At 65.8% G+C, this 55,881-nt stretch carries 52 protein-coding genes, 2 tRNA genes and 2 pseudogenes (2 of these 56 running past the window's edge); 38 read left to right on the plus strand and 18 right to left on the minus strand.

From position 1 onward, the window contains the following. Together ASC45_RS08275 and ASC45_RS08280 are read right to left on the minus strand one after the other, a co-directional pair. Positions 1-1,531, minus strand: the 5' portion of a protein-coding gene (locus ASC45_RS08275; protein WP_055450562.1) for a Tex family protein. Its footprint begins 872 nt before the window's first position; 1,531 of the gene's 2,403 nt are visible here — the first part of the coding sequence; the start codon lies at positions 1,529-1,531; its stop codon lies off the left edge, out of view. 64 nt (positions 1,532-1,595) lie between these two features. Further along, positions 1,596-2,462 carry an MBL fold metallo-hydrolase gene (locus tag ASC45_RS08280; RefSeq protein ID WP_055450563.1) on the minus strand — a complete coding sequence of 289 codons (867 nt, stop codon included), beginning with the start codon at positions 2,460-2,462 and terminating at the stop codon, positions 1,596-1,598. 134 nt (positions 2,463-2,596) lie between these two features. On the opposite strand from ASC45_RS08280, the gene ASC45_RS08285 reads away from it, so the two are divergent. The 7 genes from ASC45_RS08285 (at position 2,597) to ASC45_RS15735 (ending at position 6,297) form a co-directional block, all read left to right on the plus strand. Next, positions 2,597-2,899 carry an ArsR/SmtB family transcription factor gene (locus ASC45_RS08285; RefSeq protein ID WP_425427614.1) on the plus strand — a complete coding sequence of 101 codons (303 nt, stop codon included), beginning with the start codon at positions 2,597-2,599 and terminating at the stop codon, positions 2,897-2,899. A gap of 112 nt (positions 2,900-3,011) precedes the next feature. After that, the gene (locus ASC45_RS08290) at positions 3,012-3,461 is read left to right on the plus strand and encodes a YeeE/YedE family protein (RefSeq protein ID WP_055450565.1); all 450 of its coding nucleotides are present in this window, start codon (positions 3,012-3,014) and stop codon (positions 3,459-3,461) included. 3 nt (positions 3,462-3,464) lie between these two features. After that, positions 3,465-3,935, plus strand: a complete 471-nt coding sequence (locus ASC45_RS08295) for a DUF6691 family protein (RefSeq protein WP_055450566.1) — start codon at positions 3,465-3,467, stop codon at positions 3,933-3,935. A gap of 159 nt (positions 3,936-4,094) precedes the next feature. Then, entirely contained in the window at positions 4,095-4,418 is a 324-nt protein-coding gene (fdxA, locus tag ASC45_RS08300) for a ferredoxin FdxA (RefSeq protein WP_055450567.1), read from the plus strand. Positions 4,419-4,486: 68 nt separating this feature from the next. Then, on the plus strand, positions 4,487-5,590 hold the full coding sequence (locus ASC45_RS08305) for an NAD(P)/FAD-dependent oxidoreductase (RefSeq protein WP_082454318.1): 1,104 nt from the start codon (positions 4,487-4,489) through the stop codon (positions 5,588-5,590). A 72-nt stretch (positions 5,591-5,662) separates the two neighbouring features. Next, positions 5,663-5,738, plus strand: a tRNA-Asn gene (locus ASC45_RS08310). 148 nt (positions 5,739-5,886) lie between these two features. Beyond that, a complete protein-coding gene (locus ASC45_RS15735) occupies positions 5,887-6,297 on the plus strand; it encodes a hypothetical protein (RefSeq protein WP_141655761.1) in 411 nt (136 codons plus the stop codon). A 45-nt stretch (positions 6,298-6,342) separates the two neighbouring features. Here the strand turns inward: ASC45_RS15735 and cysE are convergent, their stop codons facing one another. Both cysE and ASC45_RS08320 read right to left on the minus strand, forming a co-directional pair. Then, complete coding sequence (cysE, locus tag ASC45_RS08315) at positions 6,343-7,110, minus strand: serine O-acetyltransferase (protein ID WP_055450568.1); 768 nt, start codon at positions 7,108-7,110, stop codon at positions 6,343-6,345. 75 nt (positions 7,111-7,185) lie between these two features. Further along, positions 7,186-7,967 (minus strand): annotated as a pseudogene (locus tag ASC45_RS08320) (RNA methyltransferase). A 60-nt stretch (positions 7,968-8,027) separates the two neighbouring features. Between ASC45_RS08320 and ASC45_RS08325 the strand changes: the two are divergent. Both ASC45_RS08325 and ASC45_RS08330 read left to right on the plus strand, forming a co-directional pair. Further along, positions 8,028-9,053 (plus strand): inositol monophosphatase family protein, encoded by a 1,026-nt coding sequence (locus ASC45_RS08325; protein WP_055450569.1) that lies wholly within the window; start codon positions 8,028-8,030, stop codon positions 9,051-9,053. Between the two features lie 209 nt (positions 9,054-9,262). Beyond that, positions 9,263-9,820 carry a phasin family protein gene (locus tag ASC45_RS08330; protein WP_055450570.1) on the plus strand — a complete coding sequence of 186 codons (558 nt, stop codon included), beginning with the start codon at positions 9,263-9,265 and terminating at the stop codon, positions 9,818-9,820. 283 nt (positions 9,821-10,103) lie between these two features. On the opposite strand, the gene ASC45_RS08335 is transcribed toward ASC45_RS08330, so the two are convergent. Then, complete coding sequence (locus ASC45_RS08335) at positions 10,104-11,108, minus strand: ketopantoate reductase family protein (RefSeq protein WP_055450571.1); 1,005 nt, start codon at positions 11,106-11,108, stop codon at positions 10,104-10,106. 290 nt (positions 11,109-11,398) lie between these two features. Between ASC45_RS08335 and ASC45_RS16240 the strand changes: the two are divergent. The 7 genes and pseudogenes from ASC45_RS16240 to ASC45_RS08365 all read left to right on the plus strand — a co-directional run. Then, positions 11,399-12,187 (plus strand): annotated as a pseudogene (locus tag ASC45_RS16240) (FUSC family membrane protein); the annotation flags it as partial. Between the two features lie 132 nt (positions 12,188-12,319). Next, positions 12,320-13,333: an FUSC family protein gene (locus tag ASC45_RS16245; RefSeq protein WP_425427615.1), complete on the plus strand. Its 1,014-nt coding sequence runs from the start codon at positions 12,320-12,322 to the stop codon at positions 13,331-13,333. A gap of 67 nt (positions 13,334-13,400) precedes the next feature. Further along, a complete protein-coding gene (gene metG, locus ASC45_RS08345; protein WP_055450573.1) occupies positions 13,401-15,548 on the plus strand; it encodes a methionine--tRNA ligase in 2,148 nt (715 codons plus the stop codon). 42 nt (positions 15,549-15,590) lie between these two features. After that, positions 15,591-16,103: a TIGR00645 family protein gene (locus tag ASC45_RS08350; protein WP_055450574.1), complete on the plus strand. Its 513-nt coding sequence runs from the start codon at positions 15,591-15,593 to the stop codon at positions 16,101-16,103. Positions 16,104-16,145: 42 nt separating this feature from the next. Further along, positions 16,146-17,045 carry a Kdo hydroxylase KdoO gene (kdoO, locus tag ASC45_RS08355; protein WP_055450575.1) on the plus strand — a complete coding sequence of 300 codons (900 nt, stop codon included), beginning with the start codon at positions 16,146-16,148 and terminating at the stop codon, positions 17,043-17,045. Next, positions 17,042-18,076 (plus strand): lipopolysaccharide heptosyltransferase I, encoded by a 1,035-nt coding sequence (waaC, locus tag ASC45_RS08360; RefSeq protein WP_055450576.1) that lies wholly within the window; start codon positions 17,042-17,044, stop codon positions 18,074-18,076. The genes kdoO and waaC overlap by 4 nt, the downstream gene beginning before the upstream one ends. 29 nt (positions 18,077-18,105) lie before the next feature. Continuing rightward, on the plus strand, positions 18,106-18,810 hold the full coding sequence (locus ASC45_RS08365) for a hypothetical protein (RefSeq protein ID WP_055450577.1): 705 nt from the start codon (positions 18,106-18,108) through the stop codon (positions 18,808-18,810). Here ASC45_RS08365 and ASC45_RS08370 read toward each other — a convergent pair. From ASC45_RS08370 to ASC45_RS08380, 3 genes are all read right to left on the minus strand, one after another. Further along, positions 18,807-20,195: a DUF1501 domain-containing protein gene (locus ASC45_RS08370; protein WP_055450578.1), complete on the minus strand. Its 1,389-nt coding sequence runs from the start codon at positions 20,193-20,195 to the stop codon at positions 18,807-18,809. The genes ASC45_RS08365 and ASC45_RS08370 overlap by 4 nt on opposite strands. A 9-nt stretch (positions 20,196-20,204) precedes the next feature. Continuing rightward, positions 20,205-21,911 carry a DUF1800 domain-containing protein gene (locus ASC45_RS08375; protein ID WP_082454320.1) on the minus strand — a complete coding sequence of 569 codons (1,707 nt, stop codon included), beginning with the start codon at positions 21,909-21,911 and terminating at the stop codon, positions 20,205-20,207. Between the two features lie 109 nt (positions 21,912-22,020). After that, positions 22,021-22,869, minus strand: a complete 849-nt coding sequence (locus tag ASC45_RS08380) for a DMT family transporter (protein ID WP_055450579.1) — start codon at positions 22,867-22,869, stop codon at positions 22,021-22,023. Between the two features lie 108 nt (positions 22,870-22,977). Here ASC45_RS08380 and ASC45_RS08385 point away from each other — a divergent pair, with 108 nt between their 5' ends. The 11 genes from ASC45_RS08385 to ASC45_RS08430 all read left to right on the plus strand — a co-directional run bounded on the left by ASC45_RS08385 (position 22,978) and on the right by ASC45_RS08430 (position 33,648). Continuing rightward, positions 22,978-23,679, plus strand: a complete 702-nt coding sequence (locus tag ASC45_RS08385) for a winged helix-turn-helix domain-containing protein (RefSeq protein ID WP_055450580.1) — start codon at positions 22,978-22,980, stop codon at positions 23,677-23,679. Between the two features lie 178 nt (positions 23,680-23,857). Then, the gene (locus ASC45_RS08390) at positions 23,858-26,221 is read left to right on the plus strand and encodes a TonB-dependent receptor (RefSeq protein ID WP_055450581.1); all 2,364 of its coding nucleotides are present in this window, start codon (positions 23,858-23,860) and stop codon (positions 26,219-26,221) included. A gap of 82 nt (positions 26,222-26,303) precedes the next feature. Beyond that, positions 26,304-27,020, plus strand: coding sequence for a MotA/TolQ/ExbB proton channel family protein (locus ASC45_RS08395; RefSeq protein WP_055450673.1), 717 nt, complete (start codon positions 26,304-26,306; stop codon positions 27,018-27,020). 90 nt (positions 27,021-27,110) lie between these two features. Next, positions 27,111-27,518, plus strand: a complete 408-nt coding sequence (locus tag ASC45_RS08400; protein WP_055450582.1) for an ExbD/TolR family protein — start codon at positions 27,111-27,113, stop codon at positions 27,516-27,518. Next, a complete protein-coding gene (locus ASC45_RS08405; RefSeq protein ID WP_055450583.1) occupies positions 27,515-28,267 on the plus strand; it encodes an energy transducer TonB in 753 nt (250 codons plus the stop codon). Before ASC45_RS08400 ends, ASC45_RS08405 begins: the two co-directional genes overlap by 4 nt. Further along, positions 28,264-29,286, plus strand: a complete 1,023-nt coding sequence (locus tag ASC45_RS08410) for an ABC transporter substrate-binding protein (protein WP_082454324.1) — start codon at positions 28,264-28,266, stop codon at positions 29,284-29,286. Before ASC45_RS08405 ends, ASC45_RS08410 begins: the two co-directional genes overlap by 4 nt. Before the next feature lie 64 nt (positions 29,287-29,350). Then, complete coding sequence (locus tag ASC45_RS08415; RefSeq protein WP_055450584.1) at positions 29,351-31,030, plus strand: ABC transporter permease; 1,680 nt, start codon at positions 29,351-29,353, stop codon at positions 31,028-31,030. A 3-nt stretch (positions 31,031-31,033) separates the two neighbouring features. Then, positions 31,034-32,116, plus strand: coding sequence for an ABC transporter ATP-binding protein (locus tag ASC45_RS08420; protein ID WP_055450585.1), 1,083 nt, complete (start codon positions 31,034-31,036; stop codon positions 32,114-32,116). Then, positions 32,113-32,856, plus strand: coding sequence for a COG4280 domain-containing protein (locus ASC45_RS08425; RefSeq protein ID WP_055450586.1), 744 nt, complete (start codon positions 32,113-32,115; stop codon positions 32,854-32,856). The genes ASC45_RS08420 and ASC45_RS08425 overlap by 4 nt, the downstream gene beginning before the upstream one ends. After that, the gene (locus ASC45_RS15860; protein WP_167344846.1) at positions 32,853-33,014 is read left to right on the plus strand and encodes a hypothetical protein; all 162 of its coding nucleotides are present in this window, start codon (positions 32,853-32,855) and stop codon (positions 33,012-33,014) included. The genes ASC45_RS08425 and ASC45_RS15860 overlap by 4 nt, the downstream gene beginning before the upstream one ends. 46 nt (positions 33,015-33,060) lie before the next feature. Then, positions 33,061-33,648 (plus strand): hypothetical protein, encoded by a 588-nt coding sequence (locus ASC45_RS08430; protein ID WP_141655762.1) that lies wholly within the window; start codon positions 33,061-33,063, stop codon positions 33,646-33,648. A gap of 73 nt (positions 33,649-33,721) precedes the next feature. Here ASC45_RS08430 and ASC45_RS08435 read toward each other — a convergent pair whose 3' ends face one another. Next, entirely contained in the window at positions 33,722-34,189 is a 468-nt protein-coding gene (locus ASC45_RS08435) for a hypothetical protein (protein ID WP_055450588.1), read from the minus strand. Between the two features lie 100 nt (positions 34,190-34,289). Between ASC45_RS08435 and ASC45_RS08440 the strand changes: the two genes are divergently transcribed. The 3 genes from ASC45_RS08440 (at position 34,290) to ASC45_RS08450 (ending at position 40,788) form a co-directional block, all read left to right on the plus strand. Continuing rightward, positions 34,290-36,971, plus strand: coding sequence for a bifunctional YncE family protein/alkaline phosphatase family protein (locus ASC45_RS08440; RefSeq protein WP_055450589.1), 2,682 nt, complete (start codon positions 34,290-34,292; stop codon positions 36,969-36,971). A 155-nt stretch (positions 36,972-37,126) separates the two neighbouring features. Further along, positions 37,127-39,376, plus strand: coding sequence for a TonB-dependent receptor (locus ASC45_RS08445; protein WP_055450590.1), 2,250 nt, complete (start codon positions 37,127-37,129; stop codon positions 39,374-39,376). After that, positions 39,376-40,788 (plus strand): alkaline phosphatase D family protein, encoded by a 1,413-nt coding sequence (locus ASC45_RS08450; protein ID WP_055450591.1) that lies wholly within the window; start codon positions 39,376-39,378, stop codon positions 40,786-40,788. Before ASC45_RS08445 ends, ASC45_RS08450 begins: the two co-directional genes overlap by 1 nt. A gap of 28 nt (positions 40,789-40,816) precedes the next feature. Here the strand turns inward: ASC45_RS08450 and ASC45_RS08455 are convergent, their stop codons facing one another. Next, positions 40,817-42,019, minus strand: coding sequence for an ammonium transporter (locus ASC45_RS08455; RefSeq protein WP_055450592.1), 1,203 nt, complete (start codon positions 42,017-42,019; stop codon positions 40,817-40,819). Positions 42,020-42,247: 228 nt separating this feature from the next. On the opposite strand from ASC45_RS08455, the gene ASC45_RS08460 reads away from it, so the two are divergent. The 4 genes from ASC45_RS08460 to panC all read left to right on the plus strand — a co-directional run bounded on the left by ASC45_RS08460 (position 42,248) and on the right by panC (position 45,118). Then, a complete protein-coding gene (locus ASC45_RS08460; protein WP_055450593.1) occupies positions 42,248-42,445 on the plus strand; it encodes a DUF3460 family protein in 198 nt (65 codons plus the stop codon). A gap of 30 nt (positions 42,446-42,475) precedes the next feature. Then, the gene (locus ASC45_RS08465) at positions 42,476-43,324 is read left to right on the plus strand and encodes a segregation and condensation protein A (protein ID WP_055450594.1); all 849 of its coding nucleotides are present in this window, start codon (positions 42,476-42,478) and stop codon (positions 43,322-43,324) included. Positions 43,325-43,400: 76 nt separating this feature from the next. Next, a complete protein-coding gene (panB, locus tag ASC45_RS08470) occupies positions 43,401-44,267 on the plus strand; it encodes a 3-methyl-2-oxobutanoate hydroxymethyltransferase (RefSeq protein WP_055450595.1) in 867 nt (288 codons plus the stop codon). Between the two features lie 5 nt (positions 44,268-44,272). Continuing rightward, positions 44,273-45,118: a pantoate--beta-alanine ligase gene (gene panC / locus ASC45_RS08475; protein ID WP_055450596.1), complete on the plus strand. Its 846-nt coding sequence runs from the start codon at positions 44,273-44,275 to the stop codon at positions 45,116-45,118. A gap of 40 nt (positions 45,119-45,158) precedes the next feature. Here the strand turns inward: panC and ASC45_RS08480 are convergent, their stop codons facing one another. Next, positions 45,159-45,938, minus strand: a complete 780-nt coding sequence (locus ASC45_RS08480; protein ID WP_055450597.1) for a class II aldolase/adducin family protein — start codon at positions 45,936-45,938, stop codon at positions 45,159-45,161. A gap of 143 nt (positions 45,939-46,081) precedes the next feature. Here ASC45_RS08480 and nadB point away from each other — a divergent pair, with 143 nt between their 5' ends. Together nadB and ASC45_RS08490 are read left to right on the plus strand one after the other, a co-directional pair. Next, the gene (gene nadB / locus ASC45_RS08485) at positions 46,082-47,650 is read left to right on the plus strand and encodes an L-aspartate oxidase (RefSeq protein ID WP_055450598.1); all 1,569 of its coding nucleotides are present in this window, start codon (positions 46,082-46,084) and stop codon (positions 47,648-47,650) included. 11 nt (positions 47,651-47,661) lie between these two features. Then, positions 47,662-48,486: an inositol monophosphatase family protein gene (locus ASC45_RS08490; RefSeq protein ID WP_055450599.1), complete on the plus strand. Its 825-nt coding sequence runs from the start codon at positions 47,662-47,664 to the stop codon at positions 48,484-48,486. Positions 48,487-48,643: 157 nt separating this feature from the next. On the opposite strand, the gene ASC45_RS08495 is transcribed toward ASC45_RS08490, so the two are convergent. Genes ASC45_RS08495 through ASC45_RS08515 form a run of 5 tightly spaced genes read right to left on the minus strand, consistent with a single transcriptional unit; the run spans position 48,644 to position 53,013 of the window. Continuing rightward, complete coding sequence (locus ASC45_RS08495) at positions 48,644-48,982, minus strand: DUF4282 domain-containing protein (protein WP_055450600.1); 339 nt, start codon at positions 48,980-48,982, stop codon at positions 48,644-48,646. After that, positions 48,982-49,803, minus strand: coding sequence for a DUF4197 domain-containing protein (locus tag ASC45_RS08500; RefSeq protein ID WP_055450601.1), 822 nt, complete (start codon positions 49,801-49,803; stop codon positions 48,982-48,984). The genes ASC45_RS08495 and ASC45_RS08500 overlap by 1 nt, the downstream gene beginning before the upstream one ends. A gap of 16 nt (positions 49,804-49,819) precedes the next feature. Next, positions 49,820-51,655 (minus strand): type IV pilus assembly ATPase TfpB, encoded by a 1,836-nt coding sequence (gene tfpB, locus ASC45_RS08505; RefSeq protein ID WP_055450602.1) that lies wholly within the window; start codon positions 51,653-51,655, stop codon positions 49,820-49,822. 36 nt (positions 51,656-51,691) lie between these two features. After that, positions 51,692-52,474: a class I SAM-dependent methyltransferase gene (locus ASC45_RS08510; RefSeq protein WP_055450603.1), complete on the minus strand. Its 783-nt coding sequence runs from the start codon at positions 52,472-52,474 to the stop codon at positions 51,692-51,694. 5 nt (positions 52,475-52,479) lie between these two features. Further along, on the minus strand, positions 52,480-53,013 hold the full coding sequence (locus tag ASC45_RS08515; protein ID WP_055450604.1) for a DNA-deoxyinosine glycosylase: 534 nt from the start codon (positions 53,011-53,013) through the stop codon (positions 52,480-52,482). Positions 53,014-53,080: 67 nt separating this feature from the next. Here ASC45_RS08515 and ASC45_RS08520 point away from each other — a divergent pair. Next, positions 53,081-53,154 (plus strand) — tRNA-Gly (locus ASC45_RS08520). 50 nt (positions 53,155-53,204) lie between these two features. After that, positions 53,205-53,915, plus strand: a complete 711-nt coding sequence (gene trmB / locus ASC45_RS08525; RefSeq protein WP_055450605.1) for a tRNA (guanosine(46)-N7)-methyltransferase TrmB — start codon at positions 53,205-53,207, stop codon at positions 53,913-53,915. 110 nt (positions 53,916-54,025) lie between these two features. Here trmB and ASC45_RS08530 read toward each other — a convergent pair whose 3' ends face one another. Next, entirely contained in the window at positions 54,026-54,874 is an 849-nt protein-coding gene (locus ASC45_RS08530; protein ID WP_055450606.1) for an undecaprenyl-diphosphate phosphatase, read from the minus strand. 51 nt (positions 54,875-54,925) lie between these two features. Then, on the minus strand, positions 54,926-55,881 hold the 3' portion of the coding sequence (locus ASC45_RS08535) for an NRAMP family divalent metal transporter (RefSeq protein WP_055450675.1). The gene runs 304 nt beyond the window's last position; only the last 956 of its 1,260 coding nucleotides appear in the window; the start codon falls outside the window, past its right edge; the stop codon is at positions 54,926-54,928.

The raw sequence follows: 55,881 nt of genomic DNA on the forward strand, positions 1-55,881 counted from the left end.
CATCGAGCTTGCGCGACAGCGCGGTCTGATTGACGTCGTGCTGGTACTGGCCCACGCCGATGCTCTTGGGGTCGATCTTCACCAGCTCGGCCAGCGGATCCTGAACCCGACGGGCGATGGACACCGCGCCGCGCAGGCTGACATCCAGGTCAGGGAATTCGCGGCTGGCCAGTTCGCTGGCCGAATACACCGAGGCGCCGGCTTCGCTGACGGTGAGCTTGGCCAGCCCGGGTTGCTGCACCAGCCGCAGCAGTTCGGCGGCGAGTTGATCGGTCTCGCGGCTGGCGGTGCCGTTGCCGATGGTGATGAGCTGAACGCCGTGGCGCTTGACCAGTGCGGCGAGAATCGCAAGCGAGCCCTGCACGTCGCGGCGCGGCTCGAAGGGGTAGAGGGTCGCGGTGTCAAGCAACTTGCCGGTGGCATCGACCACGGCCACTTTCACCCCGGTACGAATGCCCGGGTCCAGCCCCATCACCACCTTCGGTCCGGCCGGAGCGGCCAGCAGCAGGTCGCGCAGGTTCGCGCCGAACACGTCGATGGCCACAGCCTCGGCCTGCTCACGCAGACGCGCCAGAAGCTCCCGCTCCAGCGTCAGCGAGAGCTTGACCTTCCAGGTCCATTGCAGCACGCGGCGCAACCAGTCATCGGCGGCACGACCCTGATGGCTCCAGCCCAGTAGCACGGCCAGCCGCCCCTCGGCCAACGCGGCGAGGGGTGTGGCCTTGCCGCCATCGGCGGGCGCGGGCAGGTCGATGCGCACGTCGAGCACCTCCTGCGCCCGGCCGCGCAGGACCGCCAACGCCCGGTGCGATGGCACCCGGGCCAAGGGTTCGGCATAGTCGAAATAGTCGCGGAACTTGGCACCCTCCTGCTCTTTGCCTGCGCGCAACTGGCTGACGAGATGGCCGGTCTGCCACAGCCAGTCGCGCATGGGCGCAACCACCGCCGGGTCTTCCGACCAGCGCTCGCTGAGGATGTCGCGTGCGCCGTCGAGACAGGCCTGGGGGGTCGAGGTGTCAGCGGCGTCGGCACTGGCCTGCGCGCGAACAAATTCGGCCGCGGCCAGCAGCGGGTCGGTCTGCGGCTGCTGCCACAGCAGGTCGGCAAGGGGTTCCAGCCCGGCTTCCCGGGCCTTCTGCGCCCGCGTGACTCGGCGCGGCTTGTAGGGCAGGTAGAGGTCTTCGAGTTCCTGTTTCTGCATCACCGCGGTAATCGCGGTCTGCAGCTCGGGGGTGAGCTTGCCCTGCTCGGCGATGGACTGCAGCACCACGGCGCGGCGATCTTCGAGTTCGCGCAGATAGAGCAGGCGTTCTTCCAGGGTGCGCAGGTGATCGTCGCTCATGCCTCCCGTCACTTCCTTGCGATAACGGGCGATGAAGGGGACGGTGGCGCCACCGTCCATCAACTCGATCGCCGCCTGAATCTGCGAGGCCGGGAGCTGCAGCTCGGCGCTCAGCGCCTGCAGCACCCGCCGTGCGGCGACCTGCGGTTGGGCAAATGCGTTCGGTGAAGCGAAGTCAGCAACGGTCATGGCAGGCAAAAAACCTGCAGTCTAACCAGCCCGCGAACCAGCCTGAGGCCGGATCGACGACCGCTTACAGCACGTTCACGGGCACCTTGAGGTAGCTCACGCCGTTGGCCTCGGCCTTGGGCATTTCGCCGGCCCGCACATTCACCTGCACCGAGGGCAGGATGAGCGCGGGCATGCTCAACGTGGCATCGCGCTTTTTGCGAAAGGCGACGAACTCTTCCTCGGTGGTGCGGGCATTGAGCTGGATATTCCCTTCGCGCTCGGCCTGCACCGTGGTCTGCCAGATGGGCTCGCGTCCACCGGGCATGTAGTCGTGGCAGAGATAGAGCTTGGTTTCGGGGGGCAGGCTGTAGAGCTTGTGCACCGACTGATACAGCACATGGGCGTCGCCGCCAGGAAAGTCGCAGCGGGCGGTGCCGTAGTCGGGCATGAACAGGGTGTCGCCGACGAAAGCGCTGTCGCCCACAAGGTAGGTCACGCAGGCCGGGGTGTGGCCCGGGGTGTGCATGACGCGGGCCTGCAGCTTGCCGATGGCGAAGGTCTCGCCGTCCTTGAACAAATGGTCGAAGGGCGAGCCATCGGTGGGCATGGTGCTGTCGTTGAACACCTTGCTGAATACTTTCTGTACGTCTTGAATGTGCTCGCCGATGGCGATCTTGCCGCCAAACAGCGATTTGAGATAGGGCGCGGCCGACAGATGGTCGGCATGGGCGTGGCTTTCGAGCAGCCAGTCCACCGTGAGACCCTGCTCGCGCACGAAAGCGGCGATCTTGTCGGCGAAATCGGTCTTGGTGCGACCCGAGGCGTAGTCGAAGTCGAGCACGCTGTCGAGAATGGCGCAATGCCGGGTATCGGGATCGATGATGCAGTGCGTCGCCGTGAAGGTCGGGGCGTGGAACCAGCTCTGAACGATGGGGGACTGCGTACTCATGCGGGTATCTCCTAAGTGGAATATCTTGCAGTAACACTTTAGAAAAGCATATATTGTTTTTCCATTAGGAGTTACCTGATTGAGCCAAGTCAATGTCAAGCGCGCAAGATTTTGAAATCCCCAGCGTCGACGCCATGCGTCGCAACTCGGAACAGGCTGGCGCCTTGCTCAAAACGCTGGGCAACCCGGACCGACTGCTCATTTTGTGTCAGATCAACCGCGGAGAAATCTGCGTGAGCGATCTCGAAGCTGCCTGCGATGTGAGCCAGCCCACGCTGTCGCAGCAGCTCACCGTGTTGCGCGCCCAGGGCCTGGTCAAGACCCGGCGCGAGGGCAAAAGGGTTTATTACAGCCTGGCCAGCCCGGCGGCGAGCGCCGTGCTGATGACCCTCTACCAGATTTACTGCCACGGCGGCAGCGATCCGCCGGGCAAATGAGTTCGTGCCGCGGCGCTCGCATGTCGTCGCGGAGCGGCAAACGGCCTGACCAGATCACTGGCTGGCGTCAACAAAACCAGAGACAACATGCGATGTCACGAAGGAGAGACAGATGTTCAACATCGATTGGGCGCATTTCACGCCCGGAACCGCCATCCTCGGCGGCGCGCTGATCGGCGCGGCGGCGGGGGCCATGGCTCTGGGCGGCGGCAAGATCGCCGGCATCAGCGGCATTTTCGGCGGAGCCATCAGCGAGGCCATGCAGGGCAAATCGCCCACGGCCTGGCGGCTGTGGTTTCTGGGCGGCCTGATCGCGGCCTCCTTCATCTGGGTGATGTTTCGCCCCGTTCCGGGCGCTCACTACGGCGACTCGTGGCCCCTGATCGCGGTCGGTGGGCTGATCGTCGGCTTCGGCACGCGCCTGGGATCGGGCTGTGCCAGCGGCCACGGAGTTTGCGGACTTTCGCGTTTCTCTCCGCGCTCGATGGCCGCCGTGGGTACCTTCATCGGCATGGGCATGGTCACCACCTTCGTCATGCGTCACCTTCTGGGAGGGGCCTGAACCATGAAGATCCTGGCATTCATCTGTGGCGTCATCTTCGGCATCGGTCTGCTGGTCTCGGGCATGACCGACCCCGCCAAGGTCATCGCCTTTCTCGACATTGCCGGCCCCTGGGATCCCAGCCTGATTCTGGTGATGATCACGGCCGTTCTGGTCGCCCTGGTGCCCATGCAAATGGCGCAGCGTCGTACCCGGTCGATCGTGGGCGAGAAAATCGCCTTTCCATCAACCCGGGGCATCACCGGCAAGCTCATCCTGGGCAGCGCGATCTTTGGCGTCGGCTGGGGCATGACCGGCCTGTGTCCGGGCCCATCGCTGGCCTCGCTGGCGGCATCCACCTGGCAGGAATGGCTGTTCTTCGGCAGCATGTTTGCGGGGATGATCGGTTTCGAGCTGTTGCAGCGCCTGGGCAAGCCAGCGGCTAACGCCGCAAAACCAAGTCTGGTCAAAGCGCCCGCACCCAGCAAACTCTGATCTGAGCCAAGCCGATCCGGCCAACCACCGCCATCCGCTCGCCGGATGCGGTGGTTTTTTCATGGGTTCACACGTCGCGCAGTGTGGCATTGATCTGGTGCAGACTGCGTCGCACAGCGCCAGTTAAAATTACGAGCTTTTACATCATCGAGTCTGCACATGACTTTCGTCGTAACCGAGAACTGCATTCGCTGCAAATACACCGACTGTGTCGACGTCTGCCCGGTGGACTGCTTCCGCGAAGGCCCCAATTTCCTCGCCATCGACCCGGACGAATGCATCGATTGCGCCGTGTGCGTGCCGGAATGCCCGGCCAACGCCATCTACGCCGAGGAAGATGTGCCCGGCGATCAACAGGCCTTCATCAAGCTCAACGCCGAGTTGTCACGGCAGTGGCCCAGCATCACCAAGCGCAAAGCCGCCCCTAACGATGCGGACGAGTGGAAAGACAAGCCGAACAAATTGCAGTACCTGCAGCGCTGAAACGCACCCGCGCCGCCGCTGACGGCGGTCTTGATCGCAGCCTTTCATACCCTTCACCCACCCTCCGCATGGACATGTCCCACGCCTCCGCCGCCGCGTCGGCCGCATCCGTCGCAGCCGACATCATCGAAACCGACGCCGTCATCATCGGCGCCGGTCCGGTCGGGCTGTTCCAGGTCTTCGAACTCGGGCTGCTCGAGATCAAGGCTCACGTCATCGACACCCTGGCCCATCCCGGGGGGCAATGCGTGGAGCTCTACCCGGACAAGCCCATCTACGACATTCCAGCCGTCCCTGTCTGCACCGGGCAGGAGCTGACCGACAACCTGCTCAAGCAGATCGAGCCTTTCGGCGCCACCTTCCATCTCGGGCAGGAAGTCACGTCGCTGGAATCCCAGCCCGATGGGCGATTCCTGATCGAAACCACCAAATCCACGCGCCTGCTGACCAAGACGGTCTTCATCGCCGCCGGAGTGGGCTCCTTCCAGCCTCGCACACTGAAGGTGGACGGCCTGGACAAGTTCGAAGGCAGCCAACTGTTCTACCGGGTGCGCAACCCGGCCCAGTTCGCCGACAAAAACCTCGTCATCGTCGGCGGCGGCGACTCCGCGCTCGACTGGGCGCTGCACTTCGTGCAGACCACCGAGAACAAGCCCGAAAGCGTCACCCTGATCCACCGTCGCGACGGCTTCCGCGCCGCGCCCGCATCCGTGGCGCAGATGCACGCCCTGTGCGAGCAACATGAAATGCAGTTCCTCATCGGCCAGGTCACCGGCTACGAGGAGAACGCCGCCGGCCAGATGCACATGATCAAGGTCACCGGCAACGACGGCATCACCCGCCGCCTGCCCCTGGACATGCTGCTGGTCTTCTTCGGCCTGTCTCCCAAGCTCGGGCCAATCGCCGAATGGGGACTGGAAATCGAGCGCAAACAGCTCGTGGTGGATACCGAGAAGTTCCAGACCAGCATCCCCGGCATTTTTGCAGTGGGCGACATCAACACCTACCCGGGCAAGAAGAAGCTCATTCTTTCCGGCTTTCACGAGGCCGCGCTGGCCGCCTTCGGCGCCGCGCCCTTTATCTTCCCCGAAAAGAAAATCCACCTGCAATACACCACCACCAGCCCCAAGCTGCACAAGGTGCTGGGGGTGGAAACGCCGGTGTTCGATTGAGAACTGCCCTGACCACCACAACTGTTTGTTGACGGCACGCCAAGCGGACTATATACTTCAACGCTTCGCTGTTCCTCGATAGCTCAGTCGGTAGAGCGCCGGACTGTTAATCCGTAGGTCCCTGGTTCGAGCCCAGGTCGAGGAGCCAAAAAGACAGAGGAAAATCAAGGCCTTGCAGACGTACTGCAAGGCCTTTTTTGTTTCCCGGCACGATTGTGGCCCCTTTGTCAGTGAACTTGTCAGCGCTAGCCCGCCCAAAATGCGACCCAAGACCCGGGCGCAGGGCAGATTCAGGGATGAATCAGAACGCCCTCATCAATCTCCCCATACAGATGAACGCCGGAATGGCCGGACATCGGCGGGCTCTGGGCGGCACAACCTCCGAGCGCCGAAATGACCAACAGCGCGGAACCGAAGCGCCTGACCCAGCGGAACTTCATGCCGCCTCTCCATACTTGATGCCCGCAGAGATCGCCGCCGCCTGCGAACTGCGACAGTCAAGCGAGAATTCGCGGCGGCGCCTAGAATTGGGGTTAACCCTAAAACGATTAGGTGCCATCATGGGCATTGTGAAACAAATCCTCAACTTCTTCTTTGGCTCGAGTGGAAGCTCGGCCGAAACCATCCGCCTTTTTGCCGTGCGAACGACCAGCTTGAACGAGCTGGAGCATATGTTGCGCGATCGCTGCCCCGCTTCGCGGCGCTGAGTTTTCAAGGGCGGCCGCCGCCCGATCGACTTTTTCCTCCGGCGTTCACTCCACCAGTTTTTCGAGCTTGGCCTTGTCGAAGTGCTCTTCGCGCAGTGCTTCGGGGGGGCAGGCTTCGGCCGGGCAAACCCCGTGACGTTCGAGCGCCTGCCACAGCAGCGCGACCTGATGTTCGAGCTGGGCGGCGTGGTCGATCAAACCCAGCACGGCGCGCGACTGTGGATCGTCGCCATTTTGCGTAACGGCGTAGGCGGAAAAGCCCATGCGGGCCGCGGTCGCCTCGCGTTGCTGCTCGACTTCTTTCTGGATGATGCGGGCCGGGTTTCCCACGGCGGTCGCGCCAGCGGGCACGGCTTTCACGACGACGGCGTTCGACCCGATGCGCGCACCTTCACCCACGGTGAAACCGCCCAGCACCTGCGCGCCTGCGCCCACGACCACGCCCGCCTCAAGTGTCGGGTGCCGTTTGGCGCCCTTGTAGAGCGAGGTGCCGCCCAGGGTCACACCCTGGTAGATCGTGCAGTCGTCTCCGATCTCGGCGGTTTCGCCGATCACCACGCCCATGCCGTGATCGATGAAGACCCGGCGACCGATGGTGGCGCCCGGATGGATCTCGATCCCCGTCAACCACCGGCCCCAATGCGAAATCCAGCGTCCGAGCCAATGCCAGCCATGCCGCCAGCACCCATGGGCCATGCTGTGGAAAAGCAAGGCATGCAGGCCCGGATAACAGGTGACGACCTCCCAGGTCGAGCGCGCGGCAGGGTCGCGCTCCAAGATGATCTGGATGGTCTCACGCAATCGTTGCAGCATGGATCGGTCGCTCAGCAGCCATGAAAGGGAAGAGGCAGTGTATTGAACGCGCACCGAACGTGCAGAAGGCGCGCATCAGCCGGACGGCACCTTGCGCAGAATCGCCGTGCATACCCCCCGCAGAATCTGCACTTCGTCGCGGGTAAGCTCGGCGCGCGAGGCCAGGCGCTGTAACCGAGGCAAAAGCTTGCGTGGAGCACTGGGGTCGGCACCTCCAGCGCCAGCAGAGCCTGCTCGACGTGCTCCAGCATCCCCCGCACCTCCCCGGCGGTCGCGGCCACCGCCTCGGCCTGGGCGGGCTGTACCGCATGCAGGCCGACCGCCTTGCGCCATTCCCAAGCAATGACCTGCACCGCCTGAGCGAGATTGAGCGAGGTGTAGGCCGGATTGGCCGGAATGCTCAGCAAGGCATCACAGCGGTAGACATCGGCATTGCTCAGCCCGAATCGTTCACTGCCGAAAACGAACGCGACGCGGCGCCCCTGTTCGGCACTGCGCTGCGACAGTTGCGGCAACCACTCCGGTGTATGCAGTGGCGGCCCGAAATCGCGCACCCGTGCCGACAGCGCCACGACCACGCCGCAGTCCTCCACGGCTGCGCTCAGCTCGGGCAGCACTTGGGCCGACGCCAGCACGTCCTCCGCGCCGCTGGCGAATGCCAGGGTTTCGGGCTGGGTGAGCACGTCCGCATACCGCGGCGCCACCAGACGCAGCGTGCCAAAGCCCATGTTCTTGAGCGCGCGCGCGGCGGCTCCCACATTGCCAGGATGGCTTGTGCCCACAAGCACAAACACGGTGTCGTCCGCCGCATGGCCGCTCGGCGCGGCGCGGCCCTCGATAAAATGCGCGTCATTCATTTGTTCTTTGTCACTTCCCGATTCTCTTGCGCCATTGTCGTTGGTGGCGCTCTGGACACCATGCACCCCATGCTCAATGTGGCCGTTCGCGCAGCGCGCGAAGCCGGCAAAATCATCAACCGCGCGAGTCTCGATATCGATCTGCTTCGCGTCGCGCAAAAAGCGGCCAACGATTTTGTGACCGAAGTCGATCGCGCCGCCGAGCAGGCCATCATCGACGTGCTGCTCAAAGCCTACCCCCAGCATGGCATTCTGGGCGAAGAGACGGGGAGCACCTTCGGAGACGCGACCTCCGAATACCAGTGGATCATCGACCCGCTGGACGGCACCACCAACTTCATTCATGGAATGCCGGTGTACGCCGTGTCCATTGCACTGGCGCACCGCGGCGTGGTGCAGCAGGCCGTCGTCTACGACCCGACCCGCGACGAGCTGTTTACCGCCACGCGAGGGGCCGGCGCCTTTCTCAACAGCCGCCGCATCCGCGTATCCAACCGGGTGCGCCTGGAGGACAGTCTCATCGGCACCGGATTTCCGTTCCGCAAGCACGACGACTTCGACACCTATATGGAGATGTTCAAGCTCGTGGCTCAACGCTGTGTCGGCTTGCGCCGACCGGGCGCGGCAGCGATTGATCTGGCCTATGTGGCGGCGGGACGCTACGACGGCTTTTTCGAGAGCGGCCTCAAGCCCTGGGACATCGCGGCGGGCAGCCTGCTGATCACCGAGGCGGGCGGCCTGGTGGGCAACTTTGCCGGAGACGGCGATTTTCTCCACAGTGGCGAGGTGCTCGCCGCCACACCGCGCGTGTATGGGCAGATGGTCGGCCTGCTGCAGCGGTATTCCAAGGTCGCCCCACCCGGGGCCGAACACGCATCCTCCGCTGCGGCTTCGAGCATGACCGATGCCCAGATCGCCCTGATGGACACAGCCCCCGACAAGAAGGTCGGCACGCTGGCCGTTCCCGAAGGCAAACGGCCCAAGGCCTTGCCGCGCCGCATCAAGGCTGGCGATGTCGCCAAACCGCGCAAAGTCGAAAAATCGCTTCCGCCCTCGGTTTACAAGCCCAAAAAAAGCCGCGATTAGTCTCGCAAGTTATTGAAAATATTCCGTTTTCAAGAAATTTGCTGCGTCGCACAAAAAAGGACTTGCAATCCGACTCATCGTCTCTACAATACGAATTGTGCAGTGCACAAATGAACCTGGGCAATCCGTCATCTTCATGACACCGTTACGGGTTCAAAATGTGTTGGCTGCCGCCCCGCAGCCACCCCTTTCACCCCAGGAGAGACATCATGATGACCCCCGAGCAATTCGCCGCCGCGCAAAAAGCCCAGTTCGAAACCTTTTTCGGCCTGGCCGCCAAATCGATGGACAACATGGAGAAGCTGGTCGACCTGAACATGCAGGCCGTCAAGACCTCCATGCAGGAAAGCGCAGACCACACTCTGGCCCTGCTCTCGGTCAAGGATTTTCAGGAGCTGTCGGCCCTGCAGTCGGGCTGGATGCAACCGATGGCCGAGAAGGTGCTGTCGTATTCGCGTCATGCCTACGAAATCGCCTCGGGCGCCCAGGCTGATCTGACCAAGGCTGCCGAGTCGCAGATTGCCGACACGCACAAGAAATTCATGGATCTGGCCGAGTCTGCCGCGAAGAACGCCCCCGCCGGATCGGAAACCGCCGTGGCCATGATCAAGAGCGCCATGAACGCCGCCAACAACGCCTACGACTCGGTGCAGAAAGTCACCAAACAGGCTGCCGAAGCGGTGGAAGCCAATATGAATGCCGTCACCAGCACGGCCATGAAGGCCGCGCAAACAACCACGCGCGCCGCCAAGCGTGCTTCGGCCTGAGCGTACTTCAGCTTGCCCCGTTGCCAAGGCGATATTGCTGGCCCCTGACGACGTCACGCTGCCTGTCAACTTTGTCGGCAGCGTGACGTTAACCGAGCAAGAGCCGCGGCGGAGTTCATCGTTCTGATGGGCTTGCCGCCTCACAGGTTGTCTCCTCGGTACCCTCAAGGTACCCTTGAAGCCGGTCTCGATGACCGGCTCTTTTTTTTGTCCGTCGAGAGTCCGGGAATCATCGGGCTCGAGGATGAGGGCGGCAATGCGGCCCCGCAAAGCCCCAAGGCGCTCAATGCCCGCAGACCTGACGATCGAGTTCGCCCAGCAGGGCGCTGAGCAACTGCAGGGTCGGCATGGGGTGATGAGCCATCCGCGCCAGTTCCAGGGGAGCATGAAGCAAGGCGGCGATTTCCAGCGCACGGCCTCGCTCGAGATCCTGCAGCGTCGAGGCCTTCACCGCGCCGATGCCGCGGGCGATGGCGATGCGCTGGTCGATGCTAACCAATGGGTCGCAGCCATAGGCACGGGCCAGGCCCATGACTTCAGCCATGCCCTCGCGGATGAGGGCCTCGAGCTCGGGGTTGTCGCAGATCGCATTCATGCGAGCCCGGGTCAGCGCCGCGACCGGGTTGAAAGTGGCATTGCCGACGAGCTTCATCCAGATCGCATCGCGGATCCGGTCGGTCACCTCCGGCTCGCAACCGGCCTCGCGCAGCAGCTCGGCGAGTGCCTGCACGCGTGCGCTGCGCTCATGCGCGGGCTCGCCAATGACGTAGCGATACTGGCCGTTGCCTCGAATCATCCCGGGCGAGACGACCTCGGCGCTGGCATGCACCACGCAACCCACGACATGCTCAGGGTCGAGCGCATGCAACAGCCGCCCTCCGGGATCAATGCTCTCCAGATGAGCCGTGCGTCCGCTTGCCGTGGTCGCGTGGGGGCTGGCATCGCGATGGAAGTACCACCACGGCACGCCGTTGAGGGCCGGCAGCACGATGCTTTCCGCATGCAGCACCGACCGCAGCCCGGGCATCAGTGGCGCGAGCTGATGCGCCTTCGCCCCGAGAATCACCAGATCCTGCGGGCCGAAATCGGCCAGGTCGTCGCTGGCCTGAACCTCGACGCAGACGCGCTCGTGCGGATCTTCAAGGCACAGGCCGTCGCGGCGTATGGCTTGAAGATGCTCGCCGCGCGCCAACACGCCGACGGTGTTGCCTGCTGCGGCCAGTCGCACCGCCAGGGTGCCGCCCACGGCACCGGCGCCGACCACCAAAATCTTCCAGGGTGCGGACATGCTCTTTCCTTGATCGAGCGCGCGACCGCCATGGGCTCGCGCGCAAAGACTGCCTACTCGACCGACAATAGCACGCCCAAAAGCCACCCATGCTGACGCCGCGACAAGTCCTCGTTCTCCTGCACGGTCGCTATTTCACGGGCGGCCTGGTCTCTGCCGTGGGTGTGGCCGTTCTCGGCCTGGCCACCTACGCGCTGGCCGGGCTGGGCCCTGCCATCGCGCTGGGCACGGGCGCCCTCACCGTCTGCTTTGCGGACAATCCGGCTCCCACGCGAGTCAAGCGGGTGGAAATGCTGTTCGCCAGCTTCGCCAGCACGGGGGCCTTCGCCCTGGTCAGTGCCAGTCTGTGGTGGCCGTCGATCCAGATCGTGCTGATTCCCTTGCTGGGTTTTTTCAGCGGTCTGATCGCGGTCTGGGGCAAGCGGGCGCTGGCGATGAGTTTCAGCGTGCTGTTCATCTCGGTCATCACGCTGGGCTCGCCTGCGATGCACGGCCCGGCACAACTGGGCGCGGCCGTCGCGCTGTTTCTGGCAGGCGCCCTGCTCTACACCGTCTATGCCCTGCTGCTGGCGCTTGCGCTGCGCAGACGTACCAAGGAGCAAGCGCTCGCCGAACTGCTGGCACAACTGGGCCAGTTCGCCCATTGGCTGGGCGATCATCTGGGCGGGCCTTCGACCCGAGCGGGAACCGGCGGGTATGCCGCCCGGCCCTGGGGGCCGGCCGGCGTGAGCGCTGTCGTGGCGCAACTCACGGCGATCAACGACACCCTGCAGAACACGCGCGACATCGTGCTGCGCGACGTGCGCACCTCGGCCGACCGCGCCCTGGCGGCACGGCTGATTGTGCTGCTGGAAGTGAACGAGGCCCTGCTGGCCAGCCAGACCGATGTCGATCTGATCCTGAACCAGTTCGAGGCCACTGCGGTACCCGACGCCCTGGGCGATTGGGCGCGCCGCATCGGCGAAGCGCTCGACCAGCGTGCCGACGCGCTGTTGCGCGGCACCCGGCCTGAGCCACTGCCCGCACGTCTGCGCTGCGCCGAAACCATCCGACAGGCACTCGAGACGCTGCAACCGAGCCAGCCCAGCGCGGACTTCGCCCAGGCACGCATGGCCTTGCGCGCGAGCGCCGACAAGTTTCAGCGCATCACCGATCTGCTGGCGACGCCGCCCTCAACCGATACGGGCGCTGCAGCCGATCCGCTGCGGGGCATGGATCTGCAGTCCTTTCTCAGCCCCTTGCGCTATGACCCGCATGCGTTGTGGCAGTCGATCCGCTGGGAGTCGCCCATCCTGCGCTACGCCATCCGCCTGGCGCTGGCCCTGTTCGCCGGAGAGCTGCTGCTGCGCGTGCTGCCCTATCACCCGCATGATTACTGGGTTCTGCTGACCATCGGGGTGATCCTGCGCCCCAACTACAGCGTCACCCGCCAGCGCATCAAGGACCGGGTGCTGGGCACCTTGCTCGGCTGTGCGCTGGTGGCCGCGCTGCTCTCCACGCATCCCTCGCTGGGGCTGATGACGCTGGGCGTGTTCGTCTCCCTGGCTTTCGCGCGCTCCTTCATCACCCTCAACTATCGTTTCACGGCCCTTTTTGCCAGCGTCAATGCCTTGCTGCTCGTGGCGCTTCTGGAGCCGGGCAGCCCGTTCCTGATCTCACAGCGACTGCAGGACACCCTGATCGGCGCGGCGCTCGCGTGGGCATTCAGTTTCGTGCTGCCGCGCTGGGAAGCGAACGATCTGCGCCGCCAGGTGGATGCCCTGCAGCGCGCCATGCTGGGCTATGCGCAGGCTGTGCTCGACCCAGTCCATGTCAGTGACATGAACTACCGCAGGGAGCGCAAGCGCATTCAGGATGCGCTTGCTGCCGTGGGCGGCCTGCATGCCCGCATGCTCGAAGAGCCGCGGCAGCATCAGCGCATGCGCCGGGAGCTTGCCGCCTTCATCGCTCACAGCGACCTTCTCAGCGCCCACCTCGCCACCCTGCGCGTGCTGCGCGCGCAGCATGGCGACCGCGTGCTTTCCGCGGAAGAACAGGCCCGCCTGCAATGCACCCTCTCGCTGCTCCAGAGCTGCCTCGATCCCGATTCGCCGGATATTGCTCCAACGGCATTGGAAACCGGCTCCATCGACACACCGGTGGAGCGCCGACTGCGCGAGGTCGAGGCCGAAGGAAAGACCATCGCGCGTCTCTCGCGCCAGATTCGTTCTCCGGCACACTCTTAAAATGCGGGTTTGCCCAGCTACACCGACCTGATCGGCACACTCGCCGGGCGCACACGTCCCGTTCACCATGACATCCAAGCGCCGATTCTTCGTCACCACCGCCCTGCCCTACGCCAACGGCCCGTTTCACATCGGCCACATCATGGAATACATCCAGGCCGACACCTGGGTTCGCTTCCAGCGCATGCAGGGCCACGAGGTGCACTTCGTCGGCGCCGATGACGCCCACGGCGCGCCGATCATGATTGCTGCCGAAAAGGTGGGCAAGACGCCGCAGCAGTTCGTTGCCGACATCGCTGCGGGCAGGCCGCAATACCTCGACGGCTTTCACATCCGCTTCGACAACTGGCACAGCACCGACAGCTCCGAAAACACCCAGCTCGCGCAAGACATCTACCGCGCTCTGCGCAAGAACGGCCTGATCGCCGTGCGCGACATCGAGCAATTTTTCGATCCGGTCAAGGGCATGTTCCTGCCCGATCGCTACATCAAGGGCCAGTGCCCCAAGTGCGGCGCAGCCGACCAGTACGGCGACGCTTGCGAGGTGTGCGGCGCGGTCTATGCCCCCACCGAACTGAAACACCCCTACTCCGCGCTGTCGGGCGCCACGCCCGAGCTGCGCAAGAGCGAGCACTATTTCTTCCAGCTTTCTTCCGACCGCTGCGCCGAATTCCTGCGCGACTGGACGCACGCCACCAACGCCCACGGACAGCGGCATCTGCAAACCGAAGTGCTCAACAAGGTGCGCGAGTGGTTTGCGACCGACGAACACGGCCACGGCGGCCTGGCCGACTGGGACATCTCGCGCGACGCGCCCTATTTCGGCATCGAGATTCCCGACGCGCCCGGCAAGTATTTCTACGTCTGGCTCGACGCGCCCATCGGCTACCTCGCCAGTCTGAAGAGCCACTTCGACAAGGGCCAGGCCGCGCAGCACTGGCATGCGCCCTCACGCACCGCGCAGAGCTTCGACGCCTTCGTCGCCGATCCGGCCGTGGAGCAGGTGCATTTCATCGGCAAGGACATCGTGTATTTCCACACCCTGTTCTGGCCGGCCATGCTGCACTTCTCGGGCCGCAAGACACCGAGTCAGATCAATGTGCACGGCTTCGTCACCGTCGGCGGCGAGAAGATGAGCAAGAGCCGGGGCACCGGCATCTCGCCGCTGAAGTACCTCGACCTCGGCCTCAACCCCGAATGGCTGCGCTACTACCTCGCCGCCAAGCTGACGGCGCGCGTGGAAGATGTCGACTTCACACCAGAAGATTTCGTCGCCCGGGTCAACAGCGACCTGGTCGGCAAGTACGTCAACATCGCCAGCCGCGCGGCCAAGTTCATCAGCCAGTACTTCGACGGCAGGCTGGCCTATGCAGGTACGGGCGAGGAACTGCGCGCAGCCGCCAAGGCGCTGGCAGACGATGTGGCGGCCGCTTACGAGCAGCGTGAATTTGCCCGCGCGCTGCGCGAAGTCATGGCGTATGCCGACCGCATCAACGCCGCCTTCGATGCCGCCCAGCCCTGGATTCTGGCCAAGGACGACGCCCACCGCGCCCAGCTGCAGGATGCCTGCTCGCAGGCTCTGGCCGGGTTCTGGCTGCTGTCGGTGATGCTCAGCCCGGTGCTGCCGGCGCTCACAGCCCGCGTGGCCCGCGAGTTGTTCGGCCTCGAACGCGATTTTGTCTGGAGCGATGCAGCCGAGCTGCCGCAGCATGCCGCGCCCTACCAGCACCTGATGCATCGCATCGACCCTAAGCGCCTCGACGCCCTGTTCGAGACCGATACCAACCAGGCCGCCCCGACGGCTGCCCAGACTACCGCCTCCATGACCGCCCCCGCCGCCGAGACCGCGCAAGCCGCTTTCATCACCATCGACGACTTCGCCAAGATCGACCTGCGCATCGCCCGCATCCAGCACGCCGAAGTCGTCGAAGGTTCGACCAAGCTGCTGCGCCTCACCCTCGACGTGGGCGAGACCGGCCCGGATGGCCAGCCCCGTACCCGCAATGTGTTTTCGGGCATCTCCAGCGCCTACAAACCCGAAGACCTCATCGGCAAGCTCACCGTGCTGGTCGCCAATCTGGCGCCGCGCAAGATGAAGTTCGGCCTCAGCGAAGGCATGGTGCTGGCCGCCAGCAGTGAAGACGAGAAAAGCCAGCCCGGGCTCTACATCCTCGAACCTCATGCCGGCGCAAAGCCTGGCATGAGAGTGCGATAGCAAGTCTCCACCCACCCCGACCCCTCAATCCGAACCCGCCCCATGAAACGCGTCGAACATGCCCTGGAAGTGTTGATCTTCGGCAGCCGCTGGCTGCTCGCCCCGTTCTATCTCGGCCTGGTTCTGGGCATCGCCCTGCTGCTGGTGAAGTTCGTCAAGACCTTCGTCGGCGCCGTCTCGGTGGTGTTTTCAGGAACGGGCGGCGAGGCCATGCTGGCCATTCTGTCGCTGGTGGACATCGCCCTGGTCGCCAACCTGCTGCTCATCATCATTTTTGCGGGCTACGAAAACTTCGTCTCCAAGATCGACACCGGCGGCCATGAAGACCGGCCGGGCTGGATGGGGCATGTCACCTTCTCCGATCTCAAGCTCAAGCTGATCGGCTCCATCGTGGCGATCTCCGGGATCGAGCTGCTCAAGTATTTCGTCAATGTGCGCGAAGCCAGCCGCGACGACATGCTCTGGGCCATCGTCATTCATCTGGTACTGGTGTTTTCCGGCGTGATGTTCGCGCTGATGGACCGGCTGTCGGGCATCAAGGCTGACAGCCACTGAGCAGGCTTCAGCAGCAACGCCGTCCCTTCCAAGGAGTCTTTCATGGCCGCCCTCGACGACATCGTGCGCAACTTCCCCGATTCCGCCTGGAACGCCCAGACCTCCGAGCGCGCGCCCACCACCAACGTCGAGCACCTGCTCGAAGGCGGCCATGTGCTGTGCTTTCCGCAGCTGGCCTTCGATCTGACGGAGAGCGAGCGCCGCTTTCTGACCCCATCGATCAGCGACGGCAAGGCGAAGAACATCAGCCTGCGCGACGACGGCAGCATCCGCGGCGCCTTGGGCAATGCGCAGGATCAGGCCGAACTGCGCGACATGATCCAACGCTTCTCCAACCAGGCCCAAACCCTGGTCGATCGGCTGTTTCCCCACTACCGGGGCAAGCTTCGCGCCGCCAAGGCTTCGTATCGGCCCATGCAGGTCGAAGATCGCGAAACGAGCTGGCGCAAGGACGACACCCGGCTGCATGTCGATGCGTTTCCGTCCAACCCGGTTCGAGGCGTGCGGCTGCTGCGCGTGTTCACCAACCTCAACCCCGCGGGTCGTCCGCGGCAGTGGCGGGTCGGTGAACCCTTCCCCGAATTTCTGCAGCGCTTCGCGCCGCGCTTGACCCCGCCGGTGCCCGGCTCGGCCGCCGTGTTGCGCGCACTCAAGATCACCAAGTCGCGCCGCACCGACTACGACCACTACATGCTGCAACTGCACGACAAGGTCAAGGCCGATCTCGCCTACCAGCAAGGCGGCCCGCAACGCACAGTGGATTTCGCGCCCGGCACCACCTGGGTGGTGTTCTCCGATCAGGTGCTGCATGCCGTGATGGGCGGGCAATACATGATGGAGCAGACCTTCTATCTCGAGCCCACGCACCAGCTCTATCCGCACACCGCCCCGCTCAAGCTTCTGGAAGACCTCATGGGCAAGGCCTTGCTGCCCGCCGCATGACCGCCACAGGTTTGCCCCTGCATTGGGGACAGGGCGGTTTACCCACTGCGCCGCGCAGCGTGCTGCTGGTGCAGATCTCGGCCATGGGTGACCAGGTGCAGACGCTGCCCGCCGTCTCCGACATCGCCGCGCGCTGGCCGGGCATTGCCATCGACTGGGCGGTCGATGCCCGCTTCGCCGACATTCCCAGGCTGCACCCGGCAGTGCGAGAGGTGTTCGCCCTGCCGCTGAAGGCGACCCAGCAGCAACCCGGTCTGGCGTCGCTGCGCGCGCTCGGCTCGCGACTTCGCGCTCTTCGCCAGCAGACCTATGACGTGATCTGGGACCCGCACAGCGTACTCAAGAGCGCCATCATCTCGCGCCTGGCGCGCGGCACCTTGCGCATCGGCTACCGCGCCCAGGACTGCGGCGGCGAGCCGCTGGCGGCGCGGGCCTACCAGATTCACTTCGCCAGGCCCTGGGGCATGCACGGCACCGAAGGGCGCCGTGTGTTCGCGCGCGAAGTCTTCGACTCCGAAAGCGACCGCCCCGCCGACTATGCCATCGATCAGCGCTTTGCCAATCAGACCGATCCGAATGGGGCGAACGTGGTGTTCCTCGCCCATGGTGCGTCCAAACCTGAAAAGCTCTGGCCGCTCGACCACTGGCAGGCGCTGAGCGCGCACCTGGTCCAGGCCGGCATGACGCTGCGACTGACCTGGGGCAACGAGGCCGAGCGTGAGCGTGCGCATCGCATCGTCGCCGACTTGCCTGCGGGCAGCGCCGAGATCATCGACCGCCGCAGCCTCCTCGACATGCTGCCGCTGATCGCCCAAAGCCGAGCCCTGATCGGCGTGGACACCGGCTTCACCCATCTGGCCGCGGCGTTGCGCAGGCCCGTGGTGGGCCTGTTCGTCGCCACCGGGCCGGAATTGTTCACACCCACGTCCCCCGATCTGGCCCGTACCCTGGGCGGCAATGGCGTCACCCCCGGCGTGGACGAGGCCTGGCAGGCTTTTCAGCAGTTGATCCCTCCCCTGCCTGCCCCTTGACGATGCCCGTTGAAAGGATGCGCCGAGCCATGCGCCCGCCTGTTCCATCCCGCGTCCGGCTAGCCGCTCACCGCCTGGTCTGGCTGCTGGCCATGCTCTGGCTGGGGACGCAAACCGCTCTCGCCGCCTGCTGCGGCCCCATCACCCCGGCAGGCGACCAGTTGCGCCAGTTTCTCGATCAATCGGGCGTCGAGCACCTCTGGCTGCCGCACGAGCATGTGCATTGGCTCACCGGCCTGCCCGACCTGGAACGTCCGGGCCAATCAAGACACGCCACGCATTGCAGCGCCTACGTGGCCGCCATGTCGGTGCGTCTGGGCGTGCCGCTGCTCAGACCGCCAGAACACCGCGCCGACATGCTGGCCACCCCACAAACGCAGTGGCTGGAAACCACCGGGCCGTCCCAGGGCTGGCGCGAAGTCGACAGGCGCGTGGCGCAGAGCCTGGCGAATCAGGGCGAATTCGTGCTGGCGGCCTGGGCCAACCCCGATCCTCGTCGATCAGGCCATATCGCCATCGTGCGACCCAGCATGCAAACGACGGCCGAACTCGATCAGCATGGGCCGGAGCTGACCATGGCGGGCCATCTCAACGCCTTGCGCATCTCCACGGAAAGAGGCTTCGAGGATCATCCGGGCGCGTGGATCGCCGGTGGAAAGGGCACGGTCCGCTTCTTCGCCCACACCGTGGACTGGTCTCGCGTGCAAGCGCAGCCGAGCCCGACGCGGCCCTAGACAAAAAACCCCAGGTCGCGCGTCGTGTAGTTTCCGATCTGCGGCACCACCAGGGGCAGTTCGCTTGCCGAAACCCCCATCCAGCTCGCCAGCGTGGCGGCGAGTTGATCGACTGACGTGGTCGGCAGCAGACGGCCCTGGCCCACATCGTCGGTACCGTTGACCGAGACTTCAGGTTGCGTACCCCAGAAGCGCCCGCCGCGCACGGCGCCGCCCATGACGAAGTGATGCGCGCCCCAGCCGTGGTCCGAGCCATCGCCGTTGGAGCTCAGGGTCCGGCCGAAGTCCGAGGCGGTGAACGCGGTCACGTCGTTGGCCACGCCCAGTTCCACCATGGCGGCATCGAAGCTGTCGAGCGCGCTGCCCACGCGGCCGAGCAGTGCGGGGTGCTGGGCATTGAGGTTGTCGTGCAGGTCGAAGCCGCCGATGGAGACGAAGAACACCTGTCGTTTCACCCCCAGGGCGCCACGCGAAGCGATGAGGCGGGCGACCATGAGCAACTGGCTGGCCAGGGGATTGGTGGTATCGAATGGGGTGGTGAAGTTGGTGGGCGCTGCCGCCAGAGCCGAAGCCACCGTGCTCTGCGCCGAGATGGAGCGCGCCGTCACCCGGTTGAGCTCGTGCTCCATCCAGTGTTCGCGCGGAGACGTGATGAGGCTGCGAAGCGCGTTGGAGCAAGCTTGCGAGCCATAGAGGCTGCTGGTCGCACCGTTCACGCGAATCGCCCCGCCCGTGGAGATCTGGTATTGCACGGCCTGCTGGCCGGACAGAAACACCGCGTTGCCCGAGACGTTGATAGCGGTGAAGGTGGCACTGCTGTTGCTGGACAGAAACAGATCGCCGATGCGCCCGCCCCAGCCGGTGATCGCCCCTTCGGGCATGGCGGCTTGCCACACGCTTTGCTGGTCGTTGTGCGAGAACAGCTTGGGTGGCAGCGGCACGCTCTTGGCCTTGTATTGCGCCAAGGTGGTCGGCTGCACCAGGGTGCCGACGTTGAGCAGAACGGCCAGACGTCCGGCGTCGAATACCCGCTTGGCCCCGGTCAGCGTGGGCGCCAGGGCCCACTGCCGGCCACCGTCGAGCGCCACGCTGGGGGTCAGCGCAGTGGCCGCGAGCTGGTCGCGCGGCGTGGCCAGCGTTTGCCGGATGGCGGCGTAGGCGTCATAGCTCGGCTGGTCGTAGGGCACCACGGTATTGCCGTGATCGTTGCCCCCGCTGAAGAACACGCAGACCAGCGCCTTGTAGCCGGTGGCGTCTGCCGCGGCGGCCTCGCCGATGGCCGACAGGGTGAGCGCCCAGGGCGCGGCGCTGCCCACGAGGCCGAGAAGGGAGCCGCGACGCAGAAACTCGCGACGCTGCAATGACTTGATCGGGTTGATGTGCATGGCTCGCCCTCAGATTTGGATCAGATACTCGGGAGCAGCCATCACCAGCAGGATGGTTGCACGCACGCGGTTCAGACGCCCCGAGTCGGTCGTCGCCGCGATGCTGCCCACCGCCGAGGCGATCGCAGCCTGCGTATCCGCCCCCAGGCGCCCTCCGGCCAGCAGCAGATTGAACCGGCTCACCAGGGCCGCGGCATCGTTGGCGAGCGCGTAGTAGGCGGTGTAGTCGGGCTTGAGGTCGCCGATGCCGTTCTGGATCACGCTCTGCATGAAGTTGAGATAACCGGCCACGGTGGTTTCGTTGCAGAGCTGAAACTCCGGCGCCGTGACCGCGTTGGAACCCAGGGCCGAATCGGGCGGCAGATAGCCGGGACGGAAAAAATTGAACACCGACGGCGAGCGCAGCGGACTCTGCCCCAGGCGCGAACTGGGGTTGGAGGTGTCGCCCACCGCCCAGGCGTCCGAGGGCGAGGTTACGCCGAAGGTGCGCGCCCACTGCACGAGGCGCAGCACGGGTTCGCGCAGCTTGCCGCTGGCCGGCCCCGCTGGCGGGTTGATCGCTTCGGGGTCGAGCAAGATGGCGCGGATCACCGCCTTCAGATCGCCGCGCTGCCCCTGGCCGTTGTTGGCGAACACGGCCGAAACCCGGGCCACGTAGGCCGGGCTCGGCTGGGAACAGACCAGGCGCTGAATGAGCTGCCGCCCGATGAACGGGCCGACGTTGTCGTGCGCTGCCAGCACGTCAAGGGCTTTGTTCAGTGCCGTCGGCCCGTCGGCACTGGCGGGAATGGCCACGCCCAGCACGCTCTTGTCGCCCGTGGCGAAGCGCGCGGCGATGTGGCGCATGGGTTCGCGCATGAAGGCCGGGCCGGCGTTGACATTGGTGGTGTTGAAGTCCCATCCGGTGAACACCTGGGCCAGCGCGGTAACGTGCTCCTGGTTGTAGGTGTATTGCGTCCGGCCGTCGGCCAGGGTTTTGGGGCTGCCGTCGGGGTTGAGTTGCAGCAGGCCGATGCTGAACAACTGCATCACCTCGCGGGCGTAGTTCTCGTCGGGCTGGCGCCCCGTCTTCGGGTCGCCCTTCTGATTGCCGCGCATATTGAGGTAGACCCCCATGGCGCACGACAGACTGAACGCGCCGAGCAGGTCGCGGTAGCTGCCGAAGGCCCGCTCCTCCAGCATGTCGAGATAGGCGGCCAGCGCGAATTTGCCCCAACTGGTGCTCAACCCGGTCATGGAGACCACGAAAATCTCCGACAAGGCCAGCACCACCCGCTGGCGCAGCACATCGGGCGACGACAACAGCTTGCGCCAGATCGTGGCGTCCATGCCGTTGAAACTGTACTGGTCGGCCGCCACTCCATAGCCCTTGGCCAGCAGCCAGTCGAAATGCGAAAGACTGCGCGGCGCATTGAACTGCGCGTCGAGCCAGGCCTCGTAGCCACGGCCGGTGAGCGCGTCGATATCGGCCTGCGTCGCGCCAGTGCCGGCGATGCTGGCGAAACGTGCCGCCTGAGCCTGCGTGGGCAGCGGCAGCTTGGCCGCCGTGGGGCCGACATCGCTCGACCCCGAGCCGCCTCCTCCGCAAGCGGCCAGAGCCAGACTGCCCAGCGCGGCAAGCCCCAGGGCGTAAGCCGCAGGCGCCGTCGTTTCATCGTCGTGCGACGGGCGAGTCGGCGTTTGCGCCTCCGCGTCCTGCAAGGCCAGTTCGGTCATCGCTTCCCCCTTCAGTCACCACCCCGCAAATACGGGGGATTAATTGTGACCGAATGTTATGACGGCGATATACCGAACCAGAACAAGTTGCTGCCGAACGCCCGATCCCTCAGCTCTTGGCGCGTACCGCCAACAGCGCAGCACCCACAATCAGCAGGGCCGCAAGACCGACCCAGGGTGTGAGAGCGCGCCCGGTCAGGACGATCAGCAGCAGGGTCGAGGCCAGCGGGGTCAGGTAGCTCAACACGCCGATGGTGCGCGGATCGCCCAGCTTGAGCGCGCGGTCCCACAGAAGAAAAGCGCCGCCCAGCGGCCCCAGTCCCATCAACACGATGAGCAGCGCATCCGTCACGCTCAGGTGCACCGCGGGCTCCAGCCAGACATGACAAATCAGCGCGAGCACGCCGGAGATCAGGCCGAACAGCCCGAGCGCCGCCGTAGGAAAGCCCTGTCCCGTCTGGGCGATGCGGCGACTGCCCAACGAAAAAGTGGCCCAGACCAGCGCCGACCCCAAGGCCGGCACATAACCCCAGGCCCACGCCGCCTGCACCGAACGTCCGCCCAGAATGGCCAGCCCCGCGCCGAAAAACCCCAGACCTGCGGCCAGCACATGCACCGGGCGCAGCCGCAACCCGGGCAGCAGCAACGGCGCCAGCACCACGATGAACAGCGGCCAGAGGTAGTTCACCAGATTGGCCTGCACCGGCGGCGCGTGGCGCAGGGCGATGAACAACAGAAAGTGAAAGCCGAACAGCCCATAGATCCCCAGCGCCAGCGCCGCAGGCGATACCCGCCATTGCCGCCAATGACTCCAGGTAGGCATGCTGCCGATGATCAGCGCCAGCCCAGTCAAGGCAAACGCCGGCACATGCGACAGCGCCACCCCCAGCGTGGCCAGAGACGCCCACAGGGCAATGGCGCCGAGGGCGTAAAGATTGGCTTGTGTGATGCTTTTCATCGGCAGGCATGGTAGTGGCAGGTGCCGTGCCATCATCAAACCGTCACGCACTGCGCGCAGACTACCGCGCGGGTGCACGTCTGGCGCCCAGCCCCCTTCCCCGCTCCCTTGAATCCGCCCGTCAAACATGCTGTGCTGCGGCTGCACTTCTCCTCAGCCCAAGCGCCCTGCCTGGACAGCAACAGCCAGCCCGTCGCGACCGACGAGGCGCTGCAACGCCTGCAGACCGGCGACGCCTGGGCCGCGCTGGCCGCCAGCGGCGAAGACGTGGGCGCACTGACCAACTGGCTGATGCGCCTGCGGCAGCGCGTGGGCGGGCGACTGCCCGGCGTGATCGTCTTTCTGCCGGACTGTGCCTCGCCCGGCGCCATGGCCGCGCTCAAGGCCGGCGCAGACGCCCTGCTCCCGCTCGACAGCCCTCCCGCGCTCATCCGCATCCAGCTTGCACGGCTGCGCGAACGCATCACCCCGCAACCCGAGGGTGGCCTGCGGCTCGATCCCGGTCTGGAACTGGACAGCCAGACCCGCAGCCTGCGCATCGGCGATCAACACCTGCCGCTGCCCACCCAGCAGTTCCATCTGTTATGGACGCTGGGCGCGCGCCCCGGCGAAGTGCTCAGCACGCAGGAGCTGCGTCTGGCGATGGACGTTCCCGCTCGCGCTCGCGCCGATACGGTACACACCGCCGTGGCCCGCCTGCGGCGCCATCTGCGACCCCATGCCCTGGACCAGCGCGTGCAGACGGTGCACGGCGCAGGCTACCGCTGGGCTGCTGCGGCAGAGCCGACCGACGACTCCGCCACAACGTAACGCAGCCCGGACAGCGCAAGCCGAAGCCAAGACGCATTCGCACTGCCAACATTTGTGTACATCTTTGGCCGGTACGGACAGGCTTCGGACAGGTTTTTGCAACCCCACGGACATATCAGAAATTTGGAATGACGGCATTCGCAACTCGTGCATCAACTGCCCCAGGGAGCAAGCCGTCATGTCTCGCCATCGATACACCTTCAAGCCTACCCCGCTGACTCAGGCCCTCGTGGCCGCACTCATCGCCCTGCCCTTTGCCAGCGCCCATGCCCAGACTGCGCCGGACAACCTCGGCACGGTGCAGGCTGGCGCCGAGGGAGGCAGTGGCCAGACGGCCGCCGAGCGCGAGCAAGCCAAGCAGGCGAGTGCGGTGCATCAGGCGCCCACGCAAGGCTCGCTCAAGGCTGGACAGCCGCAATCGATCATCAACCAGCACTACATCGAGAACACCCAGGCTCCCACCGCGAACTACAGCGAGATCGTCAGCATCGCACCCAGCGTGGTCGATATCGAGCCCAACGGGCCAGGTCTGGGCAACAGCAAGGAGCTGTCGATTCGCGGCTTCCAGGACGGTCAATACAACCTGACCTGGGACGGCGTCCCGGTGGGCGACTCCAACGATTTCACCCACCACTCCGCCGAATACTTCATGCCCCAGGACATTGGCCAAGTCATCGTCGACCGTGGTCCCGGTAACGCTTCCACAGTGGGTTATGCCACGTTCGGCGGCACCATTGCCTTGTTGACCAAGGAACCGCTGGACAAGCCGCAGACCACGCTTTACGGCAGCGTCGGCAGCTTCGGAACTCGCATGCTGGGCGCCGAGTTCGACACCGGCGTGATGAAGAACTACGGCGACATGCGCGCCTTCATCGACTATCGTCAGCTGCAGAGCGACGGTTATCTCACCGGTGCCAATATCGAACGCAAAAACCTGTTCATCAAGGCCGAAAAGCCCATCGGTGACGACTCGCTGCTGACCTTCGTCTCAATGGTCAACCGCAACAGCGGCAGTAACGCGGCCATCGTCGGCGCCACATCCGCGCCCTACGTGGCGGTAAACAACGGCAAACCGCCTTACACCAGCACCTTGCCCGGACAGATTCAGAAGTTCGGCCCGAACTACGGCCTGAGCAGCAATCCGCTGAGCCAGGCCTACACCGGGTACAACTACGACGACTTTCAGACCGATTTCGAATACCTCGGCCTGAAGTCCCGCCTCGGCGGCGTGCAGATCGACAACAAGTTCTACACCTACGCCTATTACCACTCGGGCTGGAACGGCCTCGACCCCAACGGCGGCGGCTGTGACTATGGGCAGGTGAACTGCCTGAGTCCCGACGGCACCTTTCCGGCGGGGGCGGACACCCCCAACGGCACCGTCAACGGCGCGAGCAACATCCCCGGCCAGCACATGTACCTGAACTATCGCAACTGGGGTGACATCCTGCGCCTGAAGCAACAGATCGGCCCCGGCACGCTGAACTACGGCGTCTGGCTCAACTACCAGACCTACCATCGCTACAACTCGGAAATCGACTTTTCCGACAACCAGGCCTGGAATGCCACCGGCATCTATCCCAACGGCATCAGCAAGGCGGTAGACCGCCTCATCAACGGCACCTTCACCACCGCACAGCCCTACATTCAGTACGACTGGAACCTCACCCCGCAACTACAACTGCGCGGTGGTCTGAAATACGCCTGGTTCCAGCGTCACGACAACGCGCCGGTCGAGCAGAAGACCAAGAAGCCACTGGATTACACCCAGACCTGGAGCAAGGTGCTCCCCGCAGTGGAGCTGCACTACGCCATTGCCCCGAACTGGAGTGCCTACGCGCAAGTGGCCAAGGGCTATCTGGCACCGAACGAAAACCTGTTCTACATCCCGAACCCGCAAACCGGTGCGAACAGCGTGGAGCCTGAGCAGACCACGAACTACCAGGTGGGTACCACCTGGCGCTCCCAGGAGCTGACCGTCAGCGGGGACCTCTACGCTATCGACTTCACCAACCAGGTGCAGTCGCGCACGGTCGCCGGGCAGAAGTATTTCTACAACGCGGGCGGGGTGAAGTATCGCGGTGCCGAGATCGAAGCCACCTATTACGTCGGCGGCGGATTCAGCCTCTACGGCAATGCGGCCTACAACCAGGCCAAGCAGGATTCCGACGGGCTGCAGCTTGCAGGCGTGCCCAAGACCACGGGCGCGGCCGGTCTGATCTACAACCGTGGCCCCTGGTACGCGTCGCTCATCGCCAAGTACATCGGCTCCAACTATGGCGACATCGGCACCGACGCCGGCGGCAAATCGGTGGGCATCTACGCGATTCCGTCGAGCACCATTCTCAACGCCTCGTTGAACTACACCGTGCAAGATGCCGGTTTCGTGCCGCACGGCACCAAGATCGGGGTGCAGTTGTTCAACCTGACGAACAACACCAAGATCAACTCTCTCGCAGGCTACACGGGCGGGAACGTGCCGCTTTTCTATACCAACGCAGGGCGCAGCGTCATGGTGAATTTCTCCGTGCCGTTTCAGTGAAACCTTACCTGCAGGTCAGGGTTCGTCACCATGTCACGAACCTTGACTAGCTTGTGATGTTTTGCATTTTCTGGAGATCATCATGACCCTCGACAACCTCGTTCACCTCGCCGCCATGTCCGGTGGCATTCTTTACCTGATGGCCCTGCTGCTGCTCATCGCACTGGCGGTGAGCATCGAGCGCTTCTGGGCGCTATCGCGCATGCTCGGCCAGGGCAAAAGCTGGGTGCGCGCGCTCAAAAGCCACAAGCATCTGGATCACCAGGCCGTGGACGCTCTCGTGAAGCGCGATCCGGCCAGCCCTTTCGCCCAGGTCGCCGCCGTGGCGCTGACGCATGACATGAACGATCCGCTGGATCACTTCAACGCCCAGCTCGATGAGGCGGTGATGGATCAGGCTCCGCGCACCGACCGCGGGCTGTGGGCGCTCGACACCATCGTCACCCTGGCGCCGCTGCTCGGGCTGCTGGGCACCATCATCGGCATGTTCAACACCTTTTCCGCGCTGTCCAACCCGGGCGCGCAGACCCATGCCGTGACCGCCGGTGTGGGCGAGGCGCTGGTGGCCACTGCGGCGGGTCTGTTCATCGCCATCGTCGGCCTGATCACCTTCAACGCCCTGAATCAGCGCGTGCGTCTGGTCATGCACCAGCTCGACCGCATCAAGGTCATTCTGATGAACCGCATGTACCCGCACTACCGCGAAGGCGGCGTGCGGCCGGTGGTGGTGGCGCAGGGCGGGCAGGCGGTGCGGCCGACCGTGCAGCCTTCCAACATGCTGCAGCAGAAGATGGCCTGAGATCCATCGGAACCTCTCCAGATCGCGTGCGCTGGAGTTCGCACGCTTGCGCTGCGACGGACTCGTCGCGGCTTTTTTGCTGGATCGCCCATGAAGTATTTCGAAACCAAGAAGGCCCGCATCGAGATCATCCCGATGATCGACATCATGTTTTTCCTACTGGTGTTTTTCATCATGGTCACGTTGCACATGATTCCCGACGCCGGGATTACCTCGCGTCTGCCCACCAGTTCCACCGCGCAGGCCATGCCCAAGCCGCAGATCACCCTGGGCGTGGACAAGGACGGCGCCATCCATTTCGAGGATCGCATACTCTCGCCGCAACAGCTCACTGCGCTGCTCCAGAGCAAGCCCGACACCGACACCCTGCAGGTCACCATCGCGGGTGAAGAGGACGTGTCGCTGCAGCAGCTCATGTCGGTGATGGATGCCTGCCGCGTGGCCGGGGTCACCCGCATCGGTCTCGCCGCCCGAGCCGAGGGAGGGCAGGGATCATGAGCGCCGTGCTGCCGCAAGGCCCTGCGGCGTGGCACGAGCCCGACGACGGCAAACGCTGGCCAGTGGCGACGCTTGCCGCGCTGCTGCTCGAAATCGCCCTGATCGCCGCCGTGGCCTGGTGGAGCAGCCGCCCTGCGCCACCGCCACCACCGCCGCCGATTCAGATCGTGCTCGAAGCGCCCAAGCCTGCCCCCAAGACCGTCGCTCCGCCCGTGCCCAAGCCGCCCGAGCCCAAACCCATACCGAAGCCGGTGGTCAAGCCTCAGCCCAAACCCATCGTCCACAACGTGCGGCCCAAGCCGGTGCAGCCTCCGCCGCCGCAGCCCGCGCCTGAGCCGACGCCCAAGGTGCAGGCGCCCCCCGCCCCGGCGCCGGACACCCACCCGGCGATGCCGGTGGCAGCGCCCACGCCGCCCGCCCCGCCGCCACCGCCCGCCCCTCCGGCGCCCGACGTCGCCTCGATCAAGGCCACCTTCGAGGCCGAGCTGCGCAGCGCCATTCAGGCCGCGGTGCACTACCCCCAGGCCGCACGCCTGATGCAGCTCACCGGCAAGACTCTGGTGGGCTTCGACTTCCGCGACGGTGTGGCGAGCAACCTGCGCGTGGTCACCTCCAGCGGCGCCGACCTGCTCGACAAAGCGGCGATGGACGCCGTGCGCAACGCCCCCTACCCTGCCACACCCAAGGAGCTTCAGGGCAAGACCCTGGCCTTCACCATCTGGGTGCGATTCCATCTGAGCGACTCATGAGACCTGCCTTCCTCCGCCTGCCGCTGCGGCTGATGGCCGTCGCCTCGATCGCCTGGGTTGGCCTCACCACAGCTCGCGCCGCCACCCTCACTGTGTATGGCGCCATGGGGTATGACCAGCATGTCGCGCAGGCCTTCACCAAGGCCACGGGCATGCCGGTCAATCTCGTGCATCTCAGCACCGGCCCGCTACTGGCACGGGTGCAGGCCGAGAGCCGCAACCCGCAGTGGGACGTGCTCTGGCTCGACGGCAACCAGGCCATGCAGACCTTCGCCACGCAGGGTCTGCTGCAATGCGGCTGGGCGCCCGGCGTGCCCTACACGGCCCTGGGCCAGCAACTCGTGCCGCGCAGTCATTGCTGGCAACCCGTGGGCGTGACCTACGCCGGGGTCATCCTCTACAACCCCAAAGCCCTTGCCGAAGCCGACTGGCCCAGGACGTGGGACGACCTCGCCAAGCCCGCGCTGCGCGGCAAGGTGGGCATGGACAACCCGGCCATCTCCGGCCCCACCTACCCGCTGGTCGCCGGGCTGCTGCAACACATGGGCCAAGGGGCTGGCGAGGCCTACTTCGAGCATCTCAAGGCCAACGGACTGAAGGTGTTTCCGACCAACAGCGTCACCCTGCGGGCGCTGCAGTATGGCCAGATCGACGCCGCCGTGGTGCAAAGCTCGGCCGCGCTGGGCTTTCTGCACGAGATGCCGCAACTTCGCATCGCCGCGCCCGCACCGTCCACCGTGCTGCCCTCCGACCTGGCCATCGGCAAGCAGGTCTCCGGCCCCTTGCAACAGCAGGCGCGGCGCTTCGTCCAATGGGTGCTCTCGCCCGCAGGGCAGGCCGCGATGCAGGGCGGCGACACCAACGCTGATTCCAACTACCTGCCGCTGCTTCAGGGCACCCGGCCCCTGCCCAGCCTGGCCCGGCTGGGCACCGTGCAGCCGCTGGTGCTCGATCCCGCCGTATGGGGGCCGAAAGAGCCGCAGGTGATCGAATGGTTCAACGCCCACGTCGTGCACTGAAAGGCTGGGGCGAGACGTGAGCGTCGGCCAACCCGACTCCCTCTGGCACCCCCGGTCCGTGCCGATGCAGACCGGTCACGCCGTTCCTCGCCACGCAGGGCTGCGTCGCTGGGGCTGGCGCCTCGGCCTGTTGCTGGCCGCTGCCGCGTTCATCGCGTTGTGGGTCTATCCGCTTCTGGGCTTCCTGCTCTCGGCCGTCATGCCGCACCTGCTGCAGGGCGATCTGCGGCCCACGCTGGCGGCGTTGCGACATGCCTTTCAGGGCTATGAACTCCATGCCCTGTTCAACTCGCTGTGGGTCGCGTTCGCCGTTGGCCCTTTGGCCCTGCCGTTGGGTCTGTGGCTGGCCTGGCTGCGCGAGCGCACCGATCTGCGCGGCCGCAGCGGTATCGAGGCCGGGGTCTGGCTGCTGCTGATCTTCCCCGACTTCTTTCTCGCTTCGGGCTGGATGCTGCTGGCCGCGCCCATTGGCCCGCTGGCCGCATGGCCTTGGGCACTGCATGCGGCGCAGGCGCTGCTCGGGCCGGTGGGCATCGTCGTGACCCTCGTGCTCAAGGTCGTGCCTTATGTCTACTTGGTCGTGCAGGGCAGCTTGCGTCATACCAGCGCGGCGCAGCAGGAAGCGGCGCGGGTGCATGGCCTGTCCAGGCTGTGGCGACTGCGGCTGGCGCTCGCCGCCCTGCTGCCCGCGCTGGCAGCAGGCTTTGCCATCGCCTACGCCGAGTCGCTGCGCAATTTCGCCGTCGTCGCCACGCTGGGCGCGAGCAGCGGTTTCACCATGGGCACTTACGCCATCTATCAGGCGGTCAACGGCATGCCGCTGAACTTCCCGCTGGCGGCAAGCACCTCCTGGCTGCTGCTCGGTCTGGTGGTGCCGGCGCTCATCCTGCAGCACCGCGTAGGTCAGCGCGCCAGCCAGATGCAGACCCTCGGCGGTAAGCACCGGCCCGCCTCGCGCATACGGCTGTCGGCTAGCCACCAACTGCTGCACGGCACGGCTTTGCTGGCGCTGGCATTGTTTGCGCTCGCGTTGCCCACCTTTGCCGCGTTGGGGGTAGCCTGGCCGCGCGCTGGGTGGGAGCAGATTGCCGCCTCGATGCCGCCGCTGCTGGCCGCCGTGCGCTTTTCGCTGCAGATGGCCTTGGTGGCGGCCACCCTCACTTTGGCCATTGCCCTGCCCGTGGCCTGGCTGATCGCCAGGCCCGGTCGAGTGGGCCGCGTGCTCGACGTGGCGCTGCTGGCGATGATGGCGCTGCCGCTCATCGTGCTGGCCGCCGCCTATCTGCAGGCCTACAACCAGCCCTACGCCCCGCTGTATGGCGGCAGTCTGCTGCTGGGCATGGCCTATGTGGCGCTGGCCGTGCCGGCTACCAGCCGGGTGTTGATGGGGCCGGTGGCGCAACTGCACCGCTCGCTTGCCGACGCCGCGCGGGTGCATGGTCTTTCACGCTGGCAGACCCTGCGCCATGTGCATCTGCCGCTGCTGTCGGGCGCGCTGTTCTATGCCTGGCTGCTGGCGGTGCTGTCCATCGCCTTCGAGCTGCCGGCGTCCGAACTGCTGTACCCGGCGGGTCACCCGCCCTTGGCCGTCGCGTTGCTGCAATACGCCGGTGGCTTTCAGCTTCATCAGCAGGCCCGACTCCAGGTTCTGGGCATGGCCGTGCTGCTGACCTTCGCCCTGCTGGCGCGCTGGGTGTATGCGCGTTTCACTCCGTCTACCTGGCGCCAGATCGGCCAGACCTGAACCATGTCCCTGCTGCATATCGACGCCGCGCACAAGCGCTATGACCACCACACCGCGCTGCATGGCGTCAGCCTTCAGTTGCAGGAAGGTGAAATCCTCTGCCTGCTCGGCCCATCCGGCTCGGGCAAGACCACGCTGTTGCGTCTGGTGGCCGGGCTGGAGCGGCTCGACGGCGGCAGCATCCGGCTCGGGCAGACTCTGGTGGACGCTGCTGGCGGCCCTTTTCTTCCGCCTGAGCAGCGCCAGCTCGGCATGGTGTTCCAGGACTATGCGCTGTGGCCGCACCTGAGCGCGCTCGACAACGTGGCCCTGCCGCTGCACCGCCTGGGCCGCGTCGCGGCACACAAGCAGGCGCTGGCCATGCTCGACGAAGTAGGCCTGGCCGCGCTGGCCGACCGCCATCCGCACGCCCTCTCCGGCGGCCAGCAGCAACGTGTGGCACTGGCGCGGGCACTGGCCGTCAAGCCCCGGCTGCTGCTGTGCGACGAACCCCTGTCCAACCTCGACGCCGGACTGCGCGAGGAACTTCGCGAGCGCATCGGCAGCGTGGTGCGCGCGCATGGCATCAGCGCGCTGTACATCACTCACGACCACCGCGAGGCGCTGGCACTGGGCGACCGTGTCGGCGTGATGCACCAGGGACGGCTGCAGCAGCTCAGCACCCCGCGCGAGCTGCTGCGCCAACCCGTCTCCGATTTCGTCGCCCGCTTCACCAGCGCGCACGGCCCCTGGCCGGTGACCCTGCGCGCAGGTCGGCTGCAGGCGCCGTGGGGCGCGATGGATCTGCCACACGGCACCGCCGCGCGGGCCGACGGGCAGTATCAGCTCTACCTGCGCGCAGCGGCGCTGCGTCTTTCTGAAGGCAGTGGCAACGAAGCCGTAGCGCAGGCCCGTGTGCTCGGTTGCGTTACCGTCGGTGAACAGACCGAACTGCGCCTCGACCTCCATGGCGTATCGCTGCGCCTGCCCGTGGCCGACGAACACGCTACCGCCCCGGGCACCGTCACCTCGATTCACGTCAACGGCGCGCAAGCGCTGATCTACCCCGCACGCTCCACTGAACCTACCGAGGAACACCCCGCATGACCGCAACACACTGGGGCGCCATGAGCGCCATCTTTCTGGCCTCTGCCGTCGAATGGGTCGAAGCCTTCACCATCGTCCTTGCCGTGGCGCTGAGCATCGGCTGGGCGCGCGCCACCGGCGCGGCTGCCGCAGCGCTCGGCGTGGTGGCCGCGCTCATCCTCGTCACCGGCGCCGCACTGAACGTGGTGCAGGCCGACATCGACATCATCCGCGCCGCCATCGGCCTGTTCCTGTTGCTGTTCGGTCTGCGTTGGTATGTCAAGGCCATCCGCCGCTACGCCGGTCGCACCAAGCTGCACGACGAGGCCAAGGAATTCGCCGAAACCCGCCACAAGATCGACCACGCCGAAGCCCGAGTGGCCTGGGCCGTGGCCTTCAAGGGCGTGCTGCTCGAAGGGCTGGAGGTGTGGCTGCTGGTGGTGGCACTGGGCCGATCCCTCAGCTACGGTCAGGCTGCGGGCAGCGCCGTGGCCGCGCTGCTGGCCGTCATCGCCGCGGGCCTGGTGCTGCGCGCTCCGCTGACCCGGGTGCCGGAAAACACCCTCAAGTTCACCGTGGCCTGCGCCCTGCTGGCCTTCGGCACCTTCTGGAGCCTGGGCGGTCTTCTCGACGAAGCCCGCGTCTGGCCGCTGGGCGATGCCACACTGCTGATCCTGTTCGCCCTGTATGCCGCGGCGGGCAGACTCTCCGCGTTGAAACTGCGCGTTGCGCAACCCGCCGCGCAAGGAGCCCGCGCATGAAAAAGGTGTTTCAACTGATCTTCGGCGATGCCCGCAACATCGCCTCCGTGGCCGCCTCCGTGGCCCTGGCCTGGGCCGTAGCGCAATGGCTGCCCGCCGCCAGCGGCTGGACGCTCGCCGCCGCGCTCATCGCAGCGGCGTTCTGGCAGGCTGCCTGAAGCAGAGCACGACCACGGGTACGCGAAGACTTGAAAGGAATCCGCCATGCGTCCTCACGTTGCAGTCGAGTGCCTGTTCCGTACCTCGTCCGACGGGCGAAGGGTCTTCTACCCAAGGATGTGGCGCGGCCCGGGGGTACAACTGCGCGACGCCGCACAGGAGGCAGCGGTGCGACGCGAGTTGTGGGTCGGCTTCAACGTCATGCGTGCGCTGATGGTGCTGGCCTTGGCGCTTCTCATGACACCCGCCGCCGTGTACACACCTTTGCCGCCCAGCCTGCTCAAGGCCAGCGGCCTGTTGATCGGGAGCTTGGTCATTTTCGGCGTCATCGCACTGCAATGGCACATCGACCACCTGCTGAAGGACTGCCCGGGCATCACCGAACGGCTGACACAGCGCGACTATGAAACCTGCCTCGCCAGGCATTTCTCGGTCACGCACCTGAAGTTGCGCATCGCTGGCTTGCTGCTGCTTGCCGCAGCGACTCTGGGCCTTGCGCTCTTCGACGTCTCCACCATGCACATCTCGCAAGGTCTGCTCACGGCCATTCCGCTCGTTCTGCTTGCCGCAGCTTCCCTTTTGCCCTTGAAAAGATCGGCGCGCTTCCTGCGCTACAAGCGCAGCTCGGCATGAGCCGGGCGCCATGCCGCATCACGCCATGCCTGTACCGTCCAAGAGCCGCACACCCATGCAGCCCACGTCGTGCCTACTTGGCCTTCTTCGGTCGGCCGGTCTTGATCGCGGGCACGGCGTCGAGGGCGGCGAGAAGCGCCGTGTCGTTCAGAGTGGTCAGCACCGCGATGCCAGCACGCAGTACCTCGCTCTTCTTGGCAGGCCGGGCGAGCTTGATCAGGCGGGCCTTGAGGGCGTCGAGCGCCTCGTATTCGGTGCGGGGGATGGTGAAGCTGTCGCGCACCAGCTTGATCTTCGGCGGCTTGGCCTCTGCGGCGGTGCTGACGGGCTGGGCCTTGGGGGAATGGGTCGCAGACTCGACCGCGACCTTCTTGCGCGACGGGGTCTTGACGGGTACAGGCTTGACGGCCGACTTCGCTGCGGTCTTGACGGGCGCGGCGCGCCTCACGGCTTTCGTCGTAACGGGTTTTGCGGCACGCGCCGCGACGCTTGCGCGTTTGAGCGCTGCTTGCGCTGCGGTGCGCGGTTTGGCGACAGACATGATGCTCTCCGTTTGAAAAAGACATAAACAGTTTATACCGTTTATCTGGTTCCGCAACGCTACTCTGCAGCGTCCCCTCCTCCCTTGCTCATCCCGCCCCATGACCTTCCGTCCCGCTCTTGCATTCGTCCTGTCCGGCTTTGTCGCCAGCGCCGCCGCGGCGCAGCCCCCCGAGCAGCCCACGGCCATCCTCCCCAGCGGGCGGTTGCTCACGCCCGTGGGGCAACTCGCGCAGATGCCCAACTTTCCCACGCAGCTTGCGGTGCGTGACGGCATACTCGCCGTGCTTACCGGCGGCGCGAGCAAGCAGCAAAGCGTGCTGCGCTTCGACGCGGCCACACTGCAGCCGCAATCCGGCGTGCTGACCCTGCTCGACAAGGACAAGAAACACGCCGCGCCCGGCGCCACCGTGGCGCAGGGGGCGATGGACACCTCAGGCTCGCAAGAGAGGGCGAGCGTCATCCACGATCAGAGCCTGTTCCAGGGACTGGCCTTCGGCCCCGACGGCACGCTCTACGCCACCGGCGGCAACAGCGACGACCTGCTCGCACTCAAACCCGAACCTGACGGCACGCTGCGCATGGCGCGGCGCTACGCCCTGCCGTGGCAGCCCTTCCCGCGCGATCAGTACCCGTATCGATACGCGGGCAACTGGCAGCAGCCGCGGCATTTCTACCCCGACAGCGTGGTCATCGGCCCGGGCGGTCGACATGCGTATGTCACGGGCATGCTGGCCAACAGCCTGGCGCGCGTCGATCTGCAAAGTGGAACGGTCGATACGCTCAACGTCGGCAGCTATCCCTTCGCCGTCACCCTGGCCGACGGTGACCGCAAACTGGTGGTGAGCGACTGGGGCGGCAACGGCGTGACCGTGATCGACCGCGAGCGCTGGAAGGTGCTCGGCAGCGTCGCCACCGGCCCGCAGCTTGGCGCCCACAGCTTTGCCGCAGGCGCGCACCCCACGGCGCTTGCGGCGCAGCCGGGAACGCCGCTCGTATGGGTGGCCGATGCCAATCTCGATCGCGTCGTGGCGGTGAACACACGCAGTCTCAGACCCGTGCGCGTGCTCGATGACAGCCCCTATGTCGGCGCCCCGCCCGGCTCCTACCCCGTCGCCCTGGCCGTGGCGCAGGGCATGCTGTTCGTCGCCAATGCAGGCAACGATGACGTCGCCGTGTTCGATCTGGCCAGCGGCAGGCGGGTCGCCCTCATCCCCACCGCCTGGTACCCCACGGCGCTGGCAGTGCAGGGGCAGACCCTGTTCGTCGCCAGTGCCAAGGGCATGGGCAGCGGGCCCAATCTGCAGCATCAATGGGTGGGCAACAGCATGCAGGGCGTGGTGCAGCGCATCGACCTGCGCGAGCTTGGCGCGCGCGCTGCGCAGTGGACGCAGACCGCGCTGCGCAACGACGGCTTCGACGCCATGCAACGCCGCAAGCTCGCCACGGAAAACGCCGCTGCCACCGCCTGGCTGCATGCCCACATCCGGCACGTCGTGTTCATCCTGCGCGAGAACAAGACCTTCGACGAAGACCTCGGCAAGTACGCTGCTGCAGGCCAGTGGGCCGACCCGGCGCTCGCGCTGTATGGCCCGCGCGAATTGCCCAATCTGTTTCACCTGGCCGCAAACGGCGCGCTGTTCGTGCATTTCTTTGCCGACGGCGAAGTCACGTCGCAAGGCCACCAGTGGACCACCGCGGCGTCCGATTCCGACTTCGTCCAACGCACCTGGCCGCTGTACTACTCCAACCGCGGCTTTATCGCCAACTCGGGCTGGACGCAGTCGCTCGCGCCCGACGCCAGCGGCGCGCGCAACCCCTACGCCATCTACAAGAACCTTTCGGCGCTGGGCCACTGGAGCAACCCGTGGATCACCTACCCGGCGCGGCTGTTCCTGTTCAACGACCTGCTGGCCCACGGTGTGAGCTTCGAGGACTTCGGCGAGTTCGCCTCGCGCAACAAGATCGGCGACATCTCCCCGGCGTTGCGTGCCCACCTGGCCATGGACTATCCCGCCTGGGACCGTCTCATCCTCGACACCGACCGCGCCAAGGTCTTCGACCACTGGGTGCGCTCGCACGCCACCGACCTGCCGCGCGTGCTCTACATCTGGTTGCCCGATGACCACACCGCAGGCCGCCATCCGTGCCTGCCCACCCCGGACAGCTATGTCGCCAACAACGACCTGGCCACCGCACAAGTCATCCACAGCCTCTCCACCCTGCCAAGCTGGAAGCACACCCTGGTGCTGCTGACCGAAGACGATGCTCAGTCCGGCGCCGACCACATCGACGCCCACCGCACTTTCGCCGTGGCCGCTGGGCCCTGGGTCAAACCGGGTGTGCTGGTCACCCGGCATCTGTCGCAAGTCGATCTGCTGCGCACCATCGAGGCCGTGGCCGACATTCCGCCCATGTCGCAATGGGATGCCAATGCGCAGGTACTCAGCGGCATCTGGCGCCAGCGGCCCGACATCGATCCCTACCCCGTCTTGCCGATGCAGGTGCCCATGCAGCGCAATCCCGGCGTGTGCAGTGCCGATGCGCCTTTCGCTCACCTGCCCGTGGCCCACCCGCCCGTCAGCCCGACCGAGGCAGCAGCACGGCTTGGCCCCAGCTACACGCCAACCGCGCTGCTCAAGGTTTCCGGCCCCGAACAGATGCGCCAGGAATGGCTTGCCAGCAAAGGGACAAAGGCCTATGCCGCCATGCTGGCCCATGTGCAGACTCTTGCGCACACCCAGCATCGCCCGCAGGCCAGTCTGATCGCGGGCGACGACTGATCTGCCGATGCCGCAATCCCCAGCCCTGTGCTGTTGCGCGCAACAAACGTCACCAAATCTTCACAGGCGTTTCAAAACGCTTTCATCGGCGGTTCCAAGAATGGGCGGCTTGCGCATTGCGCAAGTCGTCCAACACCTTTCCTGGAGATCCGTCCGTGTTTGCCTCACCCACCACCCCGCGTTTCCGTCCTCGCCACATCGCCCTTGCCGTGGCGCTGGTGTGTTCCCCCGCCGCCTGGGCGCAGACACCGTCCAGCCTCGGCGAAGTCAGCGCCCAAGGGCAGGCTGCGGGCGGCACCTCCGGCAGCGGGCTGTTCGTCTCCGCGCCTGCGGGCACGGTGCAGTCCATCCCGAAGAAGCAGCTCGACAACGTGCAGCTCTTCAACCCCACCGCGACCCAGGCGCAGACCGAAATCACCGCTGGGCAATATCAGGCGATGGACCCCACCGAATCGTTCACCAGCGCCCTCAAGGTCATGCCCAACGTGGTCGTGACCAGCGACGGCGACAGCCAGAACGGCGACACCGTGTACATCAACGGCTTCGCGCAAAACCTCATCAACTGGACGCTCGACGGCATACCGCTGAACGACAACGACAGCTACGCCTTCTACACCAACGAATTCATCCCGACGCGTCTCATCTCGGGCACGCGCTACTTCCCCGGCGCGGCCTCGGCGGCCATTCCCGGGCTGGCGGCGTTCGGCGGCTCGGTGGAAACCTATTCGCTCAACCCCGGCCCCACGCCCTCGCTGAGCCTGTTCGGCGGCGTAGGCTCTTTCGGCAAGCGCAGCTACGGTCTGCTCGCCAACTCCGGGCTGCTGGGCGCCAACACCGGCGCGCCCACCGCGCTGTGGTTCTACGCCAACCGCAACAAGCTCGACGGCTATTACGACAACACCCCGAGTGACCAACGACAGTATCTGTTCAAGAGCGTGACCCAGCTCGGCAATGGCGCGCTCACGCTGTTCTACACGCAGAACAACCAGAACTTCAACTACTACGGCGGCTGCACCGCCGCCAACGTGGCCAAGTTCGGCGACACCTGCAACGTCTATACCGACGCTCCCATCGTCAATGGCAAACCCAACGGTCTGTTCACCGACTACAACAGCAACACCTACCAGAATTGGCTGACCTACGCCAAGTATGAAGGCACCTTCGGCAACGTCACCCTGTCCAACCAGCTCTACTACTACCGCGGCAACGGCTTCGGCGGCGGCGCTTACACCAACGCCACCTACAACCTGCTGCAGCCCAATGGCGTGTTCGGCAGCGTGAAGGCACCGGCTGGCGGATTGTTCCTTTCACACTCGATCAACGACACCCGCCGCATCGGCAACATCTTCCGCCTGAGCATGCCCCTGGCCGATACAGTGAAGATGGAAGCCGGGCTGTGGCTGAACAAGAACGACACCACGCACGACCAGCAGTTCATCAGCAGCACCACGGGCCAATACCTCGGCTCGGTGTATGACGAGCCGGTGGCCACCAAGCTCTACGAGCCCTATGTGAACTTCACCTTCACGCCCACGCAGGCGCTCACCCTGCAAGCCGGCCTGAAGTACCTGCACGTCAGCCGCGACTTCACCAACTACGCCGCGCTGGCGCAGAAAAAGCCCGGTCAATTCAGCAATACCTTCTCCACCACCATGCCCTCGCTGGGCGTGAACTACGCGGTGAGCAAAGGCATCAACCTCTATGCCAACGTCACCCGCAACACCAACCCGCCGCAGTACAACCAGTACTACATCGGCACTTACAACCCCGACCTCGCGCCGCAGAAGGCCACCACCTATGACGCCGGTGTGGTGTACGACTTCGGCATGTGGAGCGGCGCGCTCGACCTGTTCCGCGTCAACTTCGACGACTACATCCAAAGCTACACCTACACCCCGCCGGGATCGACCGGCTCGGTCACCATTCTGGCCAACGTGGGCAAGGCGGTGAACGAAGGTCTGGCCTGGCAAAACAACTTCACCTTCAACAACAACTGGTCGGCCTACGCCAACCTCGGCCTGCTCAATGCCCAGTTCACCTCGGCCAAGCTGCCCATGCCCTTTGCCCCACACAGCACCGTGGCCGCCGGTCTGACCTACCGCACCGGGCCGTGGAAAGCCAGCCTCGGCCTACGCCATGTCAGCGAGGCCTATTGGACCGACAGCAAGTCGCCCATCGACGCGCACACCACCGCCGACGCCTCGCTGGGCTACACCTGGAAGGCCGGAGACACCGCGGGCGGCCTGGGCTTCAAGCAGTTCAGCGTGAAGCTCAACGTGCGCAATCTGTTCAACGAACAACATGTCTACAAATACAAGACCGGCTACCCTGGCAGCGCAAGCAACCCACTGCTCTACACCAGTCGGCCGCGCAGCTTCTACCTCGGCATGGAGGCCCGGTTCTGATGGGCGCCGCACCGCAAACTCCGCCCCGGCTGCCCACGCGCCGGAGCTTTCTGCGCGGCGGCCTGGCCGCCTCGGCGCTGCTGGCTACGGGTGGCTGGACCTTTCCTGCGGCATGGGCCGAGCCTGCACCTCCCGGCACGCTGTTCGCCGGGCCTATGCAGGGCTATGTGGCTGCGCGTTCGGCCGTGGTGTGGCTGCAGACTCCCGGCGCGGCAGAAGTCGCGCTGGAGTATGCACCGGTCGATCAGCCCGGCAACAAGAAGCGCACGGCATCGCAGCGCACCGATGCTGCCGGTCAGTTCTGCGCCCACCTGGTGCTCGACGACCTCAACCCCGGCGTGAACTACGTTGCTGTGGCCCTGGTCAACGGCCAGCCTGCGGCAGACCGCGTCATCACCGTGCGTACCCAGCCGATCTGGCAATTCCGCAATCCGCCTCCCGACGTGACGCTGATCACCGGCTCGTGCGCCTACATCAACGACCCCGCCTTCGACCGTCCTGGTAAACCGTATGGCGGCGGCTATGAGATCTACGGCCCCATGACGGCCGAGCGCGCCGATCTGATGATCTGGCTGGGCGACAACCTCTACTACCGCGAGGCCGATACCCAGAGCCCCGAAGGCATGGCGCTGCGCTATCGGCAGACCCGCGGCTTCGCACCGCTCGATGCCTTCCTGCGCTCCACGCCGCAGGTGGCGATCTGGGACGATCATGACTACGGGCCCAACGACAGCGACAGCAGCTTCGAATTCAAAAGCGCAGCGCTCGATCTGTTCCAGACCTACTGGGCCAATCCCACTTACGGCGTGGGGAGCGTGGCCGGGGTGTTCACCAAGACCAGCATCGCCGATGCCGACATCTTTCTGCTTGACAACCGCTGGTGGCGCAGCGCCGACGCCACCAGCCCGGGCGAGCGTGGCAAGGTCATGTTCGGCCCGGCGCAGATACGCTGGCTCAAGAACGCCCTGCTGTTCTCGCGGGCGAAGTTCAAGATCGTCGCCGCCGGCGGGCAGTTCTTCAACGAGGACGATGCATACGAAGGCTGGAACCAGTTCCCCATCGAGCGCGCCGAATTCACCGGCTGGCTGCAGCAATACCGCATCCCCGGACTGGTGTTTCTCAGCGGCGACCGCCACATCACCGAGCTGATCCGCGCGCCCCGCCCAGCTTATAGCGGCAAGCACGACTACCCGCTGTGGGAGTTCACCAGTTCTCCGCTCAACTCCGGTCCTGCCCGCGGCGATGGCAACCCCAACCGCGTGCCCGGCACCCTGGTGACCGAACGCAACTATGGGCTGCTCAAGCTGCGCGGCGAAGGCAAGAGCCGCTCACTGGAGCTGGTGACCAAGAGCGCCGAAGGGAAGGTGCTGTGGTCGCACACCCTGAGCCTGAGCGACCTGGGCTGGAGCTGAGCGCCAGCGATGCAATCCGCTCCCCGCATCACCACGACACCTCGCGCTCCGGGGTGGCGCTGATGCGGTGGATGGAGAGATCGGCGCCATTGAACTCGTCCTCGGCATCGAGGCGGATGCCGAGGGTCTTTTTCAGCACACCGTAGACCACGAAGCCGCCGATCAGGGCAACCGTGATGCCCAGCAGCGTGCCGACGATCTGCGACAGCAGCGACACCCCGCCCAGCCCGCCCAGCGCCTTCATGCCGAAGATGCCAGCGGCGATGCCGCCCCAGGTGCCGCACAGTCCATGCAAGGGCCAGACGCCCAGCACGTCGTCGATCTTCCAGCGGTTCTGCGTCAGGGTGAACAGCCAGACGAACAGGCCACCGGCCACCGCGCCGACCACCAGCGCGCCCAGCGGATGCATCACATCCGAGCCCGCGCACACCGCCACCAACCCGGCCAGGGGGCCGTTGTGCAGAAAGCCGGGGTCGTTCTTGCCTGCGGCCAACGCCGCCAGCGTGCCGCCCACCATGGCCATGAGCGAGTTCACCGCCACCAGGCCGCTGATCTGGTCGAGTTTCTGCGCGCTCATCACGTTGAAGCCGAACCAGCCGACGATCAATATCCACGAGCCCAGCGCGAGGAAAGGAATGGACGACGGCGGATGCGCCGACATCTGGCCGTTGGCGTGGTAGCGCCCGCGCCGGGCGCCCAGCAGCAGCACGGCGGCCAGGGCGATCCAGCCGCCCATCGCGTGCACCACCACCGATCCGGCGAAGTCGTGGAACGGCGCCCCGAAGGTGGCCTGCAGCAAGGCCTGCACGCCCAGATTGCTGTTCCAGGCGATGCCCTCGAAAAACGGGTACACGAAGGCGACGATGGTGAAAGTGGCGAGCAGTTGCGGCCAGAATTTGGCGCGTTCGGCGATGCCGCCGGAGATGATCGCCGGTATGGCCGCGGCGAAGGTCAGTAAAAAGAAAAACCGCGTCAGCGCGTAGCCGTGCTCTTTGGTGAGCACATCGTCGCCGACCAGAAAATGCTGGCCGTAGGCGATGCCGTAACCGATGAGAAAGTAGGCAATGGCCGACACCGAAAAGTCGGTGATGATCTTGGACAGCGCGTTCACCTGGTTTTTCTTGCGCACCGTGCCCAGTTCGAGAAAGGCGAAACCGGCGTGCATCGCCAGCACCAGAATGGCGCCGAGGAGGATGAACAACACATTGCCGCTGGAAGGATCTTGCACCATGTCAGTTCCTAAAAAAATGCCTGATGCACCAAAAGCAAACCTCATGCCCGATTCAAGGGCTAAAAAGCTCCGTTCTTGTCATCATTCATCACAAATTGCCCTGACTCAGTGCATTTGCAGGCCAACAATGCACCAAATCAAGGCCTTTGCGCACCCTATTCGTGCCTTCGAGTCGTGTCCACCGCTTGCTTAGAATGCCTGAGCCATTTTTTGACAGAGACGACGCCCATGCCTTTCAAAGTCAAGCCCTATGTGTCCGAAGTGACCCACTTCATCCAGGACCTCAAGCACAGCGACCCTCAACTCGAGGCCAAGCAGCGCGAAGGCCGCGCGCGGTTCTGGGACAAGCCCCAGAACCCCGAGCTGGCCAAGGCTTTCAAGGAAGGCCGTGTGCCGCAGAAAGCCTACGTTTATGGAAGTCATTGAGCGCGCACCCAGACCGTGACGCGCTGACAAATGCTCCCCGCCCCCAGTGAATCCGAGCTGATTTCGCCCGTGGTGGACAGCACGCCCGCCACGGTCGATGGCATGGCGGTGGCGCGGCTGTATGGCGAGCCGCTGTTCGAGCTGCCGCAGGATCTCTACATCCCGCCCGACGCGCTGGAGGTCTTTCTCGAAGCCTTCGAAGGGCCGATGGATCTGCTGCTCTACCTGATCCGCAAGCAGAACTTCAACATCCTTGACATTCCGCTGGCGCAGGTGACGGCGCAGTATCTCAGCTACGTCGAGCAGATCCGCCGCAACAACCTCGAGCTGGCCGCCGAATACCTGCTGATGGCGGCCATGCTCATCGAGATCAAGTCGCGCATGTTGTTGCCGCGGCCGCCCACCGAATCGGGCGCCGAGCCCGAAGACCCGCGCGCCGAACTCGTGCGTCGGCTTCTGGAGTACGAGCGCTTCAAGCTCGCCGCGCAGCAGCTGGACACCCTGCCCGTGCTTGGCCGCGACTTCTGGCGCGCGCAGGTGCTGTTCGACCGCGACGCGGCGCCGCGCCTGCCCGATGTCGCCATCGCCGAACTGCAGCAGGCCTGGAGCGACATCCTCAAGCGCGCCAAGCTGCATACGCATCACAAGATCACCCGCGAGCAACTCTCGGTGCGCGATTACATGAGCCGAGTGCTGCGCCAGTTGCAAGGCCAGCGCTTTCTCGAATTCCACGAACTGTTCGACCCGACGCAGGGCGTGCCCGTGGCCGTGGTCACCCTGGTGGCGCTGCTCGAACTCACGCGCGAGGCGCTGGTCGAACTCACCCAGGCCGAAGCCTTCGCACCGCTCTACGTGCGGCTGGCCTATACCCCGAGCTGAATGCCGCGTATCGAACGCTCGTTCGCAAAACGCCCCCACGCACGGGCATAATGCCGTGGTTTTCCCGAAGCCCGACATGCCCGCTGAATCCACCCCGCCCCAGGCGCCCTACGGCGCCCCGCCCCGAGCCGACGCGCCGCGCAAGCCCGTCACCCTGCATCGCCTGCGCGCCATGCGCGAGGCCGGCGAGAAAGTCACCATGCTCACTGCCTATGACGCGGCCAGCGCCAGCCTGCTCGACGCCGCCGGGGTCGATTGCCTGCTGGTGGGCGACTCGCTGGGCATGGTGATGCAGGGGCACGCCTCCACCCTGCCGGTCACGCTGGAGCAGATGGTCTATCACACGCAGTGCGTGGCGCGCGGCAATCGCAGCGCCTGGCTCATCGCCGATCTGCCCTTCGGCAGCTACCAGGGCGGCGTCGAGCAGGCCGTGGCCAGCAGCGTGGCGCTGATGCAAGCCGGCGCGCAGATGATCAAGCTCGAAGGCGGCGGCTGGACCGCGCCGCTCGTCGCCGCTCTCGTGGAGCGCGGCATTCCGGTGTGCGCCCACCTCGGCCTCACCCCGCAGAGCGTGCATGCGCTGGGCGGCTACCGCATCCAGGGGCGAGACACGCAGTCGGCCGACACCTTGCGCCGCCATGCTGCCGAACTGGGCGCCGCCGGTGCGGCCATGCTGGTGCTCGAACTCGTGCCGTCCGATCTCGCCGCCGACATCAGCGCCGACTATCCGGGCATCACCATCGGCATCGGCGCGGGTGCCCGCACCCACGGCCAGGTGCTGGTGCTGCACGACATGCTCGACATCACCCGCGGCCCCAAGCCGCGCTTCGTGCGCAACTTCATGCAAGGCGCGCCCAGCGTGCTCGACGCCGTGCGCAGCTATGTCGAGGCCGTGAAGGAAGGCAGCTTCCCCGACGAAGCCGTCCACGGCTACACCGCCTGAAGCGCATGCAGACCGTCCATACCCTCACCGATCTCCGCGCCGCGCTGCGGCAATTTCCGAACTGGGCGCTGGTGCCCACAATGGGCAACCTTCACGCCGGGCACCTCGGGCTGATCGCCCGCGCGCAGCAAGAGAACGTGCCGGTGGTGGCGAGCATCTTCGTCAACCGCCTGCAGTTCGGCCCGAACGAAGACTTCGACCGCTATCCGCGCACCCTGCCGCGCGACGCCGAGCTTCTGGCGGGCGTCGGCTGCGACCTGCTGTTCGCCCCCTCCGAGGCCGAGATGTACCCGCAGCCGCAGACCTTCCGCGTGCTGCCCGATGCGGCCATCGCCGGCATTCTCGACGGCGCCGCGCGTCCCGGCCACTTCGAGGGCGTGGCCACCGTGGTGATGAAACTGTTTCAGATGGTGCGGCCGCGCTATGCCGTGTTCGGCAAGAAGGACTATCAGCAGCTGCTCATCATTCGCCGCATGGTCGAGCAGTTCGCCCTGCCGATCGACATCATCGGCCTCGACACCGTGCGTGCAGAAGACGGCCTGGCACTGTCGTCGCGCAACGGCTACCTCACGCCCGAGGAGCGCGCGCAGGCGCCGCAGCTTCAGGCTGCGCTGCGCGCCCTGGCCGACGATGCCCGCATGGCCACTGCGCCCGAGCAGATCCTTCTGCTCGAACAGCAGGCCATGACCCGTCTCGACCAGCTCGGCTGGACGCCCGATTACCTCACCCTGCGCCGCCGCACCGACCTGCACACACCCACCGCCCAAGACCTGCACCAGGGCGTTCCCTGCGTGGTGCTGGGCGCCGCCCGCCTGGGCCGCACCCGGCTGATCGACAACCTGGAGTGTTGAACCCAGTGCCGCAGTCCGCGCGGTTTCGCAGGACACGCCGTCAGATTCTGTAGCCAGGGTCGAGACGATCGAGCTTGCGCAACAGCGCAGGCCAGACGAAGGCGCCGCCCATGCCGCCGGTCTGCACGCGCATCGCCTGCGCAACGCCGTCGAGAATGTCCGGCTGCACCTGTCGCAGCCCCGCCGCGCCTTGTTGCCCCGCCAGCGCGGCAATCTGAATCTGGCACGCGCTCTCAAGCACGTACATGCCCAGAAAGGCATCGGCGATGCTCGGCCCCACGGTCAGCAGACCGTGGTTGCGCAGAATGAGGAAATGGGCATCGCCCAGATCGCTCTGCAGACGCGGCTTCTCCTCGGGCCGGAAGGCCACGCCCTCGTAGTCGTGATACGCCACCGAAGCCAGCGCGAAAGTGCTTTGCTGGCTGATGGGCAGCAAGCCATGCTCCTGCGCGCTCACCGCCACCCCGGCGCGGGTATGGGTGTGCAGCACGCAAGCGGCATCGGGCCGCGCCTCGTGCACCGCGCTGTGAATGACAAAGCCTGCCGGGTTGACCGGAAACGGACTGTCGCTGAGCTTGTTGCACTCCGCGTCCACCTTCACCAGACTCGACGCGGTAATTTCGTCGAACATCAGGCCATAGGGATTGATGAGAAACTGATGCTCGCCGCCCGTCAGTGAGGACGGCAGCTTGGCGCTGATGTGGGTGAACACCAGATCGCTCCAGCCGTACAGGGCCACGAGGCGATAACAGGCCGCCAGATCACAGCGCAGCGCCCACTCCTGCGGGTCCACCGCGTCTTTCAGATTCGGAAGTTGCATGCTTGTCTCCGTGTTTCAGGGATGCCCGATTCTCGACCCCATCGCGCGCCTTGTCAGCAGACAACACACCTCCCCGCGCGAAGAAGGGACAATCACGCTGTCTCCACCCTCTTCCAAGCGGCAGTCGTGACTGTCGATCCACCATGCCTCAAAGTGACGTACTCATCCTCGGTGCCGGTCTGGCCGGCCTGACCACCGCGCTGCATCTGGCCGAGCATCGGCAGGTCACGGTGCTGGCCAAGCGCACGCTCGACGTCTCGTCCAGCCAGTGGGCGCAGGGCGGCATCGCCGCGGTGCTGGCCGAGTGCGACAGCTTCGACGAGCATGTGCACGACACCCTGGTCGCCGGCGCCATGCTCAACGACCTGCCGGCCACGCGTTTCGTCATCGAGCACGGGCCCGACGCCATCGCCTGGCTGCGCGAACAGGGCGTGCCCTTCGACACCGAAGGCGCCGGGCTGCACCTCACCCGCGAAGGCGGCCACAGCCAGCGCCGCATCGCCCATGTGGTCGACGCCACCGGCGCGGCCATCCAGACCACCCTGCTCGCCCGCGCCCGCGCGCATCCCAACATCACCCTGCTGGAAAACCACGTCGCCGTCGATCTCATCACCCAGCGCCATGTGGACGGTCGCCAAGCCGACCGCCGCTGCTGGGGCGCGTATGCGCTCGATACCGCCAGTGGCCGTGTCGAGACCTTCGCCGCCGCGCACACCGTGCTCGCCACCGGCGGCGCCGGCAAGGTGTACCGCTACACCACCAACCCCGACACCGCCAGCGGCGACGGCCTGGCGATGGCTTGGCGCGCGGGCTGCCGCGTGGCGAACATGGAGTTCATCCAGTTCCACCCCACCTGCCTGTATCACCCCAAGGCCAAGAGCTTTCTCATCACCGAAGCCGTGCGCGGCGAAGGCGGCAAGCTGCTGCTGCCCGACGGCACCCGCTTCATGCCGGCGCACGACCCGCGCGCCGAGCTCGCCCCGCGCGACGTGGTCGCCCGCGCCATCGATTTCGAGATGAAAAAGCGCGGCCTCGACTGCGTCCATCTCGACATCACCCACAAGGGCGAAGCCTTCATCCGCCAGCACTTCCCCACCATCCACGCCCGGCTGCTCGAACTCGGCATCGACATGGCGCGCGAGCCCATACCCGTGGTGCCCGCGGTGCACTTCACCTGCGGCGGCGTGCTCACCGATCTGGCGGGGCGTACCGACCTGCCCGGCCTCTACGCCGCGGGCGAAGTCGCCTACACCGGCCTGCACGGCGCCAACCGGCTGGCGAGCAACTCCCTACTCGAATGCGCGGTGTTCGGCAAGGCGGCGGCGCAGTCCATCGTGCAGGCCGAGCCCACCGCCATCCCCACCCTTCGCCGCTGGGACGAAAGCCGCGTCAGCGATGCCGACGAGCTCGTCGTCATCAGCCACAACTGGGACGAACTGCGCCGCCTAATGTGGAACTACGTCGGCATCGTGCGCACCGACAAACGCCTGGAGCGCGCCGCCCACCGCATCGCCCTGCTGCAGGCCGAGGTGGACGAGTTCTACGCCAACTTCCGCGTCACCCGCGACCTGCTCGAACTGCGCAACCTGCTGCAAGTGGCCGCCCTCATCGTGCGCTCGGCGCAGTTGCGGCACGAAAGCCGCGGTCTGCACTACAGCCTCGACTGGCCGCAAACCGCCGCTCCGGCAGCGCCCACCATCCTCGTGCCCTGAAAAGGACTAGCGTGAACACCCCAGAGCTCGCCATCGTCAGCGCCCTGCTGCGCAACGCCGCCCGCGGTGAAATCCTGCCCCGCGCGCAGTCGCCCGACCCACGGTTGAAAGCCGACGGCACCTGGATCACCGACGCCGATCTCGCCATGCAGACCCGCGTGCAACGCGAACTCGCCGCGCTGTGGCCCGACATTCCCCTGCTGGGCGAGGAAATGAGCGCCGCCGAACAACAACGCCTGATGGCCGAGCAAGCCGCCGCCCCCGACGGCCCCGGCCTGTGGGTGCTCGACCCGCTCGACGGCACCAGCAACTTCTCCGCCGGCCTGCCCGTGTTCGGCCCCTCGCTGGCCTGGATACGCGGCGGCAGGGTGCGCCTGGGCGTGGTGGTGGATGTGATGCGCGACGAAGTCTTCAGCGCCGCCCTCGGCGCAGGCGCCCAGCTCAACGGCCAGCCGCTGCGCGTGCCCCAAGGCCCCCCGCCACTGCCCAAGACCATCGCCTGCATCGACTTCAAGCGCCTTTCCGCCCCTCTGGCCACCCAGTTGGCGATGCGGCCGCCCTACGCCTCGCAACGCTCCATCGGCTCGGTCGCCCTCGACTGGTGCTGGGTCGCCGCCGGGCGCTTCCACCTCTACCTGCACGGCAGCCAGGGCCTGTGGGACTACGCCGCTGGCAGCCTCATCCTGCAAGAAGCCGGCGGTCATGCGCAAACCCTGGGCGGCGAAGCCGTGTTCAACAACACCCTGGAAAAACGCTCAGCCGTCTGCACGGGCGATGCGGGGTTGTTTGCGCAGTGGGTGCAGTGGCTGGATGCGAACAGTGCAACATCCGGCTGAAGATTAGATGCATAAAGGGTAGACCTGACCCCGGAATCTTGCTCACCTTTGCAGGAGGGTCTAACCCTTCACGGTACGAGCGGGCAACAAAGACAAAGGGGTCTAGCTCCTTAGCACCCAACCAAGAAGCTTGATCTGATCCTGAAGGCACCCGTGATCAGCTCGTACCTGAGCCGCGCGCCAGCTCTTGCAGCGCGTCGCGCATCTGCAGATAGGCGATGATGAATTCAAACATCATGCGCCACATGAGCTCCATGCACAAAAAGCACATCACGAACAGCACCATGCCCGCCAGCCGCCAGCGTCGCGGCACCACGCGAGCGGTGGTTTGCTCGGCGGCTCTGCGCATCCAGTTCCAGAGCGCGTAGCGCCTGAGCCAGAGCCAGAGAGCCCAGGCCATCAACGGCATGCCGATGGCGCCCAGCGCGTAAACCACGCGCAGCACGTCCAGGCTGATGAAGGTGCGAAACGAGAAAAAATCGGCCAGCGCCTGCATCACTGCCCCAACGCCGCCCCAAACACCTTGCTCAGCAGCTTGCTTCCGGTGCCCACGGGGTCGGCGCGGATGGCTTTTTCTTGTTCGCCGATGGCCTGGTAGAGGCGGTCGAGCGCCTGTTGGGTGACGTAGCTCTGGATGCTGGCCTGATCGACTTTGACGAGGCCGAACTGTGCGGCCTGCCCGGCGAAGCGGTTGTAGGTCTGCGCCAGGCCGACCTTGTCGGTGGCCTGGGTGACGATGGGCAGGAATTTTTGCGTCAGCGGCGCTTCGGTCTTGCGTTTGAAGTAGTCGGTCGCGGCTTCGTTGCCGCCGGTGAGGATGCCCTTGGCGTCTTGCACCGTCATGCTCTTGACCGCGCCGACGAGCAGGGTTTTGGCCTCGGGCACGGCGGCTTCGGCGGCGCGGTTGATGGCGAGGTCGAGCTGATCGGCCTGCGCGCCCAGGCCCGCCATGCGCATCAGGCCGCTGGCTTTTTCGATGGCGGGCGGCAGGGGGATGCGCCATTTGGCGTTGCCGTAAAAGCCGTTTTCACGGCCGAGTTCTTTCACCGCGATGTCGGCCCCGCGCGAGAGCGCGGTCTTCAGCCCTTGATCGACTTCGCCGCTGCTGAGTGCGGCCACGGCGGCATTCATCGCCCCCGAGGAAGCTCCGCCGCCCTGCCCGGTCTGGTTCGGCTGTGCGGTTTGTTGCGCAGGAGCCTGCGCAGTGCCCAGCGCGCCGCTGAGCTGATTCGTGAGACTGCCGAGGTCGAACGCCATGGCGGGAAGCGGCGCGGCAAGCGCCAGCAAGGCTGCGAACGCAAGGGGTCGGAATGTCATCGGGCTCTCCAGTGGGTCAGCGTTGCGGATCGGGGGTGGCGCGCAGCACTTCGTCGAGGGTGGTGAGGCCTTCGGCCACCTTGATGGCACCGGCCAGGCGCAGCGGCTTCATGCCGTCCTTGATGGCCTGCGCCCGCAGTGGCGCAAGTTCGGGGCTGCGCACCAGCAGCGCACGCAAAGTCTCGCTACAGCTCAGCAACTCGTACAGCCCGATGCGGCCCAGATACCCGGTGTTGCGACATTCCACGCAGCCCACAGGCTTGTACGGGCGCACTTCGCTTTGGGTTTTCCACGGCGCCACGGCAGCGCGGAAGGCCTCTTGATCGAAGGTGTCGTCGGGCTGTTTGCAGTGCGGGCAGAGGGTGCGCACCAGGCGCTGCGCCAGCACGCCCAGCAGGGTGGCGCTGGCCAGATACGAGGGCACGCCGAGTTCGAGCAGGCGGGTGATGCTCGACGGCGCGTCGTTGGTGTGCAGGGTGGAGAGCACCAGATGGCCGGTGAGCGCGGCCTGCACGGCCATGTCGGCGGTCTCGCGGTCGCGGATTTCGCCCACCATGATGATGTCGGGATCTTGCCGCATCAGGGCACGCAGGCCTTCGGCGAAGCTGAGGTCGATGGCGGGCTGCACCTGCATCTGGTTGAACGCGGGCTCGACCATCTCGATCGGGTCTTCGATGGTGCAGACGTTCACCTCCTCTGTGGCCAGGCGCTTGAGGGTGGAGTACAGCGTGGTGGTCTTGCCGCTGCCCGTCGGGCCGGTGACGAGGATGACGCCGTTGGGCTGGCGGGTCAGACGCTGCCACTCACGCGCCTCGTGCGCCGGAAAGCCCAGCGCCGGCATGTCGCGCACCACCACGTCGGGGTCGAAGATGCGCATCACCAGCTTCTCGCCGAACGCCGTGGGCATGGTGGCCAGGCGCAGCTCCACTTCGTCGCCCGAGGGCCTGCGGGTCTTGATGCGGCCATCCTGCGGGCGGCGCTTTTCCACCACGTCCATGCGCCCGAGCAGCTTGACTCGGCTGGTCATGGCGCCCATGACCGAACCGGGCACCTGATAGACGGTATGCAGCACGCCGTCGATGCGAAACCGGATCACCCCCATGTCGCGGCGCGGCTCAAGGTGAATGTCGGAGGCACGTTGCTCGAAGGCGTACTGCCACAGCCAGTCGACCACCTGCACCACCCCGGCGTCGTTGGCATCGAGCGCGCGGCCGCTACGGCCCAGCTCCACCAATTGCTCAAACTGGTTGACGCCGCCGGTGTTGCCACTCTTCTGCGCATGCTTGACCGAACGTGCAAGGTTGAAGAACTCCACGGTGTAGCGGGTGATGTCGGCCGGGCTGGCGACCCGCAGCTCAATAGGGCGGCGCAGCATGCGCTCCATCTCGGGCACCCAGGCGCGGTCGAACGGCTCGCAAGTGGCGATGGTGACCGCCTCGGTCGAAGCCGCCACCGGCAGGATGCGGTGGCGCTCGGCATAGCTGGTGGACATGAGATCGCCGATCTTGCTGATCTCGACCTTCAGCGGGTCGATGCGCAAGTAGGGCATCTGCGCGCGCTGCGCCAGCCATTCGGTGAGCACGTCCAGATCAAGGCTGCGGCCATCACTCGCACGCTTGAGCCCGGCCAGCGCCACCCGCTGCAGGGCGTGCAGCTTGCCACTGGCGTGGGCGCAGCGCTCCCAGCCGTACTTGGCCGATGCTTCGTCGATCAGGCCGTCGGCCTCAAGCCATTGCAGCAGCTCTCGCCAGTCCAGACGACCCTGTGCGGCGGGCGGCGAAGTGGGCGCGGATCGCGCCTTCGGGAGCTGAGACGGGTCGGCGGTGCGGTTGGGAGTGCGTGGTGCGTCCATGGCGGCGAGTGTAGGACAGCCCCATGTGAAGACGTGTTAACGCACCGGCTGCAAGCGCTTGAGCAGCCGCGCCCATCGCCGCGCGGGCAGACCGCCGGTGAGCGCAGTCACCGCTTCGGCGCGTTCGAGCAGCTGCGCCCGCGTGGGCAGCGGTGACTGCGCGGCGTCGCGCAGCGCGATGGCGATGAGGTTGCCGTCGCGGTTGGGCGGCAGCTGCCAGACGCTGTCGCCGGGCTGATCGAACGCGGCGCAAATGCGTTGCAGATTGCGCTCGAGCACGCGCACATGGCCCGGCCCGCTGAACAGATTGACCACCATGACGCCCTGCTCGCTCAGCAACGCGCGGCAGTCGGCGTAAAACTCGGCGGACTCCAAAGCGGGCGCTGCGGCCTCCTCGTCGTACATGTCCACATGCAGCACAGCGGCGCGGCCGGCGTTGGCCGGGTCGGCGGCGAAGGCACCCGCGTCGGCGCACAGCACCTGCAGCTTGGGGCCGGGCTCGGGCAGCGCAAACCAGCGATGGGCCGCCAGAATCACGCCCGGGTTCAGCTCCACGGCCACACAAGACAAGCGCAGGCGCTTGAGCATGAACTTGGTGATCGCCGCAGCCCCCAGGCCCAGTTGCACCGCCGTGCCGCCGCGCCAAGCCTTTTCGGGCAGCAGCAGCATCCACGCCATCATGCGCTGCACATACTCCAGCTCGATGTCGTTGGGGCGGGCGATGCGCATGCTGCCCTGAATCCATGGCGTGCCCAGATGCAGGTGGCGCACGCCATCCTCTTCCGACAAAGTGGGCGCGGGGAAGACCGGTTTGGGCATCTTGTTTATCCGTTGATGAGTTGAGCGGCGACGAAGGCCTCGCGCCAGGCTGCGCGCTTGCGCTCCAGACTCCAGCTCGCATTCGCCGGGCTGGTGGAAGGCAGTCGACACACCTGCGGCCCCAGACTGCGCGTAAGCCGCATGGCGCGGGCGGATTCTCCACCGTTGTGAGCAATGAGCCGCAGCATCGCCAGACCCGCCACCAGTCCGGCCAGGTCGTTGGGTAGCTCGTCGGTGATGGCGCTGTCCAGGCTTCCCTCGCGGCGGCAATGGGCATAAACGTCCCAGATGCCCAGCCCGCGTTGCAGCACTGCCTCGACGCGCTCGGCGTACGGGAGACTGGGCAAATCCAGCCCGAGCAGATCGCCGACGATGGGCCAGAACTGGTTGCGCGGATGGGCGTAATACTGCTGCGCCCGCAGCGAGGCCACGCTGGGAAAACTGCCGAGCACCAGCAGCCGACAGTCTGCCCGGATCACCGGCGCCAGCCCGCGCAGCAGCGTTGCATCGACAGATTCGTTGCGAAGAGAGCGGACCATTCGCGCATTGTCGCCGCAGCGGCTCCGCCCTCCCCTGCCTGCCTATAATGCACGGCTTCGTCGCACGGCGGGTGTAGTTCAATGGTAGAACGGCAGCTTCCCAAGCTGCATACGAGGGTTCGATTCCCTTCACCCGCTCCAATGCAACAGCCTCTTTCATCCTCTCCGGCGCCTGCCGGTTTTTTTTCGCCATGACGGCCGATCACACCCCCGACGCAGACGACGCCCAGGCGCCACGGCACCGCGCCATCCGCAGTTTCGTGCTGCGCGCGGGACGTACCACCGAAGCCCAGAGCCGGGCGCTGGCCACCCTGGGACCGCGCTGGATCGTGCCGTTTGCCGATCGCGTGCCGGATTGGTCGGCGGTCTTCGGCCGCGAGGCGCCGCGGGTGCTGGAGATCGGCTTCGGCATGGGCGACGCCACGGCGAAGATCGCCGCTGCGCGACCCGAGATCGACTTCATCGGCGTGGAAGTCCACCCGCCCGGCGTGGGTGCGCTGTTGCAGCGCATCGACGAGGCGCGCCTGAGCAATCTGCGCATCGTGCAATTCGACGCCGTCCAGGTGTTGCGGCAGATGATCGCCCCGCGCAGCCTGCACGGTCTGCACATCTACTTCCCCGATCCCTGGCCGAAAAAGCGGCATCACAAGCGCCGCCTGATCCAGCCCGAGTTCGTACAACTGGCCACGAGCCGCCTGCAACCCGGCGGCTATCTGCATTGCGCCACCGACTGGCAGCCCTACGCCGAGCACATGCTCCAGGTGCTGCGTGCCGAGCCCGGCCTGGTCAACACCGCCGCCGATTACGCCCCACGCCCCGACTGGCGCCCGGTGAGCAAGTTCGAGCGCCGCGGCCTCAAGCTCGGGCACGGCGTATGGGATCTGATGTTCACGGCACTTTGACGCCCAAGCCGCGACCTTCCAAAGAAAGCTGAGTCACCCGCCGGGCCGCCCCAAGGGTGACTCGCCCCCTGGGGGGAGAACCGAGCAGAGCGAGGTTTTCGGGGGGGCCTTTACCCCGACCAGTTCACCCAGCCGCCCCAGGCAGTGACGAGCACCAGGATGCCGAACACCAGCCGGTACCAGGCGAAGGGCACGAAGCTGTGTCCGCCCACGTAGCGCAGCAGCCACCGCACCACCACCAGCGCCGAGACGAAAGCCACGGCCATGCCCAGGCCAAAGGTGGGCACATCGCTCAGGCTCAGCAGGTCGCGATGTTTGTAGAGGTCGTACACCGTGGCGGCCAGCAGGGTGGGAATGGCGAGGAAAAACGAGAACTCGGTGGCCGCGGCCCGGCTCAGGCCGAACAACATGCCGCCGATGATCGAAGCTCCCGAGCGGCTGGTGCCGGGAATGAGGGCGAAAGCCTGGGCCACACCCACCTTGAGGGCATCGACGGCGCGCATGTCGTCCACATGGTGGATGCGAACATGCTGGGCCGAACGCTTCTGCCAGGCTTCCGCCCAGAAGATCACGAATGCGCCCACGATGAACGCCATGGCCACCGGCACGGGCGCGAACAGCCAGCGCTTGATGGCGCTGGCGAAGAGCAAACCCAGAATGGCAGCGGGAATGAAACCGATGAGCACATTGACGGCGAAGCGCCAGGCCTTGCCCCGCCGCGCGGGCTCGGATGCGGCCATGCCGGAGAGCACCTCGGCGATGCGAGCGCGGTAATGCCACATCACCGCCAGGATGGCCCCGCTCTGAATGGCGATCTCGAACACCTTGGCCTTGTCGCTCACCCAGCCCATCAGGCTGGCGGCGAGAATGAGATGGCCGGTCGAGGAAATCGGGAGAAATTCGGTGATGCCCTCGACCAGTCCGAGGATGACCACCACGAAGGCGGAATGCGCGTCCATGCTGAGCCTTGTGACAAAAAGTTGCGATTATCCGCAAAGCCCGCGCCGAATTTATGAAAAAAGGCTGCTCAACCCGCCATACACCCCCAAACCGGCGGTCAGCAGAACCACCGCAACCACCAGCCAAAAGTAACCACCGCGCAGACGATGCTCCGGCGGCAGCGCCTTGGTAGCCAGCGCCACCAGAAAGCCGAGCACCAGCGGCAGCATCAGCGCGTTCATCACCTCCACGCCGATCGACAGCGCCACCAGATCGGGCACGAAGGCCACCACCAGCGCCCCGCCGATCACCCCGGCGCTGAACACCGCGTAAAACCAGGGCGCTTCGGTCGGATGCTGTTCCAGCGAATGTTTGTATCCGGTGACCTCGCCGAACCCCCAGGCCGCCGCCAGCGCCACGACGATGGCCGCCACCATCGCCGCGCCGAGGATGCCCAGGCCGAACAGCGTTCGGCCCAGCTCCTCGCCCAGGCTAGGGGTGAGCGCCTGCGCGATCTGCCCCACCGTATTCAGCGGCGCCGTGCTGTGCCCGTTCCACAGCACAGCCGCGGTGACCATCAACACCGCCGCCATGATGAGCTGGGTGAGCGCGGCGCCGATGGCCGTATCCCATCGGGCCGCCGTGTACTGCTCCGGCTTCAATCCCTTGTCGGCCACGGCAGACTGCTGATAAAACACCATCCACGGCATGATGACCGCGCCGATATTGGCCGCCACCAGATACCAGTACGCCGGATGGTGCATCGGCAGATGCCGCAGCCCCTCCCACACCTGCGTGCCGTGAATCGGCGCGCGAAACGCCACCCACACGAACACCAGCTCGAACAGCCCCAGCGCGATGGCCACGCGCTCCACCCGGCGGTACGACCCCGTCCACACCACCGCCAGCAGGAACAGCGCCGCCAGGCTCAGACTCCACCCGCGCGGCACGCCGAACAGCGACCCCACACCGGCCACGCCCGAAAACTCGGTGATGATGGCCCCGACCGACGCCACCGCCAGCCCAG

The organism is Thiomonas bhubaneswarensis, from assembly GCF_001418255.1.
GTDB lineage: Bacteria > Pseudomonadota > Gammaproteobacteria > Burkholderiales > Burkholderiaceae_C > Thiomonas > Thiomonas bhubaneswarensis.

Excerpts from the sequence above, each read along its gene's own strand:
- ASC45_RS08280 (WP_055450563.1), bottom strand. The coding sequence starts at position 2,462 with ATGAGTACGCAGTCCCCCATCGTTCAGAGCTGGTTCCACGCCCCGACC.
- ASC45_RS08285 (WP_425427614.1), top strand. The coding sequence starts at position 2,597 with ATGCGTCGCAACTCGGAACAGGCTGGCGCCTTGCTCAAAACGCTGGGC.
- ASC45_RS08290 (WP_055450565.1), top strand. The coding sequence starts at position 3,012 with ATGTTCAACATCGATTGGGCGCATTTCACGCCCGGAACCGCCATCCTC.
- ASC45_RS08295 (WP_055450566.1), top strand. The coding sequence starts at position 3,465 with ATGAAGATCCTGGCATTCATCTGTGGCGTCATCTTCGGCATCGGTCTG.
- fdxA (WP_055450567.1), top strand. The coding sequence starts at position 4,095 with ATGACTTTCGTCGTAACCGAGAACTGCATTCGCTGCAAATACACCGAC.
- ASC45_RS08305 (WP_082454318.1), top strand. The coding sequence starts at position 4,487 with ATGGACATGTCCCACGCCTCCGCCGCCGCGTCGGCCGCATCCGTCGCA.
- ASC45_RS15735 (WP_141655761.1), top strand. The coding sequence starts at position 5,887 with ATGAATCAGAACGCCCTCATCAATCTCCCCATACAGATGAACGCCGGA.
- cysE (WP_055450568.1), bottom strand. The coding sequence starts at position 7,110 with ATGCTGCAACGATTGCGTGAGACCATCCAGATCATCTTGGAGCGCGAC.
- ASC45_RS08325 (WP_055450569.1), top strand. The coding sequence starts at position 8,028 with ATGCACCCCATGCTCAATGTGGCCGTTCGCGCAGCGCGCGAAGCCGGC.
- ASC45_RS08330 (WP_055450570.1), top strand. The coding sequence starts at position 9,263 with ATGATGACCCCCGAGCAATTCGCCGCCGCGCAAAAAGCCCAGTTCGAA.
- ASC45_RS08335 (WP_055450571.1), bottom strand. The coding sequence starts at position 11,108 with ATGTCCGCACCCTGGAAGATTTTGGTGGTCGGCGCCGGTGCCGTGGGC.
- ASC45_RS16245 (WP_425427615.1), top strand. The coding sequence starts at position 12,320 with ATGGATCTGCAGTCCTTTCTCAGCCCCTTGCGCTATGACCCGCATGCG.
- metG (WP_055450573.1), top strand. The coding sequence starts at position 13,401 with ATGACATCCAAGCGCCGATTCTTCGTCACCACCGCCCTGCCCTACGCC.
- ASC45_RS08350 (WP_055450574.1), top strand. The coding sequence starts at position 15,591 with ATGAAACGCGTCGAACATGCCCTGGAAGTGTTGATCTTCGGCAGCCGC.
- kdoO (WP_055450575.1), top strand. The coding sequence starts at position 16,146 with ATGGCCGCCCTCGACGACATCGTGCGCAACTTCCCCGATTCCGCCTGG.
- waaC (WP_055450576.1), top strand. The coding sequence starts at position 17,042 with ATGACCGCCACAGGTTTGCCCCTGCATTGGGGACAGGGCGGTTTACCC.
- ASC45_RS08365 (WP_055450577.1), top strand. The coding sequence starts at position 18,106 with ATGCGCCCGCCTGTTCCATCCCGCGTCCGGCTAGCCGCTCACCGCCTG.
- ASC45_RS08370 (WP_055450578.1), bottom strand. The coding sequence starts at position 20,195 with ATGCACATCAACCCGATCAAGTCATTGCAGCGTCGCGAGTTTCTGCGT.
- ASC45_RS08375 (WP_082454320.1), bottom strand. The coding sequence starts at position 21,911 with ATGACCGAACTGGCCTTGCAGGACGCGGAGGCGCAAACGCCGACTCGC.
- ASC45_RS08380 (WP_055450579.1), bottom strand. The coding sequence starts at position 22,869 with ATGAAAAGCATCACACAAGCCAATCTTTACGCCCTCGGCGCCATTGCC.
- ASC45_RS08390 (WP_055450581.1), top strand. The coding sequence starts at position 23,858 with ATGTCTCGCCATCGATACACCTTCAAGCCTACCCCGCTGACTCAGGCC.
- ASC45_RS08395 (WP_055450673.1), top strand. The coding sequence starts at position 26,304 with ATGACCCTCGACAACCTCGTTCACCTCGCCGCCATGTCCGGTGGCATT.
- ASC45_RS08400 (WP_055450582.1), top strand. The coding sequence starts at position 27,111 with ATGAAGTATTTCGAAACCAAGAAGGCCCGCATCGAGATCATCCCGATG.
- ASC45_RS08405 (WP_055450583.1), top strand. The coding sequence starts at position 27,515 with ATGAGCGCCGTGCTGCCGCAAGGCCCTGCGGCGTGGCACGAGCCCGAC.
- ASC45_RS08410 (WP_082454324.1), top strand. The coding sequence starts at position 28,264 with ATGAGACCTGCCTTCCTCCGCCTGCCGCTGCGGCTGATGGCCGTCGCC.
- ASC45_RS08415 (WP_055450584.1), top strand. The coding sequence starts at position 29,351 with ATGCAGACCGGTCACGCCGTTCCTCGCCACGCAGGGCTGCGTCGCTGG.
- ASC45_RS08420 (WP_055450585.1), top strand. The coding sequence starts at position 31,034 with ATGTCCCTGCTGCATATCGACGCCGCGCACAAGCGCTATGACCACCAC.
- ASC45_RS08425 (WP_055450586.1), top strand. The coding sequence starts at position 32,113 with ATGACCGCAACACACTGGGGCGCCATGAGCGCCATCTTTCTGGCCTCT.
- ASC45_RS15860 (WP_167344846.1), top strand. The coding sequence starts at position 32,853 with ATGAAAAAGGTGTTTCAACTGATCTTCGGCGATGCCCGCAACATCGCC.
- ASC45_RS08430 (WP_141655762.1), top strand. The coding sequence starts at position 33,061 with ATGCGTCCTCACGTTGCAGTCGAGTGCCTGTTCCGTACCTCGTCCGAC.
- ASC45_RS08435 (WP_055450588.1), bottom strand. The coding sequence starts at position 34,189 with ATGTCTGTCGCCAAACCGCGCACCGCAGCGCAAGCAGCGCTCAAACGC.
- ASC45_RS08440 (WP_055450589.1), top strand. The coding sequence starts at position 34,290 with ATGACCTTCCGTCCCGCTCTTGCATTCGTCCTGTCCGGCTTTGTCGCC.
- ASC45_RS08450 (WP_055450591.1), top strand. The coding sequence starts at position 39,376 with ATGGGCGCCGCACCGCAAACTCCGCCCCGGCTGCCCACGCGCCGGAGC.
- ASC45_RS08455 (WP_055450592.1), bottom strand. The coding sequence starts at position 42,019 with ATGGTGCAAGATCCTTCCAGCGGCAATGTGTTGTTCATCCTCCTCGGC.
- ASC45_RS08460 (WP_055450593.1), top strand. The coding sequence starts at position 42,248 with ATGCCTTTCAAAGTCAAGCCCTATGTGTCCGAAGTGACCCACTTCATC.
- ASC45_RS08465 (WP_055450594.1), top strand. The coding sequence starts at position 42,476 with ATGCTCCCCGCCCCCAGTGAATCCGAGCTGATTTCGCCCGTGGTGGAC.
- panB (WP_055450595.1), top strand. The coding sequence starts at position 43,401 with ATGCCCGCTGAATCCACCCCGCCCCAGGCGCCCTACGGCGCCCCGCCC.
- panC (WP_055450596.1), top strand. The coding sequence starts at position 44,273 with ATGCAGACCGTCCATACCCTCACCGATCTCCGCGCCGCGCTGCGGCAA.
- ASC45_RS08480 (WP_055450597.1), bottom strand. The coding sequence starts at position 45,938 with ATGCAACTTCCGAATCTGAAAGACGCGGTGGACCCGCAGGAGTGGGCG.
- nadB (WP_055450598.1), top strand. The coding sequence starts at position 46,082 with ATGCCTCAAAGTGACGTACTCATCCTCGGTGCCGGTCTGGCCGGCCTG.
- ASC45_RS08495 (WP_055450600.1), bottom strand. The coding sequence starts at position 48,982 with ATGCAGGCGCTGGCCGATTTTTTCTCGTTTCGCACCTTCATCAGCCTG.
- ASC45_RS08500 (WP_055450601.1), bottom strand. The coding sequence starts at position 49,803 with ATGACATTCCGACCCCTTGCGTTCGCAGCCTTGCTGGCGCTTGCCGCG.
- tfpB (WP_055450602.1), bottom strand. The coding sequence starts at position 51,655 with ATGGACGCACCACGCACTCCCAACCGCACCGCCGACCCGTCTCAGCTC.
- ASC45_RS08510 (WP_055450603.1), bottom strand. The coding sequence starts at position 52,474 with ATGCCCAAACCGGTCTTCCCCGCGCCCACTTTGTCGGAAGAGGATGGC.
- ASC45_RS08515 (WP_055450604.1), bottom strand. The coding sequence starts at position 53,013 with ATGGTCCGCTCTCTTCGCAACGAATCTGTCGATGCAACGCTGCTGCGC.
- trmB (WP_055450605.1), top strand. The coding sequence starts at position 53,205 with ATGACGGCCGATCACACCCCCGACGCAGACGACGCCCAGGCGCCACGG.
- ASC45_RS08530 (WP_055450606.1), bottom strand. The coding sequence starts at position 54,874 with ATGGACGCGCATTCCGCCTTCGTGGTGGTCATCCTCGGACTGGTCGAG.